Below are 57,671 nucleotides of genomic sequence, written 5' to 3'. Positions count from 1 at the left end.
TTGGGCTGTGGCTATAGTTGTGGCTATGGCTTTGGCTTGGACTGGGCCTGGAGATAAATTACAAAAATCTTTTAGCAAATTTCATACTTTTCTAATTTTAGCTAGCACTTCTAGTCTAGGCTTGCTTTTGGGATGGTTAGGACATAAAATTTTTAATACAGGTTCATAGCTTACTCAAGCTCTAGAAGCTAAATGACAAAAGATTTTGTAGCTGTTGTATCGAATAGAGAAGCGATATCTAACAACAAGCCGCTATGCGTCTACGCACCTTTAACTTCATACCAAAATATTAAATTTCCGGCTTAATACCAAGCGTTGGTTTTAAGAGCGTTGTTATGGAAGATAAGCTAAGTAAATAAACTGATATTTACATTAAAATAGTCCGCCAACGCTTCTGCTTGAGTTTTACTAATGGTGCGATCGCCATTAACAATTTGCAAGGCAATTTCCAATGAACCAATTACCTCAGCTAATGCTTCGGTTGTAGTATCGCGTGCGTCCATTAGATGTATTAACATCGAATTGGGTGTACCTTGGAGAATTGGGTAATGGATTTCTTCAAACTGCTCAATTAAAGTCACCAACAGTTGCAACAGCATTTCTTCTTCTGGTGTACGATTGGGACGATGTTCTAAGGTTAATGCGAGTGCGATCGCTTGTTCGTTTTCTGCTTCCGTAGTAATTATTTTTGGCTGATACTCGGCTAGCAATTTACCATAAGATTCTGGATTAAAAGTACGGGTCATTTTTCCATTTATCCTTATCATATTCAGCGTGATTCAGGACATATTTAATATAGATTCTTTGAGTTTCGTAAACAATATCAGCAATCAAACGGTAATTGTTTCCTTTAATATTAAACACAGTGAAGTTACCAACTGCTTCTGCTTTTGGATAAATAGTTTGAACTTCAAGCAGATTTTTCCATTCAGCTTTAGTTGCTATCCTATACTAATCATAAAGTGCTTCCCTTGCATCTGCATATGCCTCACAAAATTCTCGTAGAATTCTGCGACTAATAACGTGCATTTAAATTTACTCTGATTACGATTCTTAAATTTTCTCTCAAATTCAGGGTTTTATAAAGTTCTCTAAATCAACGGGGTTTTTTCTCATACCAATCAGCCAAAGACCTAAGCTTCTGGTTCAACGCCAAGCGATTGACTGCTCTTTTGTCTATTAAGTTAACTTAAAAAATGGATGGCGCAATTGTTGAGAGTTGCTTCTTTAAATCTTCTGACAAGGATTCCAAAAACATCAGATCATTGGTAATGTCTGAAACCTCATCATCATTCAAATTTTCTATTTCTAATTGCTTTTGATAAGCTTCAATTCTGTATTCTAGTGCTTCAACAATAAATCGAATTGCTTTAGGAGAAAAATTCATGTTCAACAACTCCCTTAATTGACTTTGTAAAATACCTCACCAACTAACCGCAATGCAGTTTTATAATCTTCTATTCTCATAGTGTAGCTTGGTTCCCACAGCCAGTGATTGCCGTAATCATTCACCAAGCGGAGTTCGTTGGGAACATCAGTTCCTCTATCCAACTTCCACCAATTTTTTCCAACTCCCTCAACTGCAAACGTCGAAATTCCGCCTGAGCCTGCAACAACCCAAATATCGCCATCTTCTTCGTAAGTTTCAATATCTTTAGAACGAATGTTATCTATTCTCGAAGAAGTCACATTTCCCATACGGTACAAATCAACCGGAGTTTTTCTCATACCAATCAGCCAAAGACCTATGCTTCTCGTTCAACGCCGAGCGATGTCTGATGACAACCTGCTATGTGTCTACGCCATATTTCTCTAAAACTCAAGCGATCGCTATTTAAATATTATCTTTTTTCTATTGGTTCACTACCTAACCAAAAATCTCCCGATTTGAATTCGGGAGAGTGTCAAAAAACCCAAATGTATTGTCTTTATTAAGTAACAACCTCTTGCTTAGGCTTCCGCACTGGACGCTTGCGTTCGGTGCGACGAACGCCCCCTGCCATTTTGTACTCATCGCTATTCTTGCCATACTTTGCAGCTACGCTGACTAACACATGTTCTGTTAGTTCCATCAGGGACTTTTCGGCTAATTCTAAAGCTCCCTGAGTTAGATCCACGGTGGAGAGGCTGGAGTTATAAACTTCCAACTTGTCCTGTGTTTTTTTGATGGCAGTGGCAAAGGTGTCAATAGTGACTCCATTACCTAAATCTAAGGTGGGACTAATCGATTTCAAAGCGGCAATCCGACGCTGTGCCCTATCAAGTACTTTAGACCCACGTTTTGGACGTGACATAAATAACTTTCCTTTTCTTAATCACGCACTAGGATAAAAACTGACTTATATCCTTGTCTTTACACCATTAAAATAAACAAAATCGGGGTGATTAACACCCGCAATATTCAGTATTTTTTAAAAGATTTAATACAAAAAATATTATATTTGTTACGTGAATTTATTTATATTTGCCCGAATTCAATAAACGACTGCCCGAATTCAATAAACGACTGCCCGAATTCAATAAACGACTGCCCGAATTCAATAAACGACCGCCCGAATTCAATAAACGACCGCCCGAATTCAATAAACGATCGCCCGAATTCAATAAATGATTGCCCGAATTTAATAAACGACTGCCCGAATTCAATAAACGATCGCCCGAATTGAATATCGCGCTTCTCGCTTGATTGCAATATGGAACTCCTATTTAATTTTTGCGAAGCTCGGTGCGCCTTTATCTCGCTTCGCTCATAAAGATTCCCTGCGATCGCCCTGATTCCTCATGCTCAATTTATGTAAAAATATTTAGAAAATTATTTATTAAAGTATAAAAATATACTATAATATATGAATATACGAAAGGCGACCGCCCTCGCGCAAGAGTCTGCGATCGCCTTCTTTTAACCTCAAAATCGGAGTCAAATATTATCACTTTAATTAACAATCTTATCAGTGTTGATGAGTCTGAGTGTTTCCACAGTGAAGCTCAGTTGGCAGCACTATTTTCGCTTGATCGTAATAGACTTCTTGCATGAATCAAAAGCCCTCACCCTAAATCCCTCTCCTAAGCTTGGGAGAGGAACTTTGAAATTCGCTGATGTTCAAGGTAAATTATTTTAGTACAAAAGTACTATTTACTGCTAAAATACCTTACAAGTCAGCTAGCCTTGCTTGAGGTAGTATGAAAAAAATCCCAGACACAGACAAAAAGCCTATTTTGCTGTTTCAGCCTACATCTGTAATTACTGCTATAGTGCCACTGCAACCCCAAGAGGAAAAAATCATCAGTGAACGGGAGCGTTTTATAAGACAAGTCGAACGCATCAATCAGATGGCGGAAGAGTTAGAAGCAGCGATATTAGAGTTGAAAGCGATCGCTAACAAACTGAATACTCAAAAACGTTACCCACTCTTGATAAAGGAGATATGCAAAAATATTTGTCAGTATTTCGCAGTTAGCATCCCTTGGGTGAAACGAAAGTCTGACGAATCATTTATTTTGACAACGCGAAAAGTTGATTTATTCCGAGCCGAAAGGGAAGCTGCACTGCTAGCACAGCAACTTCGTCAGCAAACCAAAAAAAGATTGGCATCGCAGCGACACAGAAAAAACAAGAATGGGGCTGAGGCTGACACAAAACGCTTCTTCAAAAAGGTATTAGTCAACAAATCTTAAAATGATCGACATTCAACGGTAGATCGCCTCTGAGGTTGTAACAGTTATGCTGATTGAAGTGGCAGGAACTTATTTCTCAAAATTGCTAGATACCACACTGCCATTATTTCTTTGCAACCATAGTTGGTGACAAAGAAACAAAGCCGCCCTAATATTTGCACTTCCGTAAAACCAGAGTGTAACATCAGGGACAATCAATCAGCGCCCAGAAGAGGTAAAAAGAAGGTGTTAAAGACACTTTTAGTAATTGCCGTTGGTTTTTTACCGTCCCTGTTTTCCCTGTGGATGATCCGTAGAACCCAGCGATCGCGCTTGCGGATGAGGCAAGCAGCCATGAATTTTCCAATGGTACAGGGACGGCAAAACCTTAGACCTGTGGAAGGCGATCGCTATTATTTAGAAGGTGTGGGTTATCTGATTGGCGACATCAGCTGCAAATTTAATGCCCGATCTGGCTATATGCGTTGTGCTGTCAATCCCGACGGCCCATGTAACGGTTGCCGTCACTACGAACCTAGAGAATTAACTGGTAATGAAAAAAGCACTTAAGATTCCTCAATCAATACTTAACCCACCTAAGATTGCCTGGTTAACACAGAGGCTCTGAATGGATAGTTTCCCAGCGACTTCATAGCACTAGAACCAGGGAATGATAAAATCATTACTAATTATAATAATTTGTATTTACAAGCACTTTGAATATTTCTCTTTGCATGGTGAAATAAGAATGATTTAATAGAATTCGTGCAAAAGTGTAAATCTGCATCATTTTTTTTGCAGATTATGAACTTTACTATTAACTCTTGCAGAATATCTCATAACTAGATGATTATCCAACGATGAACAACGCGATCGCTCGGACAACAGTATTATTATCAACTTGCGCTTTGCTACTAACAGGCTGTGGTGGTGGCACTAGCACAGTAACAAATTCTCCAACTAATAGTCCAAATAGTACCCCAAATAACACTGCAACCAATACCCCAGCGACAACGGGTACATTATCAGGTGCGATTCCCATCGGTATTGGTGTTGCCCAAACTAGCAATGTGGCATTACTGGGTCAAGAGCAAGTTGCTGGAGCTAAACTTGCCCAGAAGTATTTCAATAGTAAAGGTGGTGTTAATGGCACACCAATTAAATTAGTTTTTCAAGATACTAGTGGTGATGAAGCAGGAGCAATTAACGCTTTTCAAACTCTAATTAATAAAGATAAAGTTATTGGAATTGTTGGACCAACTTTGTCACAGCAAGCCTTTAGTGCCGATCCCATTGGCGAACGGGCAAAAGTACCAATAATTGGGCCATCAAATACTGCTAAAAATGTTCCCGAAATTGGTGATTACGTTGCTCGTGTTTCTGCACCAGTTTCCATCGTTGCGCCTAATTCTGTCAAAGCTGCACTTAAGCAAAATCCTCAACTGAAAAAAGTCGCAGTTTTCTATGCTCAGAATGATGCATTTAGCAAGTCAGAAACGGAAATTTTTCAGCAAACAGTTAAGGATCAAGGGCTGGAATTGGTAACAGTGCAAAAATTTCAAACCAGTGACACAGATTTTCAAAGCCAAGCTACCAATGCAATTAATCTCAAACCAGATTTGGTGATTATTTCTGGCTTGGCTGCTGATGGTGGTAATTTAGTTAGGCAATTGCGGGAACTGGGTTATAAAGGTTTAATTGTTGGTGGAAATGGTTTAAATACATCGAATTTATTGCCAGTTTGTAAAGCATTTTGTGATGGGGTATTGATTGCTCAAGCCTACAGTCCAGAACATCCAGGTGAAATTAACGCGACGTTTCGTAAAGCCTATATTGAAGAATATAAAAAAGAACCACCCCAATTTAGCGCCCAAGCTTTTACAGCAGTGCAAGTTTATGTCGAAGCACTACAATCTTTAGATAAAAAAAGCAAAATCAACAAACTACAGCTACCAGAATTACGGACGCAGTTAAACAAACAAATACTTGAAGGAGCATACAATACACCATTGGGTGAAATTGGTTTTACTCCCACAGGTGAAGTTGTGCAAAAAGATTTCTATGTTGCTCAAATCAAAATGGAAAAAGACGGGAGTCAAGGTAAATTCACATTTCTAAAATAGTTGCTAGATGAATATCAATCTCTTTTTGCAGCAATTATTAAATGGGTTATCCATTGGCAGCGTCTATGCAATTTTTGCCTTAGGATATACCTTGGTTTATTCTATTTTGGGCATCATTAATTTAGCTCATGGCGCGATTTTTACCTTGGGTGCATATTTCACTTATGCACTTATGGGTGGGAACTTTGGATTTAATGGCTTGCTGGCTAATGCAGTCTTACCGATAAAATTACCATTTGCTATAGCCTTAATTTTAGGAAGCACCTTGGCGGGATTGGTAGGGGTAGTGATGGAACGTGTTGCTTTTCAACCTTTGCGCCGTCAAGGCTCCGATCCCTTGCTAACTGTTGTTTCCAGCTTGGGGGTAGCAGTGGTAATTGTGAATTTAATCCAGTATTTAATAGGCGCGGAAAGTTATACGTACCCTGCAAATACTTACGGTAATTTGCCACCTGCAATTAACTTTGGTAGTCCAGAAAACCCAATTCCGATTCGCAGTGTTCAGGTGGTAATTTTTACTGTATCAGTAGCGATCGTGGCAATTCTTACCTATTTTATCAATCGAACTAAATATGGTAAGGCAATGCAAGCGATCGCAGAAGATCCAACTACAGCTAGTTTGTTAGGAATTAATAGCGATCGCTTTATCATTTTAACATTCTTCATCAGCAGTTTTTTAGCAGGATTAGCAGGAACTTTAGTCGCCTCTAGTGTTAGTATTGCAGGGCCATATTTCGGCATTGCTTTTGGTTTGCGGGGTTTAGCAGTAATTGTCTTAGGTGGTTTAGGTAGTATTCCCGGTGCGGTCGTAGGAGGTTTGTTAATTGGATTAGTCGAAGCGTTTGTCCCTGCTGATTATTCTGGATATAAAGACGCAGTAGCCTTTGGAATTTTGTTTATCATGCTATTAGTTAGACCTCAAGGTTTGCTAGGGCGGCGGTTTATTCAAAAAGTTTAAATAGACATAGCACTATGAAAACATACACCAGACAAAAACTAACTTTCGAGCAATTTTTAGAACAGTGTCCAGAAGAAGGTTTATATGAACTTGTGGATGGAGAAATTGTAGAAGTGCGTGCAACCAGAAATCATGATGATGTCGCTGACTTTACGGCTGACTCTTTCAAAGATGAAATTAAACGTCTAAATCTTAATTACGTAGTAAAAAATACAGCAGTCTTTAAAACTATAACTGCTAATGGCATAGAGCAAGGGCGCAAGCCTGATGTAAGTGTTATAGATAAAGATAAATGGCGTTCAAATCGTTCGGCTTATGCTGCACTTGAAGAACCCATCCAGTTAGCTGTAGAAGTGACATCAACTAATTGGGAAGATGATTACATTGATAAATTAGATGAATATCAACGCTTAGGTATTAAAGAATATTGGATTGTAGATTATTTAGCAATTGGGCTAAGAGAGTATTTGGGAAATCCAAAAGTTCCGGCTGTGTTTGTTTTTCTATTAGATAATGAGGGTAAATACCAATGCACACATTTTAGAGGTTCAGAACGGATTGTATCACGAACTTTTCCTGAACTGACGCTGACAGCAGAGGAAATCTTAACAGCTTAATGTTTTAGAAAACCAATAGTCTAATTAAGCTTAATCAAATTGTGTTAAAATGACTGATTTCTTCGCTACTTACGCTTCTTTAATTGTCTCTATGGTATTGGGGGCGTTATTAGGGTTATCACTCTACTTACCGCTAATGACAGGACAATTGTCTTTAGCTAGCCCAGGATTTTATGCTTTAGGTGGATATATTGCAGCAATTTTATCCACAAAAGTTTTAACATCTAGCAGTAGTTTATTTCCCATTCCATTGTTGTTATTAGAGATGTTGATTGCAGGTGTAATTTCTGGGTTTTTGGGTGTATTAGTAGGAATTCCAGCGTTACGGTTGCGAGGAATTTATTTAGCGATCGCAACTATCGCTTTTGTGGAAGTTTTGCGCGTCATCTCCTTGAATCTAGATATTACAGGCGGTGCTGTTGGAATTTTTGGCATTCCTCAACCTTTCCAAACACCAATTGAATATTTATGGATTGCTCTGCCTTTACTATTAATTAGTATGGTACTACTTTACCGTTTAGAACGCATCCGCGTCGGAAGGGCTTTTATCGCTATCCGCGAAGATGAATTAGCTGCGGGTGCAATGGGAATCGACCCCACTTATTACAAAGTTTTGGCGTTTACGTTAGGGGCTATACTTGCAGGGGTTGTAGGTGCAATTAGCGCTCATTTCCTCAATACCTGGAATGCTCGTCAAGGGACTTTTGATGCCAGTATTATATATTTAACTTTTGTTTTAATTGGTGGTTCGAGAACTTTTTTAGGCCCGATAGTTGGAGGTATGGTATTTACAGCCTTACCAGAAATTCTGCGAAGCCTAGCTGATACTGGTGGTTTACCTAATTGGTTAGCACAGTTTTTGCGCGATGGGAGATTAATTATTTTTGGCTTACTAATAGTAATAGGTACAATCTTTTTTCCCCAAGGGCTAATTACTCCAGATATTTTTCAAAGACGGAAAATCATGAATAAACGAACCGCAAAGGACGCATAGACACGTTCGCGGAGCGTCTCGTAGAGAAGTGGCTTCCCGCAGGGTAAGACGCGAAGTAAGAAAAGTTTCAGAGAGTTATTGCGTCAGTTTTATATTTATAATAATATGCACAAATGTCACATAGTATTCCAACGGGTAACAGCAGTATCGTATTAGAAGCAAGAGCATTAACTCGCCGCTTTGGTGGTTTAGTGGCGGTAAATAATGTATCTTTTAGTGTAAATAAACATGAGATTTTTGGACTGATTGGCCCTAATGGTGCTGGCAAAACAACACTGTTTAATTTGATTACTGCCTTTATTCCACCTTCTAGCGGTCAATTAATTTATCAAGGTGCAAAAATTTCCCAACTGCGTCCTCATCAAATTGCTGCTTTGGGTATCGCCCGTACCTTCCAAAATATTCGTTTGTTTGGGGAATTATCGGCGTTAGAAAATGTGATAATTGCCCGACATTTACACACTAAAAGTAATATGATTACAGGAGTTTTGGGATTACCACCAGCGCCTAGTGAAGAATTGAAGACTAAGCAAAAAGCTTTAGATTTATTGGATTTAGTGGGATTAAGCGATCGCGCTGACGAAAAAGCCAAAAACTTTGCCTACGGCGATCAACGTCGCTTAGAAATTGCCCGTGCTTTAGCATTAGAACCGCAAATTTTACTTCTCGACGAGCCGGCGGCGGGAATGAACCCCAACGAAAAGCAGCAATTGAGTGAATTTATCCGTAGCCTGCGCGATGGCTTTAATTTGACGATCGTTCTTATAGAACACCATGTACCATTGGTTATGGGTTTATGCGATCGCATTGCTGTATTAGATTTTGGTCAATTAATTGCTTTGGGCAAACCATCTGTAGTTAGAAATGACCCAGCTGTAATTGAAGCTTATTTGGGAAATGAATAAGCGATTGAGAATGAGTTACAAAAAAATTAATTTCGGGATTCTAATGGCATTATAGTAAGTCGGCATAGCTGATGACTGCTGCAATAACTTGTCCTTGTGATTCAATCACAATACGTTCCTGTTTTTCTTCCACAAGGGCAAGAAGTTCGGAAAACTTTTCTTGTGCTTGATCTGCTTCCACTTTTGTCATATTTATTTGAGGCAGTGCCATCAGCAGGATAATCCTGATTTTAGGATAGTACAATGGCTTTGGGCGATCGCACCTACAAAATTCAGGTAAACAAAATTTGCACAAATTCGTCTAAAGAATTCACTGCGATCGCGTTATCCATTAAAGTTTCTAATTGCTCCACATTCTTGCCCTCAAGCCTTATTTCTGCCTCATGGGGAATTTCACCAAAGCGTTGTTCCAATACCCGAATTAGCTGCCGTCGCGCACCCTGCTGAATACCTATTTGCTCAATTTCTTGATACCAAGGCGATTCTCGCAATACTGCCATATCCCACCTCATGATTTGTTGCACTAAAGGCGTGTCTAACACAAAGCTAGCAAAAAATGCCAGCAATGATTCTAACTCGTTCAACTGTGCATCTGCTCGTAGCGCCTGTAATGCGCGTTGCACAACTGATACCTCTCCCCCTCCTCGCAGGATTGGCACAAAGGGTAATAACGATGGTAGTGGTTGCCTAAATACTATTTCAGCATCGATTTCCCACAAATTAATCACGCGATAATCTTGGATAGCACGTAATCCCAAAAATTCCTCCTCGTAACTATTGACAATAGTTAAAGTGGATGGGGGCGGCAAAATGTTGATCAGTACTGGGTAAGTTGGCAATCGATAGCGTTCTTGTGCCAAGGCTGTGTATGCTCTCATCCGTAAAGGCATCCGTGCCGTGTAACGCAACTGTAGTTCATTTAATACTAGAAAATCTCCGTGAGTGGCACTGTATGCTTTTACTAACACATCTGTTTCGCGGCTAATCCAATGAAACTCAGAGCCGAGAATTTCTTTCGCCACGACTTCAGGACGTTGTGTTACCCACTGTACCCATGCATCGGGAGCTAAATTAATTAGTCCTTTGCTACCAATATCTGCTGCTTTTCCCACAGGACACTTGATATCTTTATCAGTAATTAATGGTACACCATAAAGATTACAGTATTCTGGCGTTGGTTTTTAAGTTGAAGCAATGTCTACAATGGGCTACGCCTACGCACTGTTTTAAGAAATGTATGATTAATGTATGTTAGGTTTTGAATCAACATTTCTAGATGTAAACCGCCGATGAAATCCGATAGTAGACCAGGCTATACAATTTTAGAAGTTCAAGAACTTGATGTTAATTATGGCGGCATCCAAGCTCTGAAAAAGATTAACTTAATTATTCAAAAAGGTGAGGTAGTTACTCTAATTGGTGCTAATGGTGCGGGAAAAACTACCACACTCCGCGCCATATCTAAAGTAGTTAATCCTAAGAGTGGCGTAATTATCTATAATGGACATAATATTAACCGCCGCCAAACTCACGAAGTTGTACAACTTGGTATCGCCCATTGTCCTGAAGGACGCAAAGTATTAGCGCGGCAAACAGTATTTGATAATTTACTTTTGGGTGCATATATTCGCTCTAACCAAGCGGAGATAAAAGCAGATATTCAGCGCCAATTTGAGCTATTTCCCCGGTTGTCGCAAAGACGCAATCAATTAGCAGGAACCCTCAGTGGTGGCGAACAACAAATGTTAGCGATCGCACGCGCTGTAATGAGTAAACCACAACTCTTACTTTTAGACGAGCCTAGCTTAGGTTTAGCACCTGCGATCGTCCGGGAAATCTTTTCTATTATTGAAAATCTGCGGGCTACAGGTGTGACTATTCTATTAGTTGAACAAAACGCGAATTTGGCGCTGCAAATTGCCGATCGCGGTTATGTTTTAGAAGCTGGTTCTATTACCTTAACAGGCGCAGCATCAGAATTAATTAGTGATGAGCGAGTCAAAAAGGCTTATTTAGGATGATTAATTAAATGAAAAATTGGGAGGTACAATCACATGGTAAAATCACCAACTAAACCCATAAGTTTAGAAGACTTTTTGGAACTACCAGAAACCAAACCTAGCTCCGAATACATCAAGGGTCAAATTATTCAAAAGCCAATGCCTCAAGGAAAACATAGCAAATTACAAGGTAAGTTAGTCACAGGTATAAATGAAGTAGGTGAAAGTCAAAAAATTGCCCTAGCTTTCCCAGAATTGCGCTGTACTTTTGGCGGACGTTCAATTGTCCCTGATGTAGCTGTGTTTGCTTGGGAACGGATTCCTTTAGATGAACGGGGAGATGTGGCTAATGTCTTCAATACTTATCCAGACTGGACAATTGAGATTCTTTCGCCAGATCAAAGCCAGACTAAAGTAACCGGGAATATTCTACATTGTTTAAAACATGGTAGTCGCTTCGGTTGGTTAATTGATCCAGATGAGCGTTCTGTTTTAGTTTATCCACCAAAGCAGCAGCCAGAACTTTTACAAGAAGAACAAGAAATATTACCAGTTCCAGATTTAGTTAGCGATTTTCAATTAACTGTAGGGCAACTATTTGGATGGCTGAAGTTATAGGATAATACACTAATGAGTTTTAAACTTAAAAATATCATTCCTTGGGGACGTTCGATGGAGGAATACGTTAAAATGTTTGACTTAACTCCTGAAGAACTAAGATTAACTATACTCGATTGTGCTGGTGGCCCTGCTAGTTTCAATGCAGAAATGACTGCTCAAGGATACAAGGTTATTTGTTGCGATCCGATTTATCAATTCACTGCAAATGAAATTGAGAACCGCATTCAGGATACTTATCAAATAGTTATAGATGGTGTTAAAGCCATCCAAGAATATTATGTTTGGCAGAATATCCAGTCTCCTGAACAGATGGGTGAAATTCGCATGGCAGCAATGCGTAAATTTTTGGCAGATTTACCTTTGGGAATTAATGAAAACCGTTATCTAACAGATGAATTACCTGTCTTGCCTTTTGAAAATCATCAGTTTGACTTAGCTTTATGTTCTCATTTGTTATTTACTTATTCCGATCAGCTTTCAGAAGAATTTCATCTAGCATCAGTTTTGGAGATGTGCCGAGTTGCCAAAGAGGTACGCATTTTTCCACTATTAAAAATATCCGGTGAACCATCTCCTCACCTGAAGCCAATTATGAGTGAATTACAACAACGGCATTATTCAGTGGAAATCAAGCAAGTACCTTACGAATTTCAGAAAAATAGCAACCAAATCTTGCGTATCAATTCAATGTAATATTTAATTTTTATGTCTGGTGATAATTAGGAATTTCCGACTAAAGCTGATTTAGAAGATTTTGTCTGCGCGAATTTAAAGCAGTCAACTTAACGTTAAAAGGGCGGTTATAAACCGCGTTTACATAAAACTTTACTCACCTCCGTGGGTTCCAGACAAGGGGCAAAATCCACTTGTTTCCCTAGTCCGCGTAGGCGGACTAACCTTCTCGACGAGAGGCTGCGCCAACGGGTACGCCAAGGGCAAACGTTTGTATAGCCGCGAATTCTATTCGCCCTAGCTCTAAGTTGATACGCATGAGCAATGCTGTAACCCTACCATATTTTGCATCCAAACGAGAACTGCTATAACTAATTTCTACTGATAAGTTTTCTAAATCCTTTATATTATTACAAATTATTACAAATAATGTCATATATTAATATTTGCAGCCCTCCTTGCAGATATCTATATATTTGTTTAGCGGCGAATTCTATTCACCGGAATAATTAAACCCATGAGTCAAATAGTCTGGATCGCAAGACACGCTAACCGCCTCGATTTCGTAAACCCCGATTGGTTTATCACCGCCGAACGACGCTACGATCCACCCTTGTCTGATGATGGTATGGTGCAGGCACAACAGTTAGCTAAACGATTGAAAGGAGAAAAGATTGGACATATTTTCGCTTCTCCTTTCCTGCGAACTATACAAACGGCAAACGCAGTTGCAGAAAAGCTCAACTTGCCAATTAAACTCGAAACAGGCTTGAGTGAATGGCTAAATCCAGTTTGGATGACAGAAGAACCCGAAAGACTCTCCACTCCAGCATTAGCAGAGTTATTCCCCAGAATTGACAGCAGCTATACCTCGCGCATCGCCGCCAAATATCCTGAAACTCATGAAAAAGTGCGAGAACGTTCTGGACAAACTGCTAGATGTTTAGCTACTGAGTTCTTTCCAGAGGATATTTTACTAGTAGCGCATGGTGCATCTGTGTTGGGGGGAGCAATGGGGCTAGTGGGGGAAATTGCCAAAACAGAAGTTAAAGCTTCTTTATGTTCTCTAGTAAAAGTGGTACGTCAAGACCCAGAATGGTTATTAGAACTAACGGGAGATACTTCCCATCTAACCCACATAGAAGAAGTTATTCGATTTGCTTAAACCTCTGATAGAGATTTGCGTTCATGGCTTCTGGTACGTTGGGTATATCCTACAAAAAAGTAATTAATTCGCGAATAAATTCTATGACTTTATTACTAGCAGGAGATATCGGCGGGACGAAAACTATTCTGCAATTGGTTGAAACATCAGATTCATCAGCTTTACATACTATTTGTCGAGAAAGTTACCACAGTGCTGATTTTCCCGATTTAGTACCCATAGTGCAGCAGTTTTTGCTCAAAGCTAATACACCCATACCAGAAAAAGCTTGTTTTGCGATCGCCGGTCCCATTGTCAAAAATACTGCCCAACTAACCAATTTAGTCTGGTTCCTGGATACCGAACGTCTACAAGAGGAATTGGGTATCGCGCACATTTCTTTGATTAACGACTTTGCAGCGATTGGTTATGGCATTTCCGGTTTAGAAAAACAAGACTTGCACGCATTGCAAGTTGGCAATTTTAAACCCGAAGCCCCGATTGGAATTATTGGTGCTGGTACTGGCTTAGGGCAAGGATTTTTAATTAAACAAGGAAACGATTATCAAGTCTTTCCCTCAGAAGGTGGACACGCTGACTTTGCTCCTCGTAACGAGATCGAGTTTCAACTGTTGAAATACCTGCTGGGTAAACATGATATCCAGCGCCTTTCTGTGGAACGCGTCGTTTCTGGAATGGGAATTGTGGCAATTTACCAATTTTTGCGCGATCGCAAATTTGCCACTGAATCACCAGATATTGCCCAAGTCGTCAGAACTTGGGAACAAGAAGCCGGACAGGAAGAGAAAAGTGTCGATGCTGGTGCTGTCATTGGTACAGCTGCATTGCAAGGTAGCGATCGCCTCTGCGAACAAACTTTGCAATTATTTATAGACGCTTATGGTGCAGAAGCCGGCAATCTCGCCCTGAAACTCCTACCTTACGGTGGCTTATACATCGCTGGTGGTATTGCGCCCAAAATCCTGCCTTTAATCCAAAATAGCGGTTTTTTATTAAATTTCACCCAAAAAGGTAGGATGCGCCGCCTCCTGGAAGATATCCCTGTGTATGTTATCCTCAACCCGCAAGTCGGCCTAATAGGTGCTGCTTTATGTGCTGCTAAGTTATAACAGCTGGCATCATCAGTGAGATCGGTATCTCAAAAGGCAAAAAATATGACAGTTAAAAGTCTGTTGCCACTAATAGCCGCCACCATTGTCTATGGTGGCTCTGTTTTGGTGGAAGCGCGTCAACCCAAACCTCCGGTAGCTGTTGTCAAACCAACCGTTTCTCAAACCGTGCAGCCACAATGGAAGTTATACACTGCTCCCGATGGACGCTTTACGATTTTGATGCCGGGAAATCCCAACAGAAATAGCGAATACCAAAAAACTTATATGGGGGAAATTACTTTAGAAATATTTGTTGCTCAACCACCAAAACAGCAAGTAGCATACATAGTTGCTTACAATGATTTTCCTTATAGTTACGGTCAAATGGCTGACCCCGAAGCTGTACTTAATAATGCACGAGATATGGCTTTAAAGACTACGAAAAGTAATTTAATTAGTCAACGAAACATTCGTAGTTCCAATAATCATCCCGGCAAAGAAATTGAGTACATCAATTCTGGAGGGAAAATTACTATAAATAGAATGTATGTTGCCGAAGGAAGGCTATATCAAGTAATGGCAATAACTACAAAGAAGCAGCAGAAGACATTAGCTAAAACTATTACTGGATATTTAAATTCTTTTCATGTAGTTTTAAAAAATTGAAATAACTAACAACTTCTACCATATTAGCCTTGTAATCAATTACAAGGCTAATATGGCTTTTCCTAGTGATATAAATAACATCAAAGCAAGCTCCTCACTTTGCTCTAGCTAGCAGCCTCGAACGAGGGATGTTTCTAGATACAGCATTAGATGACTTACTGCTGGAAAATGAAACTTGTATGATCGTTGTTAAAGTTCCTCTTTCGCAATATTATGAGCGAATTACAGACCCAACTAGCAACCGATACCTGGATAACAGCAACTTGGGATGAATATATCCAAATAATTGAAAATCCTGCCTACGAAAAAGCCAAGAGCTACTACCACAATGGACAGATGAGGATTGAAATGCCACCAATCGGGAATGACCATGCCAGCGATCATGCAATTATTCTCTTTGCTGTTAACTTGTTTGCGAGCATTAAAGGCATTGCTCTAAATGGCAAGGATAATTGTACATATAGAAAAATAGGCTTTAATGAAGCTCAACCTGATGTGTCTTACTATATTGGTGAGGATGCTGATGTCATTCCTTATGGAACTTCAATCATTAATCTAGATATTTATCCACCACCAGATTTAGTTATTGAAGTGGCTAATACCTCACTTGCTGACGATCAAGGTGAAAAACGACTTTTATACGAAGATTTAGGAGTGAAAGAATACTGGATTTTAAATGTCCAGAATGTCCAAGTTATGGCTTTTGCTATTGAAAACCAAGGTAGTAGGCGGATTACAGAATCTCAGGTATTACCAGGATTAGCAATTTCTTTATTAAACGATGCATTACGGCGAACTCGTCAAATAAATCAAAGTCAAGTTGGTGCTTGGTTATTAACCCAATTTCAGCAATAATTACAAACTGCTTTGGGGTAGAAAATGGGGAATGGGGAAAAAGAAAAAGATACAGAGCAACTAATGCCCGATCGCACTAAGTAGGTGAGCGTAAATAATTATCGTTAGGATAAGGCAGGGGGCAGGGGGCAGGGAGTAGGGAGCAGGGGGCAGGGAGCAGGGGGAAAAAGGGTTTGAGCCTTATTTACTTTTCTTCACACAGTTCGGTTTTATTCTGCCCACTTACTTAGGGACTTCCAAATAAAAAAATATTCCAAAACTGACGCAAAAATCCTCTTAATCTCTCCTCTCTCTGTGTTCTCTGCGTCTCTGTGGTTCGTTTTTTGGGATAATTTATTTCTTGGAAATCCCTTATAGTAATCCTATCTGATTTGTGAGAATTGCCAGCCGTAGATTCCCAGCTTCTCAAAAAAGTCGAGGATCTTGTTTCTCATGAATAGTTCAGGATTGCACTAATATGCTGTGGCTAAAGTCACCCTTTTAGGTGAAGACATACAGAAATACGAATGCCTAGTATGAAGGAAGATTAAGCAACTATGAAGCGAATTATGCGTCTGGTTGTTAATTGACTCATAAAAATTTAATCCCAAAGCTTTAACAACTCCGTACTCTCCACTTGTCCTTTAACTAAAAAATATTCTTATACAGCAAGATTTACAGGCTTCTATAATATGGCTACGCACATAGAAATTCCAGTTATTGGCAAAGTTAAGCATCCATTGCGCTGGCTGATAGGGCTGATGGCGGGGAGTGCCTTGGTTGTGGGTACTGTAACAACTTACACTTTAGTAAATCAAGGGGCAAATAAAGAAGATATTGCTCAATTAACTGTGCCAGTAGCAGCACAAAACGTCACGTTGCGGATTACAGCTAGTGGCAAAGTCGTGCCAGTTCAGAGTGTAAATATTAGTCCGAAGAATCCTGGAGTGCTGTCGCAATTATACGTGGAACAAGGCGATCGCATTCAACAAGGGCAAATTCTCGCCCGCATGGATAGTGCCAGTATTGAAGCTCAAAGGAGCCAGTACCGTGCTAACTTAGCCCAAAATCAAGCACAGCTAGCCGAAGCCCTTGCTGGTAGTCGTCCTCAAGAAATCGCTCAAGCTAGGGCGCGATTAGCACAATCTCAAGCTCAATTAGCCGCGGCTAAGGCTGGTAATCGTCCCCAAGAGATTGCTCAATCTCAATCCCAAGTAGATGCGGCTCAAGCAAGGGTGAATTACACCAATGAACAGGTAAAGCGTTATCAATACCTATACGAACAGGGAGCAGAGAATAAACAATTACTCGATCAAGCCATCAGCGATGACAAAAGTGCTAGAGCCAGTTTAGAAGAAGCTAAAAAACGATTCTCGTTAGTCCAAACTGGCACTCGGACTGAGGAAATCGACCAACGCCAAGCTGCTGTTAACGAAGCACGGGCAGCATTGGTACTGTTAGAAGATGGTACTCGTTCTGAGGAAATTGCCCAGCGTCAAGCCGCTGTTGCATCTGCTGAGGCTCAGTTAAAGGGTGTACAAGTGCAGTTGGAAGATACTATTATTCGCGCTCCTTTGTCGGGAATTGTTACCCAAAAGTATGCCGAACCAGGCGCGTTTGTCACACCCACAACTTCTGCTTCTACTAGTGCGTCGGCAACTTCCAGTTCAATTGTCGCTGTAGCACGCGGTTTAGAAATATTAGCTCAAGTTCCCGAAGCCGATCTTGGCAGAATGAAACAGGGACAGCAGGTGGAAATTGTCGCCGATGCCTATCCCGATCGAGTTTTTAAAGGTCATGTGCGTCTGATTGCTCCCGAAGCAGTGGTGGAACAAGGTGTGACATCCTTTCAGGTGCGGGTTGCTCTCGATACTGGCATAGATAAACTGCGTTCTGGCTTAAATGTGGATCTGACTTTTTTAGGCGATCGCGTTAATAATGCCTTGGTATTACCAACGGTGTCAATTGTCACCGAAAAAGGTAAAACTGGCGTACTCGTACCAGATGCAAAGAATAAACCCCAGTTCCGCGAAGTTACAGTTGGGGCACAAATTCAAGACCAAACTCAGATTTTAGGGGGAGTTAAAAAAGGCGATCGCATTTTTGTTAACCCACCCAAAGACTACAAAATCGAAAAGACCAAAGAACAAAATAATTCCTAATTCGTAATTATATACAGCAGTTTGCAACAAGCGTGAGGTACAAAACCGAGGATTCAAAAATTAAATTATTCTTCTGCCTCCTGCCTCCTGCTTCCTGCCTCCTGCCTCCTGCCTCCTGCCTCCTGCCTCCTGCCTCCTGCCTCAAAACCAGTGACTTTGTACTTTATCCAAACGAAAACTGCTGTAAGATATGAATTTCCTCGAAAGCATGAATATGGCGGGGAAAACCCTGCTGTCAAATAAACTGCGTAGTGCCCTCACGATGTTGGGTATAGTTATTGGCAACGCTTCAGTGATTGCCATGATTGGGATTGGCGAAGGCGGGCAAAAGTACGTGAATAAACAACTGGAGTCATTAGGGCCAAATGTGCTGTTTGTACTGCCAGGTAATCGAGAAACTCAGCGCATTTCCTTTGAAGTACCAAAAACTTTAGTGTTGCAAGATGCAGATGCGATCGCTTCTCAAGTCCCAACAGTAGTAGGAGTTGCACCAGAGTTAAACAGAAGACAGGTAGTTATATACCGCAACAGAAACACCGATGTCAATATCATTGGTACAACTCCCTCCTTCCTATCAGTACGGGATTTTGAAACTGCTAAAGGCAGATTTTTCTCTGAAGTAGACATTAAGCGCAGTAACCAAGTGGTAGTACTGGGTGGAGACTTGGCAGAAAAACTATTCGGTAATAGTAACCCTGTAGGACAGCAATTGCGAATTGGAAATACCAGCTTTCAAGTGATTGGGACGTTAACAGCCAAAGGTTCCAGTGTGGGAGCAGATTATGATGATGCTGCCTTAATACCAATCACCACATCAGCAAACCGACTTGTAGGCAAGAATTCTCCTTATGGTATTGCCTTAGATTACCTCGTTGCTGCTGCTCGTGATTCAGATAGTGTGGATGCAGCAGAGTTTCAAATTACTAATCTGCTGCGTCTACGACACAAAATTAATGGTGAAGATGACTTTACTCTTCGCACCCAGAAAGATGCTTTGCAAACTGTCGGTCAAATTACAGGTGCATTAACAATTATGCTAGCTGCGATCGCAGGTATATCTCTGTTTGTCGGCGGCATTGGCATCATGAATATTATGCTAGTCTCCGTCACCGAACGCACCCAAGAAATCGGATTGCGAAAAGCGATCGGCGCAACTGAGCAAGATATTTTGCTACAGTTCATTATTGAGGCAGTAATAGTTTCCGCAGCTGGCGGCTTAGTTGGGACTGCGATTGGCATCAGTGGCATCCTATTAGTGGGAGCCTTGACTCCTTTAGAAGCGAGTCTTTCGCCTGTAGCGATTACTATGGCAGTTGGTGTCTCTGGAGGTATTGGTTTATTCTTTGGCGTTGTTCCTGCACGTCGCGCTGCTAAACTCGACCCTATTGTGGCTTTGAGAAGTGCTTAGTACCGCAAGGCGGAATTAAAAATTAAATATGAATACAGGCTTTTTGAGTTGTACGGAGTTTGTTCAAAAATCAAATATGAGTCCCAATACAGTTGGGTTAAGGTTTTTGATGAAAATTCTAGATCGCTAAAGATGCGTTAACAATTCAAAATTCAAAATTCAAAATTCAAAATTAAAGACAATTTCAGACGGGGATTTAAACCCCGACTGAAACTAGGGCTACCTGTAGAGGTAGGGGTCTTAAACCCTTTTATTTACGATAAATCATCACAAAGATGCGATAAATCGCCGTCTCTACAAAACGACTGATTATTGTAGAGACGGCGATTCATCGCGTCTCTTGGCTTAACCAAACAGTATTGATATGAATCCTATAGTTGAGCGATCAATAAAGGCTTCGATACGCGATCGCTGCAATCCATTGAAGTAATTTTGCTGAAAAACGGGAAGACTATGGTTAATCCCTAATCGGAAATTTCTATAAAAATCCTGAACAGCAAAATGCTCAAAAAATCTCTACTTAACTGTTTAATTTTACCTTTTTCTCTAGTGCCCTGGCTCTGTGTCGGAACGTTTTTTGATTCCCAAGCCAATGCTTTACCAGGGCAAAGTACAGAAGAGGTAGGCACTTGGATTAAAGCACATCCGACACTCCGCCCCAGGAGCGGAGAGCGATTATTTGTGCAAAAGACTGATACGGCTGCCCAACGATTTACTTTTCAAGCGTCGGTATTGCCTCCTGGTAGGGTGGAGTTTTCCAAAGACCGTGGCACAATTCGGACTGAGCGCATTACTATGTATGATGCTATTAACGGCATGACATTTGCGCGTCTCCAAGAATCCTTGCGGGTGATTTATGGCTTGGAGATTTATCAAGACTACGATCGCGCCCAAGTCGTGTATGAATATCCCAACCAGAAGGTAGTTAACTCAGCGCGTCTGGCTAAAACTCCAATTCGGGAAGCCTTAAAGGGAGAATTACGAATAGGCGATCGCTATGTATATTGGGTGGAAGTTGCCCAACCCAAGAATGGCAAAGCTTTTACCGGTCAAATGACCGTTTTGCTCAAAACTGACCTAGACAAGTTAGAAAATGAACTGCAAATTCGTTAATGGGCATGGAGCAAGAGGAGGCAGAAGGCAGGAGGCAGAAGTTCTTTAATTTTGAATTTTGAATTGATTTCTCCCTCATCTCTTCCCCAACTCCAACTGAGCTAAGGTTTGCCATGTACCCGAAAAGATACTTTCAGCTGCTAAGGAAATTCGTAGTAAATCCTCTTTGAGTAGTGGTGGCCAATCAACTCCGGCTTTACGCCCTGCGCCAAATAGCTGTTGCGCCTTAATGCTTAACTGATAAAGGGCCAAAGCCAGTTCTCGGTCTAGGCTCTTTGCATCTTTGAGGGCTTCAAACACCACTTTCAATGCCAACAAAATCGAAGTTATCTGACCGGGTACTGGCGGTTTGCCCTGTTTCATACGCGTTAACAGCGCATCTGGGTTTTCCTCGGTTGTGATTGTCTGATCTATGAGGAGTTTCCTAGCTGTTTCGTAATTCATGTAGTCAGTTTAGCGCACATTTTGCTTCAGCAGTAATACTTAATTAAAAAGTCATAAAACGGCTTTCTAGTTATTTATAGCAATCTCTTATGATTTGTGAAATGATAGGCGTGGGGAAAACGATCGGGAATTGGCGATGCTCTAGGTTAAGCAGATAGACTGAATATAATATCTTTGAAAAATACACCTTACTAGGAATCAAAAGTAAAATGATCTCACAAAATTTACTAGAACTTGAGCGCTCTATCCTTGCCTTGTCTGTGGAAGAACAACTTTGGTTGTTAGAAAGTATTGCTCGACAAATCCGAGAAAATGAGTATACAAAAGATAAATTATCTGATGTTAACAATCCAGAAGAACAACTGCAATTACCTGCTATTGAGCCAAAAATTAAAATAGGAGTTGCTGCTATAAATGATGAGTTTGCAGTTTCTGAAATACTCTAATATATAAAAATAAAAATTATGAAATTGCCAGACTTAAAAAGTTAAATATACAAGTTATCGGTGAGCGATCGCACTCTCTAAATTAATCATTTACATCGCAAAAGCAGTTTTATTCAGTAATAAAAACAAGTTTTTGCGTAATCTAGATTGCCGAACTGTTTTTGTTTACACGGGGATGTGGCGATCGCAAAATCAGATTATTAGCCAAAATCCCCATAATTAAAATTATGGAGATGTCCCTATTTCCTTTTAATTTTGTTTCATCTAGCTTTACGATTTAACCTCGTTATGGTATATCACTGTGGTAAATACGCTCTGATGATGTTGCTGATTATCAGTCAATAGAGACAATCTTGCAAAGAGAAATTTTAAGGGTGCTTATTACATTGTTTGAAGTTATGTAGCCTTTTGATTACGGCCTATCAACCTCTGCGGTAGACTATGCGTTGATTATGATTCTTTCGCAGAGAAGAACACTCGAAAGGAGCCGTTTTTTCAATGTCTCATACCGTAAAAATCTACGATACCTGCATTGGCTGCACCCAATGCGTCCGCGCTTGCCCTACTGATGTACTTGAGATGGTTCCTTGGGATGGCTGTAAAGCTGCTCAAATTGCCTCTTCACCCCGTACAGAAGACTGCGTGGGCTGTAAGCGTTGCGAAACCGCTTGTCCCACCGACTTTTTGAGCATCCGGGTTTACCTGGGCGCTGAAACAACTCGCAGTATGGGTCTAGCTTACTAAAAAGCTGAGTGCTGAGTACTGAGTGCTGAGTACTGAGATAAAAAGAAGTAAATCAGAAACACAATTTCTTGATTCTTCACTCGGAACTCGGAACTCGGAACTCGGCACTTAAGACTTTTAAGTATCTCAATAGCAAGCACCTTTAGCATCGGAGAGTGGAAATTGCCCGCTTTACGAAATCTTAATTTTAGATTGGGGATACAATCTCTAGGTATCTAAATCCTAGAACCCGTATTTGTACCGTCAGGTCAAAAGCTTACGGCTAATCAGTTGTCAAATCCCAAAATCCATAATAATACCTAGTGGTAGAGGGAGTAATTTACTCCCTTTTTTCTTTGCTTGTCGTCTTTGTGCCAAACACTATACTGGATTAAATCATCCTGAAAAAAAGTGGTGTGAACAATGTGCGGAATTGTTGGATATATAGGCACTCAAGCGGCGACAGACATTTTACTGGCTGGGCTAGAAAAACTAGAGTACAGGGGCTATGATTCTGCTGGAATCGCCACAATTTGGGAAGGTGAGGTAAATTGTGTGCGGGCAAAGGGTAAACTTCATAACCTGCGTTCTAAACTAGAACAAATAGAAACTCCGGCTCAAATTGGTATTGGTCACACACGTTGGGCAACTCATGGTAAACCCGAAGAGTACAATGCCCATCCCCATTTGGATACAGCAAAGCGAGTAGCTGTCGTGCAAAATGGCATTATCGAAAACTACCGCGAGTTACGCGAGGAACTCAAAGCAAAAGGACACGAATTCCGCTCTGAAACCGATACTGAAGTCATTCCCCATCTGATAGCCGAATTTTTAAAGAATCTTCCTCCCTCATCTTCCTCATCTCCCTTACTAGAGGCAATTCGTCAAGCTGTTAATCACTTGCGCGGGGCGTTTGCGATCGCAGTTATTTCTGCTGACTACCCCGATGAATTGATTGTTGTCCGCCAACAAGCGCCCTTGGTAATTGGTTTTGGGCAAGGAGAGTTATTTTGTGCGTCTGACACGCCTGCGATCGTTGCCTACACCCGTGCGGTGCTACCTCTGGAAAATGGCGAAATTGCCCGCCTCACACCTTTGGGCGTTGAGATTTACAATTTTGCTGGCGACAGGTTGAAAAAACAACCCCGTCTGCTCAACTTCAATCCTGCAATGGTAGAAAAGCAGGGATTCAAACACTTCATGCTCAAAGAAATTCATGAGCAACCAGGAGTAGTAAGAGCTAGTTTAGACGCATACTTTAATCCAACCGAATCTAGCGAATCGCCAATTAATCTTGGTTTACCTGCGGATTTATACAACGATTTAGAACAAATTCAGATCCTCGCTTGTGGTACAAGTTGGCACGCAGCATTAATCGGAAAATATTTACTCGAACAAGTAGCAGGAATTTCAACTCAAGTACATTATGCTTCTGAGTATCGCTATGCACCATCACCCGTGACAGCTAACACTTTGATTATTGGTGTTACCCAATCAGGTGAAACAGCCGATACCTTAGCAGCTTTGACGATGGAAAAAGAACGTCGTCAAGGAAAAGAACCCAAATATCAAGCGCGACTACTGGGCATTACCAATCGCCCTGAAAGCAGTCTCGGTCATCTAGTGCCGCATATTATCAGTACCCTAGCGGGAATTGAAATTGGGGTAGCAGCGACGAAAACTTTTACCGCCCAACTGATGGCGTTTTATGCTTTGGCATTGGATTTAGCAGCTCGTCGTCAAACAGTTTCAAAAGATACATTAGAGAAAATTATTAATGGCTTGCGGCAGATTCCCAAAGAAATTGAGGCAACATTGGAAAGTCAGGAAAGTTTAAGCGAACAGTTAGCTCATGAATTTGCCGAAACTCAAGATTTCATTTTTATAGGCAGAGGAATTAACTTTCCCATTGCCTTAGAAGGCGCGTTGAAATTAAAAGAAATCAGCTATATTCACGCCGAAGGGTATCCAGCTGGAGAGATGAAACACGGGCCCATAGCTCTTTTAGATGCGAAAGTACCAGTAGTTGCGATCGCAATACCTGGTAGTGTATACGAAAAAGTTATTTCTAATGCCCAAGAAGCCAAAGCTAGAGATTCTCGTTTAATTGGGGTGACTCCCGTCAACGATGGCGAAGCTGCAGAAATCTTTAACGATTTGTTCCCCGTCTCAAATGTGGATGAGTTACTTTCTCCCATTCTCGCTGTAGTACCTTTGCAATTATTGGCTTATCACATCGCTGCCCGTCGCGGTTTGGATGTCGATCAGCCTCGTAACCTGGCTAAAAGTGTTACTGTAGAGTAGTATTATTTTATACTTAATTTACTGTACAACAATAATAAATTGTATAACAAATAAAAAAGTTATACAATTTCTCCTGTGGGTGTAAATGTAAACATCTACAGGAATTTTTATGGCTAAAAACAAGATTGGACGCAAGCCAAGTTTGAGCGTTACTTGAAGGAAGGCCGTGGTCAGGGTAGTGGGAAAGACTATCAACCTTGGATAATTTCTAAGACTCCCTTCGGCCAATTCTTTTTACTGCCAAAATTAAGTTTGAGTTTAACTATCACCAATAGCGATTCTATAATATTTTTCTCCCGACTCTACAGCATTCATTGCTTGCAAAACTGGTTGACGGATTTCTACTTCCAAGCGATCGCTTGCTTGTCCTACATAAGTTTGTAGAGTCATGGGTGCTTGTTGCCAAGTCAGATGCTGCAACAACTAACTCAGAGCTTTTGCTTGTAACTCCTGTGCTAATTTGCCATTTTTCAGTACCCTGTGCTAGAGCTTTCTCAGCAGCAATTAGGTCTTTAAGCAATGTCTGCATTTGGGACATCAAAGAATAAGGAATTTTTTCGTAAAGCTCTACTGGCAAAGAATCCAATGCTTCATCTAACCACTGGCTAACCCAAGAATTTCCTCCAGTTTATCTAAAACTGTACTGACAGGCATATTGCTCAACATCTGGTTTAACTGCGTAATATCCTGTTTGCAAGAAAGTTTTGATTTTTTGTGCGATCGCTTCTAGTGTTTCTTGGCTTGGTTGTTTCTTAAAAAGCTTTTTGCCTTTGGTTACAGAATAATAATAAGTTTCATGTACTGTTTCTCCACGAAACAAAGTTGTACTGCCAAAGTGAATATATAGAGGTAATTGAATATCTACATTAGCTTTACCAGATTCATTTTTGATACCTCTGGGCGCTTCAGAACTGGTTTTGTAATCTAATAAAACTAAACCTTGGGGAGTGCGGTCTATTCTATCAATTAGACCTTTAATATTTAAACCATGCCATTCTCCACTAAACTCATTCTCTACGGTCAGATGGATGCTGTTTACAAGCTTCTTGCCAAACTTGGCAGATAAAAAAGAACACAAGGGATGCCTAAGCAATCTGGCAGTTAACTCAAAGGTAAATTTTTCTTCGATAACTCTTCATTATCCTGGCGACTGGTTTTTTATAAAAATCTATTTTTGTTCAAAATCTACCAATATAATCCAGTTTAAGATCCACCGTCTTCAGTAGTTTTTATACAATGGCTACGATGGGCTACGCCTAAGCTACGGAGTATGTTTGGTGGAGATAGTTATTCCTAAATAGCTCTTGATAACTTGCCAATACTCTACAGCGATTCGTCAGAACCTCGCAGCATAACCCCAGATTTCAAAAACTCTTACAGCTTGCTTGTCTACTAGGGGGACGACACGCTACACGAGCAGATAAAACAACCATTTAGCTGCTGTTTAGCTGCTGCATATAATTATTAGTGGCTTTCAAGACATGAAGAATATATAAAGATAAGTACTGACATTATACTGTTCGGCAAATAATGTGAAGAGTATGCAAAGATATATCTTTAAGTGTGGACATCTCAGTAAATCTTCAGATATGGTTATCAAAGTGTTATTTAGATGTTCCCTATTTTTAAGCTACACACCCGCGGGCGATAGCCCATAACAACTGCATAAAAATTCTTTCCCTATCGAAAGTGAATTATTCTCTATATTTACGACAGTAGGGCTACGCTTTCATAAGAAATATGAAGTGTGGGTTTTAGGCATTCAAGCTTGATTTTTCGACACTTTGTCAGTGATGGCTGGGTTGATCTGCGGATCAAGAATGATAGAAAAAGTGTAAAACCATCTGTTTTCCTAAATACACGCTCATAAATATGTACAATGCTTAAGACTTAGATAGTCGTAAATAGCATTATTAACGGGTACACAAATAACGAATGAAAAACGAAATAGGGAATTAGGTAAAGAATTTAACTTTGAACCTCCTGCCTTTTTCAAGTCAGTTAGATAAGTCCTACTTATAAGCTTATCAATAGGTAAATCTTCGAGAAAATTGCTAGCCCTCAAGGGTGACATAAAAGTATGTCGAAAGCGTTAACTCTCGGCAATTTCTGTGTGTCTTTTAATAACATTAACAACAAGTTAATAGCTGAAAGTTACTCAAAAAATCGATTTAGGAAGATAAAAGTTATGGTGAATATCATTGGAACCAACGGTAAAGATACTCTACTGGGTAGTCAGGGTGCAGATACAATTAACGCTAAAGTGGGTGATGATATCATCGATGGCAAAGATGGTAACGACCTTTTAAGCGGTGATGCCGGAAATGATACCCTCATCGGTGGTGCAGGGAATGATACTCTCCTTGGTGGTACAGATAACGACTCCCTGCGTGGTGGTACAGATAACGACTCCCTGCGTGGTGGTACTGGTAATAACCTAGTGCAGGGTGATGAGGGAAATGATACCCTTGATGCTGCCTATTCTTCTGGAAATAACATCCTCAGTGGAGATGCTGGGGATGACTACCTTGATATTAGCTATTCTGTTGGCAACAATACGGTTTCAGGCAAAGACGGCGATGATTCTTTTTACGCAGATGAAGTCCAGGGTAGAAACACTCTAAATGGAGGCGCTGGTAATGACACCTTCTATTTGTCCGCCTCAAAAACTGCCCCTTCTTCTTTAACGACTCAAAGCGTAAATGGAGAAACTGGTGAGGATTACTTGTCTGTATATTACACCAGTGCTACTAAAGCAATCACTTCGAGTTTCGATGCTGCTACTAACACTGGTTCAATTAGGGCTGGCACAAATCTGATTAACTACAACAATATCGAACAATTAGAAATTAGAGGTACAACCTACGCTGACTTTATTGTTGGGAGCAATGGCAACGATTTACTCTTCGGAGGCAGTAGTGGTAATGATTTAAATTATGGCAATGATACGATTTTTGGCGGTGAAGGTAACGATTGCTTGAATGTTGATTATTCAACAAGCGATAACATTCTTAACGGTGGTGTTGGTAACGATCAATTCAGTGCTACCTCTTCAACAGGTGATAACCTATTCTCTGGGGGCGATGGCAATGATAATCTTTCTGCCTCTAAGACAGATGGCAATAACACCCTCAACGGTGGTGCTGGTGACGATCAATTAAATGCTAACTATTCAACAGGCGATAACATCCTCAATGGAGGAGATGGCAATGATTCTCTTAGTGCCTCTCGCGACTATGACTATTCCGCCTCTTTTACCTCCGGTAATAACACTCTCGATGGTGGTGCTGGTGACGATGAATTGAGTATTAACTATTCAACGGGCAATAACATCCTTAATGGGGGGGATGGCAATGATTCTTTCTTTGCCTCTGGCTACTACGACGACAAAAAAGCCTATGGCACGTTTGGTAATAACATTTTCAATGGAGGGAATGGTAATGATTCCTTCTCTTTCGTCCTATATGCTTCCCCACCTTCCTTAGCGACTCAAACAGTAGATGGGGGGACAGGTAACGATTTGTTGAGCGTTTCGTATACCTATCCTAGTGGGGGAATCACAACAACATTCAATGATGCTACTAACACTGGCTCGATTAGAGCGGGCACAGATCTGATTAACTACAAAAATATCGAAGGATTACATATCTCAGGTACAGTCTACAATGACTTGATTGTGGGAAGTAATGGCAACGATACCCTTTCCCTCTACGGGAGTAGTAGTGGCAATGATACGATCGATGGGGGTAAAGGTGATGATTTATTGGAAGCCTATTATTACAGTAATTCTAGCGGGGGTGAGGGAATCACTTCAACTTTCAATGCTGTTACTAACACTGGTTCCATTACATCAGGCACGAATCAGGTTAGCTACAAGAATATTGAACGATTAAATATCTCAGGTACAGCCTACAATGATTTGATTGTGGGGGGCAATGGCAATGATACACTCACCGGAGGCGATCGCGGCAAAGATACCATAGATGGAGGCAAAGGTGACGATTTGTTGTCCTTCTATAACTATTCTATCGGACAGGGAATCACTTCAACTTTCAATGCTGTTACTAACACTGGTTCGATTACAGCAGGCCCGAATCAGGTTAGCTACAAGAATATCGAACAATTAAATATCTCAGGTACAAACTACGATGATTTGATTGTGGGGAGCAATGGCAACGATACCCTCGCTGGGGGAAATGGAAATAACACGATTCTCGGCGGTGCAGGTAAGGATTACTTGAGTGCTGACTATTCAAATGGTAATAATTCGCTCTCTGGTGGTGATGATAATGATTCTCTTAACGTCTCTGGCTCCTACGACGACTACCGAGGCGATTTTTATCTTGATGCTATTTCTGGTAAGAACACCCTCAATGGTGGCGCTGGTGACGATAACTTAGTTACTAACTATTCATCAGGCAATAACCTACTCTCTGGGGGCGATGGCAATGATACTCTCACAGCCGCTGGTTCAGCTTCCTTATATTCCGCATACGGAGCTTATACTGTCTCTGGGAATAACACGCTCAATGGTGGTGCTAATGACGATCGCTTGATTGTTGACTACTCATCAGGCAATAATCTACTGGATGGAGGCGATGGTAATGATACTCTCACAGCCTCTGGTGCCTCTGGCAAAAACACCTTCAAAGGTGGCAAAGGTAATGATAACCTTTATGGAGGAGCTGGTACTGATACCTTTGTTTTCAATAGTTTCAATGAAGGCGTTGATAATATTTATAACTTCAATGCGACTAATGAACTGATTCAGGTATCGGCTGCTGGTTTTGGTGGTGCGTTATCATCAGGTTTACTCTCAGCTAGCTCTTTTACCTTTGGAACATCTGCAACAAAGATCGATCAGCGATTTATCTATAACAACACTACAGGTGCACTATATTTTGACCAAGATGGCAGTGCGGGTGGATTTACTCAGGTACAATTTGCACAACTATCTGGTGGAGTGTCACTAAGCCAAAACAACTTTCTAGTTGTTTAATTCTCAACGCCATAGTCAAATAGAAATCTTCAGAATGCGAGGTGCTATATTAGGGCATCTCGTATTCGATTCATTAAACCACGCGGTAGAATAATTACTCCAATTAGTGCAAATAGCGAGGCGATGTGCTACCGCCCAGCTTTGCTAACGCGCTCCGTTCCTCACCAAGAGCAAGCAATTGCCCATCTCTTTTAAGAGCGATCGCTCGGATTAAGCAAATTTTTGACTAAGGTTCAACGCGGTTGTTTTATTATGTGCAAAACCCAGCATACAGCGTAGTGTTAGAGGAGAATATCTGGGGAAAAGCTCTTAATCGAATAATTGTAGATAAAATTTCTCCAGAGCAAGCAACTGATGAAGCAATTAAGCAGATTAAACAAATTTTTGCTCAATGGTAATCAATAATTATCTATATTAACTAAAGGAATAGCTTATAGCGGTTCTCGGTTGAGTGAGGTACACCCGTAGGGGCACGGCAGTGCTCATACGTGTCAACTTAAGCCGAAAACTATATCAGACAGGCGTTTTGTAAATCCCTCACGCCCTCATCCCTAACCCCTTTTCCCTTGGGAGAAGGGGAATTGAATGTCTAGCTCCCCTCTCTCTTGGGAGAGGGGCTGGGGGTGAGGGCAAAATGTTTTCACCAAGCGGGTTTAGCGTTAAGTTGACACCAATGGGCAGTGCCGTGCCCTTACACTTCGCGATTAATCTTGTACCGCATCTGAATGGGAACCGCTATATCTGCATGAATAAGAAAAAAGATAAATATCTTTAGAATAAGAAATAACTTGTAAATATATGAAGTTCTGGAATCAGCACCTAACTATTAAAGTTGCCAGTTCCTTCTTATTCCTATCCTTGGTGACTGTAGGTGTAGTAGGAGGATTTGCTTTTCTCAATGCGAAGGAAGCTCTGAAGCAAGCTGCTTTTGAACGACTCAGTGCTGCTGCCACTCTCAAAGAAGAAGAAATTACCCGTTGGTTTGAAGACCAAGAACGAGACTTTCTCCTAGTAACTCAGTTTCCAGACGTACAAAATAATTTTCAAATACTTTTAAATTCCCAAGTCGGCGACGCAAATTATCGTCAAGCTTACAAAATTCTCTCAGATTATCTCGCAAACATGGCGAAAATCAAGCCAAGTCTTGGGGAAATTTCCATTCTTAACCGGAGTAATCGGATTATTTTATCTACTAACAAACAGCGTGAAGGTCAATATGAAATTTCAGCTAACATCACCTATATTGAACAGATTCAGCTAGGAGACTCTTTTGCCCCCATTTTCTATACCTCACCTATTAGTGGCAAGCCATCAGTTACTTTTGCAACCTCTATACGAGATGCAACCAAGATACGCCAAGGTGTTCTTTTAGCCGATCTAAATTTAGACCGAATAGATCGGATTGTTCGGGAACGTACAGGCTTAGGTAAGAGTGGCGAAACTTATTTAGTTGGTTCTTTAGTAACTAAAAACGCTTTTATTTCTAAAGATCAAGATAAAACACAAACACCAGACTTTTCTCAAGGAGTTAGCAGCCAAGGTATTGATGCCGCAATGAGTGGAATTAGCGGTCAAGGGCTTTATCCAAACTATGCCGGAGTGTTAGTAATTGGGGTATATCACTGGCTCAATGACCAAGACCTAGCCTTAATGGTGGAGATGAACCAGGAAGAAGCCTTTGCGCCGGCTCGGCGATTAGCAGGGACGATGATGCTAGTGGGATTCTTATCAATGGGATTTCTATTGATTGGAGTGTCTTGGCTAACGCGACAGTTAAAAATCTCTGGCGAACAGTTAGAGAATTACAGCCATAGATTAGAAGTAAAAGCCAAAGAAACCGAAACTGCCAACCGTGCCAAAAGCGAATTTCTCGCAAACATGAGTCACGAACTTCGTACTCCTCTTAACAGCATCCTTGGCTTTACTCAGCTACTGACCCGCGATTCTTCTATCAATGCTTCTCAGTTGGAACATTTAGAAATTATCAGTCGCAGTGGAGAGCATTTGCTTACCTTGATTAATGATGTGTTGTCAATGTCCAAAATTGAGGCGGGTTTAACGACACTGAATAACAATAGCTTTGATTTGTACACTCTACTTGATTCACTTGAAGAGATGTTTCAAATTAAAGCAGAATTCAAAGGTTTACAGTTGATGTTTGAACGTAGACTTGAAGTTCCTAGATATGTGCATACAGATGAAAGCAAATTGCGTCAAATCTTGATTAATCTCCTTGGTAATGCTATCAAATTTACTCAAGAAGGTGGCGTGAGTTTGCGAGTTAGAATGAAGGAAGAAAGTAAACTACAGCAACAAGAAGGGGCACAAGCAAGAAAAAACTCCTATCCCTCATTCTTCTGGCTTGATTTTGAAGTCGAAGACACTGGTCCAGGGATTGCACCTGCTGAAATTGAAAAGTTATTTAAGCCCTTTGTTCAAACAGAAGCAGGTCGAAAATCTCAGCAAGGAACAGGTTTGGGTTTAACTATTAGCCAACAATTTGTGCATCTAATGGGGGGAAGTATTATTGTTAGCAGTACTTTGGGTCAAGGAACGATTTTTTCTTTCGATCTCCAAATTAGTCTAGCAGAAGTAGCTGAAGCTCCAATTCGACAGCTAAAACGACGAGTAATTGGTTTAGAGCCTAATCAACCAAAATACCGAATCTTAGTAGTTGAAGATAAATGGGAAAATCGCGAACTCCTAGTCAAGATGCTAGTATCCTTTGGCTTCGAGGTACGTCATGCTGAAAATGGTCAAGAAGGGGTGACTCTTTGGGAAACTTGGGAACCGCAACTAATTTGGATGGATATGCGGATGCCTGTAATGGATGGATATGAAGCTACTAAACAAATTAGAGCTACTTTAAAGGGTCAAGCTACTGTGATTATTGCCCTAACTGCTAGTGCTTTTGATGAGGAGCGCTTTGTGGTTTTATCGGCTGGCTGCAACGATTTTGTACGTAAGCCGTTCCGAGAGGAAGTAATCTTGAATATGATGTCTAAATATTTAGGAGTGCGTTATGTATATGCAGAGAAACCCCTTCAAAAAGACGAATTTGCCGAAAATTCCGACCTGAAACTTTTATCATTAGAAGAGATGCTGGCTCAGATGCCCACTGAGTGGGTAGCACAGCTACACCAAGCGGCACTGTGTACTGATGAAAAGCTGATTTTTAGCTTGCTTGAGCAAATTCCTGACAAATTATGACTTTTTCATACTGTTAAAAAGTGAGTGATTCACTTAAATTAAAGGTATGGTCAAAGTAAACTTCAATCCAAAACCTCAAGAAGGTCTAATAAGTAGAAGCAGAAGGGAAAACCCCAACAGTAACAGGTTCTTCTGATTTGCATTTTACATTTAATTATGTCCTCTTACTGAGTTGATTATCTGGATTGAATTGAGTCGGCGAACAAAAGTGTATTGCCCATTGCAACCATGCTGTTATCACCTCTGATATCTGACAGATAATGATAGATAGCAACAAAAATCAAGCAAAGAAATGCTTGTCGACTGCATCAAGCCTGCAAAGTATACAGAAAAAAGAAACTTCAGGAAAGAAAATAAGATGCGAAAAAATAGTATAAACCAAGATTTTATCCCGCCTGAAGAAGCAATTCATTGCTGTATTCAGGTATCTGAGCAAGGAAATATGAATAGCATTGCTGTTAAAACTGATGATGCGAACAACAACTCTTTGACTGTAGCAGATGTTACTACTGATTTAGACATTCAGAGTCATTCACTACCAGTAAACCAGGAAGTCAAGCATCTGTTGTTTAGCACCTCAGTTAAGGAGGATCTAAATGAACAGCTAACATCCTTAGTTGCCCAAGCCCGTAGACATCCACCTGGAAGCCCTCAACGTCAGAAGTTGCTCACGCAAATCATTCGTTTAACACAAGGTAAACTCTGGAAGGAAAATACTCCCTACTATCAAGACGCACTGCAACAAACTTGGTTGTATTTCTGCCGCAATGTTTGTGATGGTCTGACAGGTCAAGCCTATGACTCCACTCAAGGTAGTGTGATTAATTGGCTAGATGCTTACCTAAAACGCAGACTACAAGACTTTTATCTCAACCAAAACCGGGAAAAAGCCACAACAGTACCCTTTAGGGTTCATCAGTTTAAGTCGGGTGAGATTGGTGAAACTATTGACCCGATAGATAATATACCAGCCACCCCCCAAGCGCCTCCCATTTTGGAAAACCTGGAGATATGGGTGAAGACAGACTCAGATATGGAACTATGTAGTACTCACATTAAAGGGCGTCCAGACGTAAATTGTCAGGTATTAATTCTCAAACGCTTACCCCCGGAAGTTAGCTGGAAAGAATTATCTAAAGGCTTTCGGCTGCCAATTGCGACATTAAGCAGTTTCTATCAACGTCAGTGTCTACCACGCTTGCGGAAATATGCTGAGATAGAGGATTTATTCTAAACTAGACTTTCAACTACAGGAAGGTGGCTGACAAAATTCCAGATCCTGGCAGTAAAGCAATATTTCAGCAGATAACTTAGAGAGGCAGCTTAGGAGAAATATCGATTTAGGTTTTACCTATTCATCGAAACATCTCTGAACAATTAGTGCTGAGTAAATAGTGCATAATTTCTAATAACTAAAAATTCCAGTCAACTATCATAGATGTAATTTTATTTGGGTTGCAGATACAATCGTTGTCCTACTCATGGGTAATGTAGTAATTGCTTTGAGGTCACTGAACAGTGCTTTTTATACTCGAAAGTTACCATCGCCAATCCTAAAACAACTATTAATGCCCAACCGAACGCGCCTAGAAAAAATAATCTTTGAAATCTAGCTGCTTTTTGCTCTTGAACTAGTCGAGCTTTAACTTCTTTAGTTCGTTCTGCTTCTAACCATGTCTCAACTTCTCGCCGATCGCATTCTTGGCTAGCTGCTAAAAACTGATAATCCAAATCGCTCAAGCTTTTGCCTTGTGACCAAGCTAGAGCTTCATGTAAAGCTGTCCCGCGTAATAGTCGGGAATTATCACGATGAACTGAGGCTACCCAAGCGTTGAATGCTTGGGAGTAGGGTCGTAATTTTGCTAGTTGTTTCTCTACCCAAGTTTGGTTAAAAACCTCTTCATAAATCCGGTTCTTTACTATTAGTTGCCCTTGCTGCTTGGTTACTAAACCCGACAACAGCAGTTCTATTTGTTCTTCTCCATCATCACAAGCTATCTGAATTCCTTGTAAAATTTGCTGGTACAATCCCAGCAAACCTCCAGCACGCTGCTCATTTATCAGTAGGCGATCGCGAATTGTTTTCAAATGCTCTGGATCGTCTTTCGCTTCCCATTTCTCAATAATATGGGTTTGCACTAGTTTTTCTAAAATTAGCAAGGGAAATTGGTAATAAAAATTTATCAAATGTTGATTAATAATCGGTAAATGGTTATCCAATTTATAACGCTCATCAACTTCTAAGCTTCTCTGTTCTTCAACATTTTTGCTTCCACAGGTTCTTTCTTGCACTACTATCTGACATAGTTTTTGAGTCAGAAATGGCTGACCATTTGTCCAAGCTAAAATTTCTTTTAAAACCGCCATCGGATTAGCTACTTTAGTTTCTAAACCTGCCGCTAATGGCTGAACTTCCGATAAATTAAAGCCGTGCAGTTCAATAGATTTACCAATATTAAATGGGGTACAGTTGCGATCGGCAATCAAATCTGAAGGGGTTGCTACTCCGAACAGCGCCCAAGTTAGGCGGTTATATTCGGGATTTTCGGCTCGTTGATTGTAGCACGAGCGAATTAGAGTAAAAAAATCGACTACAGGAAAATTTAAACCTAAAACACTATCAATTTCATCAATAAAAATAAATATTTTTTCAGTTTTTAGTTCAACTAACAAAATATCTTCGACAAACTGGCTCAATCGCTGTAATGCAGGTAAATCTTCACGCTCCGACCACCAGGCTTTTATATTAACTTTGCTAAAGAGGTTAAAGCTCCTTAATAAGTCAACCACTATGCCCTTATACCATTGAGCAGGAGTAATATTGCCGTTGCCGATGCGAGTCATGTCGATAGAAGCACAACTGTAGCCTGCTTGTTCTAATTTATGCCTTGTTTGTAACCGCAAGCTAGATTTACCCATCTGTCGGGAACTAAATACATAACAAAATTCACCTTGAATTAAAGCATTATAAAGTTCAAAGTCAGCCTGTCTTTCTACATAGCTAGGAGCATCGATTTTGAGACTACCGCCAATTTGATATTCGTATTTATTCATAGCGTTTAAGTTAATTGCTCTCGGAAATACAGCTGATATAACTCACAGCTAGGCATTGCCTGATTTCCTTTAAGTTTTACCAAACCCATACTTTCTAATTTATAGGCAGCGATCGCTTCTAATTGCACACTTGTTGGAGAGGTAACTACCCGTTTGAGTGCGATCGCCAGTTCTGGATGTTCTTGGAGATTGGCTAGATGATGGCGTAAATAGTTGCTATAGATGCCGGCAATTGTGGGAGCCTCTTTTAATAGCTGCTCTAGGGTTACTGTTTGATTTCCCAGGTTATAAAGAGCCAGACGAGCTAGATAGGGATGACCACCAATCATTGCTCGTAGCAAAGCCAGCTTTTCTAATCCTTTCTCACCTTTGGCCCAATCGAGTCCATGACGCACTGCCAATTCTTGCATCTGCTCTAAACTAAATTCTGGTAACTTAATCGGTAGCCCCACATTGAAAGGAGATTGATTAATATCTAACGGGATATAAGCTTCAGTGGCATGAACTATGAAACCCAGACGAGGTTGGTTTGTTGCATTGATGTATCACTAGCAGCAGCTTCGGGGAGTTTTTTTAGGTAGAAAGCGCCATTACTGCCGAGGTGCGTCTGCCCAATGCTTTGACCTGGAATAATCAGATAGTCATCGGTAATAGCTAATGCAGGCGGCAGCGTTGCCATGCCCAATGCAGCAGCCATAAAAACTGTCAATATCTGTCGTTGTTTCATTTTGTTTTTATTAGAACAGGAGATTTGCCATAACTTTTCTAGAAGCTTTTTGTCCAAGAATTTCCCTGGTTCAAGATTTGCTGAAATAAAAGTATCACAGAATACAAAATATCCTAGTGTAGGCGTAGCCCACCGTAGGCATCGCTCTTGGTAAAAGTCTTTTTGGATTATTGATAGCTGTATACGGCTACAACATTAATTTGTGGTATTCCAGATTTGGTTCAAACATTTTTGTTATGCCGTGGCACGCAGGTATGCGGCAATTTCCCCTTTCCACCGTACTAGGGCATGTTAAGAGATTTTGCATTGCTTCTGAATAGTAAATATGTAGCCAAGCGACGGTATCATCCAAATAAAAGGGCACTATTGGCTGCCACCTGTTTTCAAATACTCGCTTTCTATTCCTACTTGAGATCAAAGCGATCGCAGAGTAACTTGAAATTTTGACATTTCCAAGCTGAACAAAATAACAGGTAACTTATACGTGGCATCATCTTCATAATTAACAGTCTGCCAAGCATTCGGCAGCATCTCATACAAAAAAGAGACTAGACTATATTGTATTTGCAGTTTATTTGTCGTTCCCAGATTGAAGTCTAAAAACACCAGTAATGAGTATAAGTAGGAGATGATTTATGGCGAGATGGAACGCAGAGAAAAAACAAGCGTATCGAACCGAGGTAATTCAACGCATTACCGCAGCGATGCCCTCAGTAATGCAAGAATATGCCTCAATTAATTGGGCGGAGGAACTCAAAGGCTACCATACTGAGCATGAATATTACCCTGACTACATCCACGCTCCCATTCATGGGGCAACTGATTCCTACACGAACCCTCAGTCGTGCTTAGGTTGGGATGCTGCTATGGATGCGATTATTCCCCTCAGCCACAATGTTAGTTGCCAGCAGTTGCGCGAGCAAATGGCTGAACTAATTCCTCAAGACGCTCAAATTGAGACGGTGCTAGAGCTTGGTGCAGGTACGGCTGGTGGAGCGCTGGCCCTAGCACGGCGGTTTCCCCAGGCCACTTTTCACGTTACTGATGTTTCGCCTTACATGCTGGTGATTAGTCAGCACAAGTTTAACAAGGCTGGATTTAGCGAGCGAGCTTCTTTTGAGCAGGTGGATGCCCGTAACACTGGCTACCCTGACAACTCCTTCGATCTTGTCACGTCATCACTACTCTTCCACGAGACGCCTAAAGAGTGGACGCCTAAGATTCTTAAGGAGATGTACCGGATTACCAAACCTGGAGGTTGGGTACTATACGCTGACACCTATCGGGGTGAATACGCCCTGAGCGCTTCTTTTCAAGAACCGTGGTTGGATGACTTTATCCATTTCAACTTCGAGTACGAGTTTGCCAAAGCAGGTTTTACAGAACTTAATTACATCCGCTATGCTGTGGGTTTGTGGTATATGGTTGGCCGGAAGCTAGAAATGTGAGGATAAAACAAGCACTTTATACCAATTCGTAATTTGTAATGACGCTTGTTCCTCTCTACGAGACGCTGCGCGAACGCTAACGCTGCTAACGTAATTTGTAATTAAGAAAGTCTTACTTAGTCTCGGTTTCAGGGTTTGTATCTGTTTCATTATTTTCGTGAAATGGTATTATGTCAACTACTTGTAATTAACTGACTCTTTAGAAGGGGCTGCTGCGTACATACAAGTCTTTTAGAGTTACTGCCTAACGTAGGTAGATTAATTTTTGCAGGTCGATGCAACTAAGATACAGGTCGGGTTCTTGGCAACTTTTGGTGATGATTAAAGGTGATGCGCTTTAAGGCAGAAGCGTTTTAAGAGTTTGCCTGTCGTCGTAGAACTTGTGACAAAGATTTAGATCCAACTTAAAGACAAGATTGTGATGTAGAGGTTCTGTAACCCAAGAAACGCAGGAATTTTTATCGATCGCGATCGTATCTCTCAATGCAAGTAGAATAATGAAACGATCGCCCGATCGCCCTCCAAACCTGATTATTTATTTCTAATCTGGAAACAAACTGGAGACTCAAATGACCCCAGCAACGATAGCAACACCAAAAAAAGAATCACCCCTGCTGTTTGAGGGAATGACCTGGAGAGAGTTTAAAGCAGTTGAGCAATTGTTAGACCGTCCAGGATATCGGCTCTCTTTTCTGGATGGAATTCTGGAGATACGACGAATGCCTGGAGAACCCCACGAAACTGTTAAAAAGAGGATTGCTGCATTATTGGAACTTTACCTGCTCATGGCAGGGTTCGACTTTACTCCAACTGGCTCAATGACTCTAGAAAGTGAAACAGTCGCTGTCAAACGAGAGGCGGATGAATCTTATAAACTTGCTCCTGGTCGGATGCTACCCGATCTGGCGATCGAGGTGGTGTTTTCCAGTGGCGGCATCAACAAACTGGACGCATACAAGCGGTTGAAGATCAAGGAAGTGTGGTTTTGGGAAGATGGTGTCCTAGAAGTCTATCATCTGCGAGGAGAAGGCAATACACTTCACTATGAAAAGGTTTCTAGTAGTGAAGAGGTGAAAGGAATCGATCTAGATTTGTTGTTACGTTGCATCAATATGGTGAATCACGTAGAGGCGATCAAGACTTTTCAACAGGCCCTTCAGAAATAGGCGATCGCACATACTTATAGAATGCTGAGTTTCACGCTTGAAAACTGCTGTGAAAAACGATTTTGTTCAGCGTAGAGACTTTAAGCTTTCAGTCTTTTGCACTAAGAAATCAGTGAAGATACTCATAATCGTGCGTTGACGTAATTTCACATTAGCATTAATGGACATCCCTGATTGCAATGGAATTTGACGCTGATTAATCAGTAATTTCTGCCCATGTAGACGGACTTTTGCGGAAAAACGCCAGAAATTATAAACTTGGTCTGGAGGTAAGGCATCAGAGCCAATCTCAATTAGTTCGCCTTTGATATCACCATACTCTTGAAAGGGAAAGGAATCAATTCTCACATCTACTTGTTGCCCTTCTTTGACAAAACCGATGTCGCGGTTGGTGATGTAGACGTTAGCAACCAAGTTATCGCTAGGAACGAGTTTTAAAAGGGGTTCGCTGGAATTAATTACAAATCCTGCTGTTTTAGCTTTGAGTTCAAAGACGGTTCCATCTACGGGTGCTGTAATTTTCTGATATTTCAGGGTTTGTTCTGCCTGAACCCACTTACTATCAATCTCTCCAATCTGACTATTAATTTCATAGATGCGTTTCTGATTATCTACAATTACCTTGGTTAATTGGCTGTCAATTCCGGCAATGTTTTTGTCATTATCTGTAATTTTGGCGAGTAAGTCTTCTTGAGACACAGCCGCAGTATTGCGAAATTTTTGATTTGACTGTGCGATCGCTAATTGTAATCGCTGCTGTTCCCGATTCAATCGAATCACTTCAGCTTGTTTGCTGCTGACATCCTGCTGTTGTTTCAAGTATTGCACCTGGGAAATAGCCCCCTGTTGCGCTAGAGGTTCAAACTTGCGAAGAATTTGTTGATTAATTGTCAGCAACTCTTTAGCACTAGTTAATTCCGCTTGAGTCTGAAAAAATTGCTGTTGCGTTTGTCCAGTTTCTAAATTAGCTGTGGCTAACCGCGATTCTAATTCTATTTGGCGATTTTGCAAACGTAACTGTTGCTCTCGTGTGAGACTATTTCCAGCAGTCGCACCGTTTAATTGTGTGCGGTACAACTGGTTTTCGGCAATAATCGCTGCTCGGCTCTTGGTCAAGAAGGCTAGTTCTGGTTTAATTTTCAATAGAGCAGTTTGCTGTGCCACTTCCTGTAGTGATATGTTCCCTTGAAGCTGACGGCGATAGAAATCATTTTCTTGCTCTAGCGCCTGTTTCGCCAGCAATTGAGCCGCCCGACTTTGCTTTAATGAAGTTAACTCCGCCTCAGAAGTAGTTTTTTCCAGGCTAACGAGTGTTTCACCTTTTTTGACTCGCTGACCATCTTTGACTAGAATCTCGTTGACAACACCATGAACCGGAGCCTGAATTTCTTTGACTGCACCCTGTGGTTCTAACTTGCCAGTAGCATGAATTGATTCATCAATTTGAAAGACTGAAGCCCAAAATACTGTGAAGGTGCTAACTCCAACAATAGTCCAGGCGATCGCTCGCGACCAAGTAGATGTCTGTTGTAAAAGTACTGGTTGATCGAATTTATATTGAATATTCATAATAAATGGGGATTGGGGAGTGTTGACTGTTGAATGCTGAGTTAGGAGTACAGGACTTACGCAAAAAATCTCTATGACTCTTATTTCTCCGTGTTCTCTGCGTTCTCTGTGGTTCGATTTTCTGTTACTTGTGCGTAAGTCCTAGAGTACTAAGGTTAAAGTTTCGAGTTCAGAAGCCAATACGGTTCAGTTAAGGCTATACCTCTTTGTCTGTCAATTTTTTTTAACGAACCGCAGAGGCGCAGAGAACACAGAGAGAAGGGAGAAATGCTTAACTGAACTGTATTGGTTCAGAAGCTCAACTTCCGAGTTCAAAGGCTTAACGTTCGAGCAAAAAGGTGCAACTTCCGAGTTCAAAGGCTCAACGTTCGAGCAAAAAGGTGCAACTTCCGAGTTCAAAGGCTCAACGTTCGAGCAAAAAGGTGCAACTTCCGAGTTCAAAGGTCGAAGTTCCGAGTTCAGAGGTCGAAGCAATAATATTTCCCCCTGCCCCCTGCCCCCTGCCCCCTGCCTCCTGCCTACACTTTCGCTTTTTGTTGCTGATACAAACAGTAGTAATAACCTTTGAGCGCCATCAATTCTTCATGAGTTCCCTGTTCTACCACAGCACCTCTATCCATCATCAGAATGACATCGGCATTGCGAATTGTGCTGAGGCGGTGAGTAATGAAAAACACTGTTTTATCTTGGAAGGTTGTTGCCAAGTTACGGCAAACTTGGGCTTCGGCATTGTAATCTAAGGCGCTGGTAGCTTCATCAAGGATAAGTAATTGTGGGTTTTGCAGGACAGTACGAGCGATCGCTACTCGTTGGCGTTGTCCTCCAGACAGTCCCGAACCTCGTTCGCCCACACGGGTGTTATAGCCACTGGGCAAAGACATAATAAAGTCGTGGGCAAATGCAACCTTGGCAGCAGTAATAATTTCCTCATCGCTAGCATCAGGATACCCCAAGGCAATGTTTTCGCGGACTGTCCCATCAAACAAGAGGGTATCTTGTAACACCATACCAATTTGACGACGTAAGGAATAGAGTTCTACTTTGCTGATGTCGTAGCCATCAATCAAGATTTTGCCGGACTTGGGTTCGTAAAGTCGGGGTAATAATTTTAGCAGTGTACTTTTACCGGAACCACTTTGACCAACAATTCCCACAAAGCAGCCAGCAGTAAAATCTAAGTTAATATTGCACAGTTGCAATGGCCCGTGTTCCGAGAAACTGAAGCTGAGATTTTCAAAGGTGACACTACCTTGAATACTGGGCATGAGGATATTTTGACAGTTACCAATTTCTACTTCTTGGGGAGTGTCTAAAATATCAGCAAGGCGTTGCAGAGATAGAGCAGTTTCTTGGAAGTTCTGCCAAAGTTGCATTAGGCGTAACAAGGGACTAGTGACATAACCAGCTAAGATGCGGAAAGCGATGAGTTGTCCCAAGGTTAGGTGCTGATTGAGGACGAGAAAAGCTCCCACCCACAGCACTAACATACTGGAAAACTTGTTGAGAAAGTTGCTAACAGAACTGGCGGTAGTTTGGGTAGAGACTGTTTTGAAACCGGCGCTGATGTAACGAGCATAGCGTTCTTGCCATTGCCAACGCGATCGCATTTCTAAATTTTGCGCCTTGACTGTCTGCATTCCCCCCATCACTTCCACTAAATAAGATTGCGTCTCGGCATTACACTCAGCTTTTTCTTGCAATTGTCGCCGCATCACAGGTGATACCATCAAGTTGAGCAAGCCAAACAGCGGTACTGTTGCCAAAGCAACTAATGTCAACACTGGGCTGTAAATCGCCATCACTAAAATGTAGACCACCGAAAACACAGCATCCATCACCACAGTCAAGGCTGTACCAGTCAAGAAAGAGCGGATGTTTTCCAACTCGTGAATTCGCGTTGCCAATTCTCCCACAGGACGGCGTTCAAAGTAAGATAAAGGCAGACGCAACAGGTGATTAATCACCTCAGAACCAAGGGCGAGGTCAATTCGGTTAGTGGTATCTGTAAATAAGTGAGTGCGAACACTGGTGAGTATTGCTTCGATGACTGCTACTACTAGCAAAAAGATGCCAAAAACTTCTAGGGTATCAGGACTGTTACCAACCAGTACTTTGTCAATAATCACTTGTGTGGCGAGGGGATTTACCAGCCCAAACAGTTGAATAACAATGGAAGCAACTAGTACTTCAATTAACACCTTGCGATAGCGCCGCAGTGAGGGTACAAACCAACTTAAACTAAACCGCGCCTTGGGAGTATTTTTGGTGGTTTGCAGCAGCAGAACCTCTCCTTCAGCCCCCCAATTTTCCGCAAAGTCTCGTAATTTGTAGCGTAGTAGTCCCATCTCTGGAACGGCAATGAGTAACTCTTGATTGCTATTTTTGTAAATAATTGCAAAACTATCTTGCCAAGAAATCATTACTGGTAATTGCAAGCGTCCGACTGCGGTGGCGGGAACTTTTACCATCTGTGTTGTCAGCCCCATCAACTCAGCAGCAGCGGCGCAAAATTGCAGAGATATAACGCCTTTCTGTTCGTGCTGCTTGGTCAAAACCCGCTGCAATGTATCTCTGCGCCAGGAGATGTTAAAGTATTGGCTCAACATCTGGAAGCAAGCCAGGGAAGCATCCAGCGGCCCTCTACCCTTGATATAAGGATACTTCTTTTGTTTACCCTTAGCTGCTGGTGCTTCTGTGACAGTAATTTCTGAGGCGTAGGGAATCTCTACAGGTAGGAGTGTTTTTGGTATAGGAGAGGCGAGATTTTCTCTAAATATTGATTTGGGCAATCCCACCAGACGCATATTTGTATTAAATTTCAGCTTGGGATTGAGTTCATCCAACTCTAAGCGACTCCCCACAGGGAACTCAGGATCGAGATTACTGCTGACTAACCACAAAAATTCTGAATCTAACTGCTGGAGAGATACTTTGCGTGTAGGGAATGTTTGGATAACGGCTGCTTGAGTTGCTGTGCGGGCAAGCTTAACTAAATTCTTGCTACCATCTGCGTGACGGCTGAGTTCTTCGGTAAGCAGTTCATGCACTTCTAAAAGAGTAATCTCGTTTTGCAATGCTTGGACAAAAGCCTCTTCCTGCTTGAGTAAGGTTAGAAAACCAGCAATAGGTAGATTAATAGCGATAACTTCAGTAGAAGCGATCGCGGTTTCACATGCAATACCCCGCATATAACTTACCCAACCCAAAACCTCTCCTGGTGAGAGCAATTTCAGTGTCGCCGGATTTTGTACTTGGGAATTGTAACCTAATAAACGCGCTTGTCCTTGGTAAATAATGCTAATTTGATCGGGCATAGCTTCCCTGGTTACTATTACCTGCCCGATGCGATAACGACAAAATTGCACCTTGTTGAGCAAATTTTCTAAAATATTTGGCGGCAAATAATTAAAAGTAAATAGATCGGAAATATATTCTTGAATATCAACGGTTGTATTTGTTATCATCTTTTGCACCCGATTTTAATAACTTTTCTAAAACTGCTTTTAATAGTTCAAAAAGCTGATGCCAGAAACTTTTTGATCGCTTATGTATGAGTAACAGAAATTTAGAGGTTTAGTCATTAGGTATAGAAAATTGACTGATGACACCTCTTAATTTTGAATTTTGAATTTTGAATTTTGAATTGGTATGATTCCCATCCAGGTTTTTTCTTCTGGTGATAGTTGATTTAGTTGCTGTTGAAACCAAGTTTCAAAATTCTCTTGCAACAATCGTTGGCGCATAAAATCGTCCAACTGGGCACTGATAAACTTTTCCACACGGACAATTATCCAGGAATTTCCAAAAGGGACAGGTGCTTGAACTATACCCACTTGACTTGTGCAAAGTAACTGAGCAAAATTGGGAGCGATCGTACCAAGTTCTACTGGGCCGATGATGCCATTTGTATCAGCTTCAGGCCCTTGGGAATATTCACGGGCTAGATTGGAGAATGATTGTTCTCCTCCTGCAATTCGGAAAAATAGCTCGTTAGCAGTTCCTCTGCTATCAGTCCGAATTAACGAATAAATGACTTTATCAAAATGTCTTTTGTATTTGAGAAAGTAAGATTCTAATTGATGTCCCCAAGTTATTTGTTTGAACTTTTCGACTCTCAGCTTTCGGGTAGCGAAAAGTTCTAATTGTTCTTGAGTCATACCGTAACGTAAGCACCAATCTTGGATTTTTTCTTCGCTGTTTAAATTCCACTGCTGATAAAATTGCTCTAGAGCATGAGATGTTTCGGTTTGTGTGCAGGTAATTGGTGCGTTGGCGTAGCCCGTCGTAGACATCGCAGCCTCAATAATGCTCTGAGATAAAATTGCGGGATTAGGTTGTAACTTGCTAAAAAGGGGATAATTTCTGGCGATAAGAGGGCGCTGCCGTTACGCCTATCGTAGACATCGCCTAGTTGTAATGTTTTATTCATATTTGTGCAAATATTTGAGCCGTGCAGAGATAAATTAGGACTTACGCATTGACAATAAATGCCAAATATGGATAAAGGTTAAAAACCACATCTCTCGTAAGGGCACAGCAATGCTGTGCCCCTACAACATGGTCTATTTCCGATCGCAGGATAATTAAAAAAACCCTGAAACAATCTATTTTCGTTAATTCACATCACGATCTATTTGTAAAGTGCGTAAGTCCGATAAATTTAGAAATGCAAGCGGTATTCAGGTATGGATTTGTACCGCTTGCATCATTTGCATACCCTTGAAAGCACTGCCGTACAATACTTTCAAGTACCGCTCACCACTGCTGATGCCTAAACTTAAGCAGGGATGGAGGACTCGTTAAAAGCCAAGTTGTAGTTAGTATTGCCAGTGGCTTCTGTTACCTGCAAAAAGTAGTTACCAGCTACAGTAATGTTGGAAATCAGTTCTGAAGTAATACCTGCATTAGTAGAGCTTCTAATTACCTCGCCTGCATCGACGATGCGATTATTGTTAGAGTCTCGAATCAGCCGGATATCAGCATCGGTGCTTAATCCGTCCAATTGAATGTTGACACTTTGACGAAATCCCAAAGAAAAGTTGTAAACATCGGTAGTGTTAGTGTTACTGACGTTACCTGTACGAGTCACATTACCTGACAAGTCACCAAGTACAAACTCCTTAGGTAGAAGGTTGCTGGAACTGGCTGAAATCGGTAAAGTTCCAGAAGGCTGAGTTGCTGATAAGGCTAAATTGTAACTGACATCGCCTGAACTGCCTGGAGCAAAGCGAGAAACTTCGGCAAAAAAAGTACCTGAGCTAGTTTTAAAGTTAATCGCCTCATCTTGGTTGCTTCCCCGATTGGAAACGAGTCCAGCTTTTCGGTCGAAGTCGTCCAATACACCGTTAAGGTTAGCATCTTTAAACAATCGGATGTCAGCATCATCACCAGCACTGATATCTGTTAAAGATAGGTTGATGTTTTTACCACTGGTGATTTTGAACTGAAAGACATCCGTGGTATCAGATGTTGTTAAACTAGAGTTATTCTTAACAACAGGGGTGCTACCGAGTGTACCAAGATTGACAAGTGCCATTTTTTTTGTCCTTTAGATGTTGACTGTGATGTGGTTAAGTTCAAATTAAGTTGTGGTTTGCACAGATGTAAATTCCGATTTCAATCGACATTTACTAGATTTTAGAAGCTTGGATTTTGATGAAAATAAAGAACATTTATTATTTTCAATAGAGCCTTAGCCGTTTGGTTTTGTGCTCGCCGTGTTCAGAACCTGTTGTTTAACCATGAATCTAAATTAAGCTGTTTTTTTAATAAACACAGCATGAAAAAGACCTCAATAGTTAGGTGTTTGAAATTAAATTCCAAGTGATTTGTATTATTTAGTCATAAAAAGTCTTATAGCGGTTCTCGTTTACGTGAGGTACACCCGTAGGGGCACGGCACTGCCCATACGTGTCAACTTAAGCCGAAAACTATATCAGACAGGCGTTTTGCAAATCCCTCACACCCTCATCCCCTAACCCCTTCTCCCTTGGGAGAAGGGGAATTGAATGTCTAGCTCCCCTCTCTCTTGGGAGAGGGGCTGGGGGTGAGGGCAAAATGTTTTCACCAAGCGGGTTTAGCGTTAAGTTGACACCAATGGGCAGTGCCGTGCCCCTACACTCGTGATGTAATGTTGTACTGCATCTGAATGGGAACCGCTATATCTAGAATTCAGGTAATACCATTTCTTTGTAAGGCTGTGCCAAACTTTCTTTCTTTGTGTCCTTCTCTGACGAGACGCTACGCGAATGCGCCCTACCCTGCGGGAAAAAGTTGCGCTCCAACACGATACCCATTGGGTAGAAAAGTACTGGATCGAGAGGTCTGGTAATAAATATTGGTACTACCGCTATTGCTGGATGGTAGGCCGCAAGAAAAATCGCGTTTACTTGGGTAGCGTGGACAACATCAGGGCCAAGCGTAAAAAGGCAGAAGTGGAAATTGCGATCGCAGATAGTTTTGAAATTTTAGATTTTCAGCTTATCCGCAACCCCAAGCTTTGTCAATTGTTGTCTTCCCAACTCCAGATGCACCGAATAAAAAAAGAATGTTTGGACGATCAAACGGCATGATTTTTTCTTGCATAAAAATCATGCCGCTTGGGTTAAGGATTGTTTATGCAGAATTGATATGGTTTTATAAAAAAAGGAAAATTGCAGTGTATTTATTGTGAGTTTATTCATTACTTCTTAAATATTCAATCGCTGCCTCTAATTTTGAGGAGTAACTTTCCGCAAACCTTTCAAACCAAAGTCCTTCAGACGAAAGTGGATCTACTTTGGCTAACCATTCTTTCGCTTGCACTTTCAAAGCTTCTAGTTGTTTGGCTTTGAGTTGTTCTTGTCGAATTCGTTCTTGTTCTACTTCTTGCTGTCTTTTTAACTCAATAGCAGCATCCTCTTGGGCAAAATTAGCCTTAACTTCTGCCAAAAGATTATCCATCAAAGATGCCGACTTTGGCAATGATGGAATAAAAGATTTAGCTGTGGCTGATTTTGACTGCTGCTGTTGTGGTTGTACTTCTTTGTATTCAGTTTGGAGTTCAGCTAATAGCTTATCAATGGAATCCATTTTGGCAATTCCTAATAAATGGTATAGCTAGTCATTAATGGCATTGAGCAGCACTTCCGATAGACTCAAATCTTCCATATCTTCCATAGTAATTGTGTCACAGATATCAAACTTAGCACCAGCGCTTTGGAGTTCATCATCTAAGACTTTGAGAAAGCGGGTAGCTTGCTGATCTGTACCAACTTGAATAAAAGAAATGGCTAATTCTTCATCTCGATCGATGCGGCGAGAAGCTTCAATAATCACCCTCATTACTGCTTTGCGATCGTCCGGCTCACCATCAGTAACTACTAAAATTGTTTCACCATTTGGCTTGGTTTGACCGGCTGCTTTGCGTTGAAGGTAATCATCAGTTGCATGTTTTAACACACTTGCCAAGTCAGTTGTACCAGAGGGATCGTTCTCTCGAAAAATTTGTAATACCTTGCTGGATGTGACATTTTCGTATCGCTTGAATTTGCCAGAAAATACATAGATAGTAATACCATCTGGGTCAAATTGCTCACACTTACTAGCTAAAGCTAAAGTTGATTCTTGGGCTGCAACCCATCTAGTTCTACCACCCTTTTGATCTTGGGTTGCCATACTACCGCTTTTGTCAATAATCAAGGTATAATCACGATTCTCTAGCATTATTCAATTCTCCAATTAAGAATTAACAGTTACTGAACTATAAGCGATCGACAAACATATTAGTCAGTTATTGCATTCGTCAATACATCTACAAGACTCATTTCTTCTAAATCGTCTAAAGTGACGGTATCGCAAATATCAAATTTAGCGCCAACACTTTGTAACTGGTCATCCAAAGCTTTGAGGAACTTAGTTGCTTGGGCATCTAAACCTACTTGAATAATCGAAATTCCTAATTCTTCATCACGCTCCATCTGGCGAGTAGCATGAATGATGACTTCAAACACAGCCTTGCGATCGTCTGGTTCACCATCGGTAATGACTAAAATTGTCTCTCCGTTTGGCTTGGTTTTACCGGCTGCTTTGCGTTGAAAGTAGTTATTGAGAGCATCCTGAAGTACACCTGCTAAGTTTGTTGTGCCAGAAGGGTCATTTTCGAGAAATATCTGAGCGACTTTGGCTGAGGTGACATCATCATAGCGTTTAAATCTACCAGAAAACACGTAAACGGTGATGCCATCGGGGTCAAACTGTTCAGCCTTTCTGGCCAAAGCGAGAGTAGACTCTTGGGCGATTTCCCATCTACTTCTACCGCCCACTTGGTCGGGTGTAGACATACTACCGCTTTTGTCAATGATTAAGGTATAGTCGCGATCGCTCATCATAATTTTCCTTTGATTGTTACCCTGTGGTTCTAGTCTAATCTACGAATTTGACGATACCGCAAGCACTTTAAGGTTTTGTATCAATCATGCTACTCAAAAAAGCCGCACCACAGTTGATGAATGCAATCGCCTAACCAAACCTAATCTGTTTATTCCCCTAAAGAACAAAATCTTCCCAGTCCCCAATCCCCTGTTGGATCAATATTTAGTCTGGGAATAATAAATCATATTAATGCTGACACACACGGAACTAAACAGCTTTTGTTTAGCTCCATTTTAGAGATAAATTCGGGTATGAACCATCCTAGATTTTTAGATAAACCCGCGCCAAAAGAAAACACGCAGCAGCAAAACTTTTCTTTGGCATTTCTGTATCAGACAATCAACAGCATATCTGACCCAATTTTTGTCAAAGACCGTCAACATCGCTGGGTATTACTTAACGATACCTACTGTGATTTTGTCGGTCATAGCCGAGAAGAATTAATTGGTAAGTCAGACTATGATTTTTTTCCGCAAGCAGAAGCTGATGTGTTCCGGGAAAAAGATGAACTGGTTTTCACCACAAATATTACTAATGAGAATCAGGATCTGTTTACTGATGCTCAGGGTATAACCCATCTCATCTCTACAAAAAAGTCTTGCTTTGAGGATGAGACTGGTAATAAATTTCTGGTGGGTAGTATTCGTGACATCATTTTACACAATGAAGCCGAGATTGCGGTTGTGACTGGCAGAGGTACTGATATTACCAATCTGATGGAAACCTGCGAGGCACTTCAGGAAACCTTAGAAGAACTCCGGGTAGTTGAAGAAGAACTGCGTCAACAAAATGAAGAATTAGCGATCGCTCGTGAAACGGCTGAATTAGAACATCAGCGTTACCAGCATTTGTTTGATCTTGCTCCAAATGCTTACTTAGTGACTGATGTCGCCGGAATCATCAAAGAGGCTAACTATGTAGCCGCAGCTTTACTATCTGTGAAACAAAAATTTCTGATAGGTAAACCATTTATCCTCTTTATCGCTGAACCAGACCGTCAAACCTTCATGAACCAACTGGCAAATTTACAGCAGGTGCAGGATTGGAAAGTCGATCTAAAGCCACGAAGAGGTACAGCCTTTCCGGCTCGGATCGGGATGGTTGCTATGTATAATTCACAGGGTCAGCAGATCGGCTGGCGTTGGTTGCTTTGCAACATCAGCGAACAGCAAGCTGTACTGCGCGATGTCTACGACGAGCTTCTCTACGAGACGCCACGCGAACGCTTACGCCAGCAAGCAGAGAAAGACCTACACCGTATTAATGCTGTACTCCAAGCTCAACAAGAAGCTTCCATCGACGCAATTCTGATTATTGATGAAAATCGTACAGTTACCTCATCCAATCAGAAATTCTTCCAGTTATGGCAAGTTCCTGCTACACTGCTGCAAACAAGCGACGATCGCCAACTCCTGGGATGGGTACTAGAGCAAGTAGTAAATCCAGAGGAATTTCTGGCTAAGGTGGAGCATCTTTACCAGCATCCAGAGGAAAGCAGCCAAGATGAAATTTTCCTCAAGTCTGGAAAGATTTTTGAGCGCTATTCTGCACCCGTGCGTAAACACCAAGGAGTTTGTGGTGAGACATCACCTTTAGGAGACTATTACGGTAGGATTTGGTATTTTCGCGACATTACCGAATACAAGCAAGCAGAGGCAGAACTCAGAGCTTCACAGCAAAGACTAGCGTTGTTGATTGAACAAACACCTTTAGCCATTATTGAATGGAATACCAACTTTCAGGTTCAGACATGGAATCGGGCAGCAGAAAGAATCTTTGGCTATACCACAGAGGAAATGCTGGGGAATCCTTTTGAGATCGTAGTACCTGAAAACGCCAAAAAGCACGTAAATGAGATTCTCACTGCCCTGTTAACACAACAAGGAGGGAGTTTTAGTGTCAATGAGAACGTCACTAAAGATGGTAAGACGATAGTCGGTGAGTGGTATAACAACCCGTTAGTGTCTGCTGATGGCCAGGTACTTGGTGTTGCCTCAATGGTGTTAGACATCACAGAACGCAAACGAGCTGAAGAGGAACAGCAAAAATTTGTAGCGTTGATTGAAAACAACAGCGACTTTATTGGTATTGCTTCAATGGCAGGGCAAATTCTCTATGTGAACCCTGCTGGTCTGAAGATGGTGGGACTTACGAGCCTGGAAGCAGCCAAAACCAAATCCTTGGTTGATTTTTATTCACCAGAAGCTTTTGCAGAATTCATACAGCAAATAAATCCTTTGATCTTTCAACATGGTTCCTGGCAAGGCGAGTTTCGCTATAGGCATTTTCAAACGGGCATAGAAATTCCCACTGATTGCAGCCTGTTTATGGTTAAACATCCTGAAACAGGAGAGCCTTTCTGTCGGGTAGCTGTTGTTAGGGACATTACAGAACGCAAACAAGCCAAGGAAGCCCTGCTACAGTCGGAAGCGCAACTACGACAACAAGCCCAAGAACTAAAAGTTGCACTCCGCGAACTTCAACACACCCAGACTCACTTAATTCAAACTGAAAAGATGTCCAGTTTGGGTCAACTAGTTGCAGGAGTGGCACACGAAATCAACAACCCAGTCAATTTTATCTATGGCAACCTCACCCCTGCCAAGGAATACACCCAAGATTTACTTTCACTTTTGCAACTTTACCAAAGTCATTATCCTGAACCTGTGCTAGAAATTCAGGATTTTGCAGACCAAATCGAACTAGACTTTTTGAAATCAGATTTCCCACAAATAATTAATTCAATGAAAGTTGGGGCAGTCCGCATTCGCGAGATTGTGCTTTCTCTGCGAACTTTTTCGCGCTTGGATGAAGCCGAAATGAAAGCTGTTGATATCCATGAAGGAATCGACAGTACTTTGATGATTTTGCAAAACCGCCTCAAGGGTAACGACCAACGTCCGACAATTGAAATAATTAAAGAATACGGTAAGCTACCGTTGGTTGAATGTTATGCAGGGCAGCTAAATCAAGTATTTATGAATATTTTGTCAAATGCGATCGATGCACTTGAAGAGTCATTTGTCATTAGTCATTTGTCATTAGGAAACAACTCTAAACAAAGGACAAATGACAATGGACTAATGACTTCTTCAACAATTCGCATTCGCACCCAACTACAGGAGCCAAATCAGGTAATAATTAGGATTACCGACAATGGATTGGGAATACCAGAAGATGTTAAAAAACAACTATTTGACCCCTTCTTTACCACCAAACCCATCGGTCAAGGTACAGGAATGGGTCTTGCCATTAGCTACCAAATCATTACAGAAAGACATGGCGGTTCCTTAGAATGTTTTTCGCAGCTAGGACAAGGCGCTGAGTTTGTGATTAAGATTCCCCTGATCCAGGATACATCAACATAATTCGTGATTATTTCATCAGCTAAATACCTCCACTTCTTCGGGAACCTTCATTTGGTCGAGAATTCCCCAAATTTCCTGTAACATCGGCTCTAACCCGGTGCGAGTCACCGCAGAAATCACAAAAACCGGGGCATAGGAGAGATGATTAAGTTGGGTGGCTAACGCCTCCAAATCGACAGTTTCCCGATCGACTGCATCAATTTTATTCAACGCCAAAATTTGCGGACGTTCTGCTAAACCCCGTCCATAAGCTTGTAATTCTTCCTTAATTGTGTAGTAGTCTCTAACCACATCATCACTAGTAGCATCAATTAAGTGAAGTAGCACCCGCGTCCGCTCGATGTGGCGCAAGAAATCATGTCCCAGCCCTGCCCCGCGAGCTGCTCCCTCAATTAGTCCGGGAATGTCGGCGAAAACAGTACCATCGCCAGTAGGTTTCCGCACTACACCCAAATTTGGGATCAGGGTAGTAAAAGGGTAATCTGCGATTTTTGGACGTGCAGCTGATAAAGATGAAATTAAAGTGGATTTACCAGCATTTGGTAAGCCAATAATCCCTACTTCTGCCAAAAGTTTTAACTCCAGACGCAGCTGCTTTATTTCCCCTGGTAATCCTGGGAGGGCATATTCTGGGGCGCGGTTACGGTTACTCAAGAAATGCTGATTTCCCAGCCCGCCTTTACCACCTTGGGCAATCAGCAAAGTCTGCTGAGGTTCAATTAAATCCCCTAGCAGTTCGCCAGTTTCAGCATCATAAATGGTTGTACCGCAGGGAACTTCGATAATTAAATCCTTTCCTGCTGCCCCAGTGCAGTTATTTGGCCCGCCACGAGTACCCTTTTCTGCCTGAAAGCGATGGTTGTATCTGAAGTCCAACAAAGTTTGGAGGTTTTCTTCGGCAACGAAAAATACCGAACCACCTCGTCCCCCATTACCACCAGAGGGGCCGCCAGTCGGCACGTATTTCTCTCGCCGGAAAGCGACAATACCATCGCCGCCCTTACCAGCTTCAACTTCAATTTTTGCTTGGTCGATAAATTGCATATTTCTAGAGTCCTGTTAGGCTAGGCTTTAGCCAGTTCTGAGTTATGAATTGCGAGTTATAGGCGAGTTATAAATTATAAGTTGTGAACTACCCCGCCTTGGCTTTGCCTGAAGGCGGGGCTTCTGTACTCACAGGCGAATGCCTCAACTTGGACTTTCGCCCTAGTTTTGGTCTTACTTTCCCTCCTACAGCAGAGACGGCTGAACCTTCCGCCTTTAGCATTCTGATACCCTCTGCTCTAATATTTATAGCTGCGTTCCCATCCCGATCATGGTGAATGCCACAGTGAGGACAAGTCCACTCCCTCACATCTAATGGCATCTCGCTAATCTGATAGAAACAATTAGAACAGAGCTTGGAACTGGGAAACCATCTATCAATCTCAACCAACTTCCCACCTTTGCGTTCTAGCTTATAGGCTAAAAAGTTAGTGAATGTTCCCCAACCCACATCAGATATTGCTTTCGCCAAATTGTGATTACGAACCATGCCTTTGACATGAAGATTTTCTACTATCACAGCTTGGCTATCGCTGACTAACTTATAACTAAGTTTATGTAGAAAATCTTGCCTGGAATTACTAACTCGTTCGTACACTTTGGCAACAACTTTTCTATATCTATTTCTTGAATTACTTCCTTTTTGCTTACGTGCTAACTTTTGTTGTTTACGTTTGAGGTTTTTTTCATGCTTGGCAAGATGGTTAGGATTATCATATTTGGAAACCTTTTCGCCATCTGTAACAACAGCAAAATGTTTCAATCCTAAATCAATACCATAGATTTTACCTTCTGATGTAACAGGGTTTTCTCCCGCAGTCGCTACAACTTTGGGAACCAAAGCAACGCGCTGCTCCTCTACTTCAGTTAGGATGGATGCAAGATATTTACCCGATGAGGTCTTGCTAATAGTTACAGTCTTGATTTTCCCCTCAATATGTCTGTGTATTTTGGCTTTGACGCTCCCAATATTACCGGGGAGCTTCACATTACCATCTACAATTTTGACATTTTGAGGATACTGAACAGACTGTTTTCCGTGCTTAGATTTGAATTTGGGAAAACCAGCACATTTATCAAAAAAGTTTTTATATGCTGTGGTCAAATTGAGTGTAGTAGCTTGCAAAACTTGACTATAGCAATCAGCTAACCATGCAGTATCTTCTGCTTTTTTGAGTTTTGGTAACAGTGCATTGAGTGCTACTTGCCCTAGTCCCTTACCCGTTTCTTTATAAGTTTCAATAGATTTGTTTAGAGCATAATTCCACCACCAGCGAGAACACCCAAATGTTCGCGTTAATAATATTTCTTGCTCTTTTGATGGGTATAAACGAACTTGAACAGCTTTATTTAACACTCAATATCACCCCCTTGGTTTCTATATTTTACTACAATCTAACATTAGCAGTAAAGCAGTAAATCAAAATATTTGGTGACTCCTCAGTCACCCTGCTATCCATCCCCGTCCTATAGAGGGACGGGGAATTCCGCAGAATTTGTTGAAATATCATTCCTCACTCTTTACTTGTAACTCACGCTCCCTACTCCCCTGCCCCTTTTGCTCAAGATATGGGAATATATTAAATAAAGTTGTAGCTAACCGCCTACGTAGAGGTTTAAAGTGGATACCATTGCAATTCCTGCTCTAAATCGGCCAGTAGATGCCACGGTAGAAATTCCTGGTTCTAAAAGTCTTACCAATCGAGCGTTGCTTGTCGCGGCGTTAGCGCAAGGTGACTCAATTTTAGAAAATGCCTTATTTAGCGAAGACAGCGAGTATTTTGCCAAATGCGTAGAGCAGTTGGGCATTCCCATTACTTTGAATCCTCAACTGGCACAAATTCAAGTGGCGGGAAGGGGAGGGGAAATTTCAGCTAAACAGGCAGATTTATTTGTGGGTTTGGCAGGTACAGCAGCACGGTTTATTTCGGCGTTGGTGGCACTGGGGAATGGCGAATATCGCCTAGATGGCGTTCCCCGGATGCGAGAACGACCGATGGGCGACTTGTTGACGGTGCTGCAAACGGGTGGAGCAACCGTTAACTTTGAGGGAAACTCTGGGTTTATGCCCTACACCGTTTATAGTCAGGGATTCGCTGGCGGAAACTTTCAGTTGAAAGCTAATCAAACAAGTCAGCAACTTTCGGCGTTGTTGATGATTGCGCCTTATGCTCAACAAGACACAATTATTGAGGTTGAGGGTACACTGGTTTCTCAGTCTTACGTCAAAATGACCTGTCGTCTGATGGCAGACTTTGGCGTGGAGGTGATTCAAATCAGCGATAATCAATTTCAGATTAAAGCAGGTCAACGTTACCAAGCTCGACATTACACAGTAGAACCCGATGCGTCAAATGCTTCTTACTTTTTTGCTGCCGCCGCCGTCACGGGTGGACGGGTGCGGGTAAAACATTTGACGAAACAATCTTGTCAGGGTGATATTCTGTGGCTGAATGTTTTAGAACAGATGGGTTGTCAAATTAAGGATTCGGATGATTACACTGAAGTGACCGGGCCGAAGCAATTGCAAGGCATCGATATTGATATGAATGATATATCGGATTTAGTGCAAACATTAGGAGCGATCGCCCCCTTTGCCAGTTCCCCAATTACCATTCGTAACGTGGAACATATTCGATATAAGGAAACCGACCGAATTAAAGCTGTTGTCACAGAGTTGCGACGGTTAGGTGTTGAGGTTGAAGAATTTGCAGATAGACTAAAAATTGAGCCTGGGCCCATTACCCCGGCAGCAATTGAAACCTATCACGATCATCGAATGGCGATGGCTTTTGCTGTCACTGGCTTGAAGGTTCCAGGGATTGTAATTAAAGATCCTGGTTGTACAGCGAAGACTTTTCCAGATTACTTTACCCGATTCTTCCAAATGTTAGAGCAATAAGAGCTATTTTGGCTAAAGTACAATAATTAGTTAAAACCAGGACTTACGCAAAATAATGAAAAAACGAACCGCAAAGGACGCAAAGCACACAAAGGAATAAGAGTTTCAGAGAGTTATTGCGTAAGTCCTCAAAACGACAAATACAGCAGATTTCAAGTTGGCAAGGTACACAACGATTCGTCTGTTACTCAGATATAAAGTGTGTTTTACTCATAAATTCTGTATTTTGAATTCTGCTGTAACATACAGCAGAATTCATGTATTTGAACCACATCTGTCGTAAGGGCACAGCATTGTTCATACGTGTCAACTTAACGCTAAACCCGCTTGGTGAAAACATTTTGCCCTCACCCCCAGCCCCTCTCCCAAGAGAGAGGGGAGCTAGACATTCAATTCCCCTTCTCCCTTGGGAGAAGGGGTTAGGGGATGAGGGCGTGAGGGATTTACAAAACGCCTGTCTAATATAGTTTTCGGCTGAAGTTGACACCAATGAGCAATGCTGTGCCCCTACCGCGTGGTCTATTTACCTGAAAATAGCTGTAATTGCCAGATGTTAAAAGACATTACTTTTTCAGTGCCAAAGTTAAGCCATCTGCGATCGCGACTAAACTAAGACTAACTCGCTGGTCTTGATGCAGTTTTTGATTAAAGGCACGAATTCTTTTAGTTCTATTATCTTGCACTTGGGGGTCGGCAACCCTGCCTGACCACAAAACATTATCGATCGCAATCAATCCCCCCGGACGCACTAATTGCAGCGATCGCTCATAATAGCCATCATAGTTGCTCTTATCTGCATCGATGAAGGCGAAATCAAAAGTTTCTGCTTCTTTTGTTGCCAGTAGCCAATCCAAAGTCTGCAAAGCTGGGGC

The 57,671-nt window shown here is 41.4% G+C and carries 54 protein-coding genes and 1 pseudogene (2 of these 55 only partly in view); 30 read left to right on the top strand and 25 right to left on the bottom strand.

Going from position 1 to position 57,671, the window contains the following annotated elements:
• Positions 1-169, top strand: partial view of a serine/threonine protein kinase gene (locus V7K41_RS26995; RefSeq protein WP_334853171.1) — the 3' end only. Its footprint begins 1,190 nt before the window's first position; 169 of the gene's 1,359 nt are visible here — the last part of the coding sequence; its start codon lies beyond the left edge, outside the window; its stop codon occupies positions 167-169.
• 178 nt (positions 170-347) lie between these two features.
• On the opposite strand, the gene V7K41_RS26990 is transcribed toward V7K41_RS26995, so the two are convergent.
• The 6 genes and pseudogenes from V7K41_RS26990 to V7K41_RS26965 form a co-directional block, all read right to left on the bottom strand.
• A complete protein-coding gene (locus V7K41_RS26990; protein WP_334853169.1) occupies positions 348-746 on the bottom strand; it encodes a helix-turn-helix domain-containing protein in 399 nt (132 codons plus the stop codon).
• Positions 730-1,029: pseudogene (locus tag V7K41_RS26985) on the bottom strand (type II toxin-antitoxin system HigB family toxin). The gene V7K41_RS26990 and the pseudogene V7K41_RS26985 overlap by 17 nt, the downstream one beginning before the upstream one ends.
• 160 nt (positions 1,030-1,189) lie before the next feature.
• Entirely contained in the window at positions 1,190-1,387 is a 198-nt protein-coding gene (locus V7K41_RS26980; RefSeq protein ID WP_334853167.1) for a hypothetical protein, read from the bottom strand.
• Positions 1,388-1,401: 14 nt separating this feature from the next.
• Positions 1,402-1,728, bottom strand: a complete 327-nt coding sequence (locus V7K41_RS26975; protein WP_334853166.1) for a hypothetical protein — start codon at positions 1,726-1,728, stop codon at positions 1,402-1,404.
• A 203-nt stretch (positions 1,729-1,931) separates the two neighbouring features.
• On the bottom strand, positions 1,932-2,294 hold the full coding sequence (locus V7K41_RS26970) for a hypothetical protein (RefSeq protein ID WP_334853164.1): 363 nt from the start codon (positions 2,292-2,294) through the stop codon (positions 1,932-1,934).
• 164 nt (positions 2,295-2,458) lie between these two features.
• A complete protein-coding gene (locus V7K41_RS26965; RefSeq protein WP_334853163.1) occupies positions 2,459-2,692 on the bottom strand; it encodes a hypothetical protein in 234 nt (77 codons plus the stop codon).
• A gap of 488 nt (positions 2,693-3,180) precedes the next feature.
• Here V7K41_RS26965 and V7K41_RS26960 point away from each other — a divergent pair, with 488 nt between their 5' ends.
• The 7 genes from V7K41_RS26960 (at position 3,181) to V7K41_RS26930 (ending at position 9,251) form a co-directional block, all read left to right on the top strand.
• A complete protein-coding gene (locus V7K41_RS26960) occupies positions 3,181-3,675 on the top strand; it encodes a hypothetical protein (protein WP_334853161.1) in 495 nt (164 codons plus the stop codon).
• A 225-nt stretch (positions 3,676-3,900) separates the two neighbouring features.
• Positions 3,901-4,224: a DUF6464 family protein gene (locus V7K41_RS26955; RefSeq protein WP_334853158.1), complete on the top strand. Its 324-nt coding sequence runs from the start codon at positions 3,901-3,903 to the stop codon at positions 4,222-4,224.
• Between the two features lie 290 nt (positions 4,225-4,514).
• Entirely contained in the window at positions 4,515-5,777 is a 1,263-nt protein-coding gene (locus V7K41_RS26950; RefSeq protein WP_334853156.1) for an ABC transporter substrate-binding protein, read from the top strand.
• A gap of 7 nt (positions 5,778-5,784) precedes the next feature.
• Positions 5,785-6,735 (top strand): branched-chain amino acid ABC transporter permease, encoded by a 951-nt coding sequence (locus tag V7K41_RS26945; protein ID WP_334853155.1) that lies wholly within the window; start codon positions 5,785-5,787, stop codon positions 6,733-6,735.
• Between the two features lie 14 nt (positions 6,736-6,749).
• Positions 6,750-7,352: a Uma2 family endonuclease gene (locus V7K41_RS26940; protein ID WP_334853153.1), complete on the top strand. Its 603-nt coding sequence runs from the start codon at positions 6,750-6,752 to the stop codon at positions 7,350-7,352.
• 49 nt (positions 7,353-7,401) lie between these two features.
• Positions 7,402-8,346, top strand: coding sequence for a branched-chain amino acid ABC transporter permease (locus tag V7K41_RS26935; protein ID WP_334853151.1), 945 nt, complete (start codon positions 7,402-7,404; stop codon positions 8,344-8,346).
• 113 nt (positions 8,347-8,459) lie between these two features.
• The gene (locus V7K41_RS26930) at positions 8,460-9,251 is read left to right on the top strand and encodes an ABC transporter ATP-binding protein (protein ID WP_334853150.1); all 792 of its coding nucleotides are present in this window, start codon (positions 8,460-8,462) and stop codon (positions 9,249-9,251) included.
• 49 nt (positions 9,252-9,300) lie between these two features.
• Here the strand turns inward: V7K41_RS26930 and V7K41_RS26925 are convergent, their stop codons facing one another.
• Both V7K41_RS26925 and V7K41_RS26920 read right to left on the bottom strand, forming a co-directional pair.
• On the bottom strand, positions 9,301-9,462 hold the full coding sequence (locus V7K41_RS26925) for a type II toxin-antitoxin system prevent-host-death family antitoxin (protein ID WP_334853148.1): 162 nt from the start codon (positions 9,460-9,462) through the stop codon (positions 9,301-9,303).
• 61 nt (positions 9,463-9,523) lie between these two features.
• Positions 9,524-10,363 (bottom strand): DUF4351 domain-containing protein, encoded by an 840-nt coding sequence (locus V7K41_RS26920; RefSeq protein WP_334853146.1) that lies wholly within the window; start codon positions 10,361-10,363, stop codon positions 9,524-9,526.
• 177 nt (positions 10,364-10,540) lie between these two features.
• Between V7K41_RS26920 and V7K41_RS26915 the strand changes: the two genes are divergently transcribed.
• From V7K41_RS26915 to V7K41_RS26905, 3 genes are read left to right on the top strand one after another with little or no spacing between them, the layout of a single operon-like run.
• On the top strand, positions 10,541-11,272 hold the full coding sequence (locus V7K41_RS26915) for an ABC transporter ATP-binding protein (RefSeq protein ID WP_334853143.1): 732 nt from the start codon (positions 10,541-10,543) through the stop codon (positions 11,270-11,272).
• A gap of 33 nt (positions 11,273-11,305) precedes the next feature.
• Complete coding sequence (locus V7K41_RS26910) at positions 11,306-11,869, top strand: Uma2 family endonuclease (protein ID WP_334853142.1); 564 nt, start codon at positions 11,306-11,308, stop codon at positions 11,867-11,869.
• Positions 11,870-11,881: 12 nt separating this feature from the next.
• The gene (locus V7K41_RS26905) at positions 11,882-12,565 is read left to right on the top strand and encodes an SAM-dependent methyltransferase (protein WP_334853140.1); all 684 of its coding nucleotides are present in this window, start codon (positions 11,882-11,884) and stop codon (positions 12,563-12,565) included.
• Between the two features lie 199 nt (positions 12,566-12,764).
• On the opposite strand, the gene V7K41_RS26900 is transcribed toward V7K41_RS26905, so the two are convergent.
• Positions 12,765-12,980 (bottom strand): hypothetical protein, encoded by a 216-nt coding sequence (locus V7K41_RS26900; RefSeq protein WP_334853137.1) that lies wholly within the window; start codon positions 12,978-12,980, stop codon positions 12,765-12,767.
• An 81-nt stretch (positions 12,981-13,061) separates the two neighbouring features.
• Between V7K41_RS26900 and V7K41_RS26895 the strand changes: the two genes are divergently transcribed.
• From V7K41_RS26895 to V7K41_RS26865, 7 genes are all read left to right on the top strand, one after another.
• On the top strand, positions 13,062-13,709 hold the full coding sequence (locus tag V7K41_RS26895; RefSeq protein WP_334853135.1) for a histidine phosphatase family protein: 648 nt from the start codon (positions 13,062-13,064) through the stop codon (positions 13,707-13,709).
• 83 nt (positions 13,710-13,792) lie between these two features.
• Entirely contained in the window at positions 13,793-14,818 is a 1,026-nt protein-coding gene (locus tag V7K41_RS26890) for a glucokinase (protein WP_334853134.1), read from the top strand.
• Positions 14,819-14,863: 45 nt separating this feature from the next.
• Positions 14,864-15,466 carry a hypothetical protein gene (locus tag V7K41_RS26885; RefSeq protein ID WP_334853133.1) on the top strand — a complete coding sequence of 201 codons (603 nt, stop codon included), beginning with the start codon at positions 14,864-14,866 and terminating at the stop codon, positions 15,464-15,466.
• Between the two features lie 213 nt (positions 15,467-15,679).
• Entirely contained in the window at positions 15,680-16,321 is a 642-nt protein-coding gene (locus tag V7K41_RS26880; RefSeq protein ID WP_334853131.1) for a Uma2 family endonuclease, read from the top strand.
• 671 nt (positions 16,322-16,992) lie between these two features.
• Positions 16,993-18,462, top strand: coding sequence for an efflux RND transporter periplasmic adaptor subunit (locus tag V7K41_RS26875; protein ID WP_334853130.1), 1,470 nt, complete (start codon positions 16,993-16,995; stop codon positions 18,460-18,462).
• Between the two features lie 190 nt (positions 18,463-18,652).
• Positions 18,653-19,870: an ABC transporter permease gene (locus V7K41_RS26870; RefSeq protein ID WP_334853128.1), complete on the top strand. Its 1,218-nt coding sequence runs from the start codon at positions 18,653-18,655 to the stop codon at positions 19,868-19,870.
• Between the two features lie 501 nt (positions 19,871-20,371).
• Positions 20,372-20,983, top strand: coding sequence for a hypothetical protein (locus tag V7K41_RS26865; RefSeq protein WP_334853127.1), 612 nt, complete (start codon positions 20,372-20,374; stop codon positions 20,981-20,983).
• Between the two features lie 75 nt (positions 20,984-21,058).
• Here V7K41_RS26865 and V7K41_RS26860 read toward each other — a convergent pair whose 3' ends face one another.
• Entirely contained in the window at positions 21,059-21,427 is a 369-nt protein-coding gene (locus V7K41_RS26860) for a Dethiobiotin synthetase (protein ID WP_334853125.1), read from the bottom strand.
• 209 nt (positions 21,428-21,636) lie between these two features.
• Between V7K41_RS26860 and V7K41_RS26855 the strand changes: the two genes are divergently transcribed.
• The 3 genes from V7K41_RS26855 to glmS all read left to right on the top strand — a co-directional run bounded on the left by V7K41_RS26855 (position 21,637) and on the right by glmS (position 24,900).
• The gene (locus V7K41_RS26855) at positions 21,637-21,873 is read left to right on the top strand and encodes a hypothetical protein (RefSeq protein WP_334853123.1); all 237 of its coding nucleotides are present in this window, start codon (positions 21,637-21,639) and stop codon (positions 21,871-21,873) included.
• Between the two features lie 498 nt (positions 21,874-22,371).
• Positions 22,372-22,617: a photosystem I iron-sulfur center protein PsaC gene (gene psaC / locus V7K41_RS26850; protein ID WP_012411495.1), complete on the top strand. Its 246-nt coding sequence runs from the start codon at positions 22,372-22,374 to the stop codon at positions 22,615-22,617.
• A gap of 402 nt (positions 22,618-23,019) precedes the next feature.
• Positions 23,020-24,900 (top strand): glutamine--fructose-6-phosphate transaminase (isomerizing), encoded by a 1,881-nt coding sequence (gene glmS, locus V7K41_RS26845; RefSeq protein WP_334853121.1) that lies wholly within the window; start codon positions 23,020-23,022, stop codon positions 24,898-24,900.
• A gap of 258 nt (positions 24,901-25,158) precedes the next feature.
• Here glmS and V7K41_RS26840 read toward each other — a convergent pair whose 3' ends face one another.
• Complete coding sequence (locus V7K41_RS26840; protein WP_334853119.1) at positions 25,159-25,290, bottom strand: hypothetical protein; 132 nt, start codon at positions 25,288-25,290, stop codon at positions 25,159-25,161.
• 238 nt (positions 25,291-25,528) lie between these two features.
• Entirely contained in the window at positions 25,529-25,978 is a 450-nt protein-coding gene (locus V7K41_RS26835; protein ID WP_334853117.1) for a PD-(D/E)XK nuclease family protein, read from the bottom strand.
• Positions 25,979-27,088: 1,110 nt separating this feature from the next.
• Here V7K41_RS26835 and V7K41_RS26830 point away from each other — a divergent pair.
• From V7K41_RS26830 to V7K41_RS26815, 4 genes are all read left to right on the top strand, one after another.
• Complete coding sequence (locus tag V7K41_RS26830) at positions 27,089-29,899, top strand: beta strand repeat-containing protein (RefSeq protein ID WP_334853115.1); 2,811 nt, start codon at positions 27,089-27,091, stop codon at positions 29,897-29,899.
• Positions 29,900-30,153: 254 nt separating this feature from the next.
• Positions 30,154-30,297 carry a hypothetical protein gene (locus V7K41_RS26825; RefSeq protein ID WP_334853113.1) on the top strand — a complete coding sequence of 48 codons (144 nt, stop codon included), beginning with the start codon at positions 30,154-30,156 and terminating at the stop codon, positions 30,295-30,297.
• Between the two features lie 400 nt (positions 30,298-30,697).
• Positions 30,698-33,109, top strand: coding sequence for a hybrid sensor histidine kinase/response regulator (locus V7K41_RS26820; protein ID WP_334853111.1), 2,412 nt, complete (start codon positions 30,698-30,700; stop codon positions 33,107-33,109).
• 565 nt (positions 33,110-33,674) lie between these two features.
• On the top strand, positions 33,675-34,343 hold the full coding sequence (locus V7K41_RS26815) for a sigma-70 family RNA polymerase sigma factor (protein ID WP_334853221.1): 669 nt from the start codon (positions 33,675-33,677) through the stop codon (positions 34,341-34,343).
• A 245-nt stretch (positions 34,344-34,588) separates the two neighbouring features.
• Here V7K41_RS26815 and V7K41_RS26810 read toward each other — a convergent pair whose 3' ends face one another.
• The 3 genes from V7K41_RS26810 to V7K41_RS26800 are packed head-to-tail and all read right to left on the bottom strand — an operon-like array spanning position 34,589 to position 36,890.
• Positions 34,589-36,163, bottom strand: a complete 1,575-nt coding sequence (locus tag V7K41_RS26810) for an AAA-like domain-containing protein (protein WP_334853109.1) — start codon at positions 36,161-36,163, stop codon at positions 34,589-34,591.
• 5 nt (positions 36,164-36,168) lie between these two features.
• Positions 36,169-36,615 (bottom strand): AAA-like domain-containing protein, encoded by a 447-nt coding sequence (locus V7K41_RS26805; RefSeq protein ID WP_334853107.1) that lies wholly within the window; start codon positions 36,613-36,615, stop codon positions 36,169-36,171.
• A gap of 53 nt (positions 36,616-36,668) precedes the next feature.
• The gene (locus V7K41_RS26800) at positions 36,669-36,890 is read right to left on the bottom strand and encodes a hypothetical protein (protein ID WP_334853105.1); all 222 of its coding nucleotides are present in this window, start codon (positions 36,888-36,890) and stop codon (positions 36,669-36,671) included.
• Positions 36,891-37,525: 635 nt separating this feature from the next.
• Here V7K41_RS26800 and V7K41_RS26795 point away from each other — a divergent pair.
• Positions 37,526-38,338, top strand: a complete 813-nt coding sequence (locus tag V7K41_RS26795; RefSeq protein WP_334853103.1) for a class I SAM-dependent methyltransferase — start codon at positions 37,526-37,528, stop codon at positions 38,336-38,338.
• 569 nt (positions 38,339-38,907) lie between these two features.
• On the top strand, positions 38,908-39,504 hold the full coding sequence (locus tag V7K41_RS26790) for a Uma2 family endonuclease (RefSeq protein ID WP_334853101.1): 597 nt from the start codon (positions 38,908-38,910) through the stop codon (positions 39,502-39,504).
• Positions 39,505-39,570: 66 nt separating this feature from the next.
• On the opposite strand, the gene V7K41_RS26785 is transcribed toward V7K41_RS26790, so the two are convergent.
• The 4 genes from V7K41_RS26785 to V7K41_RS26770 form a co-directional block, all read right to left on the bottom strand.
• Positions 39,571-41,073: an HlyD family efflux transporter periplasmic adaptor subunit gene (locus tag V7K41_RS26785; RefSeq protein WP_334853099.1), complete on the bottom strand. Its 1,503-nt coding sequence runs from the start codon at positions 41,071-41,073 to the stop codon at positions 39,571-39,573.
• 518 nt (positions 41,074-41,591) lie between these two features.
• Complete coding sequence (locus tag V7K41_RS26780; protein WP_334853098.1) at positions 41,592-44,537, bottom strand: peptidase domain-containing ABC transporter; 2,946 nt, start codon at positions 44,535-44,537, stop codon at positions 41,592-41,594.
• A 147-nt stretch (positions 44,538-44,684) separates the two neighbouring features.
• Entirely contained in the window at positions 44,685-45,365 is a 681-nt protein-coding gene (locus V7K41_RS26775; RefSeq protein ID WP_334853096.1) for a peptidylprolyl isomerase, read from the bottom strand.
• Between the two features lie 485 nt (positions 45,366-45,850).
• Entirely contained in the window at positions 45,851-46,609 is a 759-nt protein-coding gene (locus V7K41_RS26770; protein ID WP_334853094.1) for a PPC domain-containing protein, read from the bottom strand.
• A 712-nt stretch (positions 46,610-47,321) separates the two neighbouring features.
• Between V7K41_RS26770 and V7K41_RS26765 the strand changes: the two genes are divergently transcribed.
• Positions 47,322-47,645 (top strand): hypothetical protein, encoded by a 324-nt coding sequence (locus V7K41_RS26765; RefSeq protein ID WP_334853092.1) that lies wholly within the window; start codon positions 47,322-47,324, stop codon positions 47,643-47,645.
• A 103-nt stretch (positions 47,646-47,748) separates the two neighbouring features.
• Here V7K41_RS26765 and V7K41_RS26760 read toward each other — a convergent pair whose 3' ends face one another.
• Genes V7K41_RS26760 through V7K41_RS26750 form a run of 3 tightly spaced genes read right to left on the bottom strand, consistent with a single transcriptional unit; the run spans position 47,749 to position 49,442 of the window.
• On the bottom strand, positions 47,749-48,144 hold the full coding sequence (locus tag V7K41_RS26760) for a salt stress protein, Slr1339 family (protein ID WP_334853090.1): 396 nt from the start codon (positions 48,142-48,144) through the stop codon (positions 47,749-47,751).
• A 27-nt stretch (positions 48,145-48,171) separates the two neighbouring features.
• A complete protein-coding gene (locus V7K41_RS26755; protein ID WP_334853087.1) occupies positions 48,172-48,777 on the bottom strand; it encodes a vWA domain-containing protein in 606 nt (201 codons plus the stop codon).
• Between the two features lie 59 nt (positions 48,778-48,836).
• Complete coding sequence (locus tag V7K41_RS26750; protein WP_334853086.1) at positions 48,837-49,442, bottom strand: vWA domain-containing protein; 606 nt, start codon at positions 49,440-49,442, stop codon at positions 48,837-48,839.
• 294 nt (positions 49,443-49,736) lie between these two features.
• On the opposite strand from V7K41_RS26750, the gene V7K41_RS26745 reads away from it, so the two are divergent.
• A complete protein-coding gene (locus V7K41_RS26745) occupies positions 49,737-52,853 on the top strand; it encodes a PAS domain-containing sensor histidine kinase (RefSeq protein ID WP_334853085.1) in 3,117 nt (1,038 codons plus the stop codon).
• A 15-nt stretch (positions 52,854-52,868) separates the two neighbouring features.
• Here V7K41_RS26745 and obgE read toward each other — a convergent pair whose 3' ends face one another.
• Together obgE and V7K41_RS26735 are read right to left on the bottom strand one after the other, a co-directional pair.
• Positions 52,869-53,897 (bottom strand): GTPase ObgE, encoded by a 1,029-nt coding sequence (gene obgE, locus V7K41_RS26740; RefSeq protein ID WP_334853083.1) that lies wholly within the window; start codon positions 53,895-53,897, stop codon positions 52,869-52,871.
• 88 nt (positions 53,898-53,985) lie between these two features.
• Complete coding sequence (locus tag V7K41_RS26735) at positions 53,986-55,254, bottom strand: RNA-guided endonuclease InsQ/TnpB family protein (protein WP_334853081.1); 1,269 nt, start codon at positions 55,252-55,254, stop codon at positions 53,986-53,988.
• A gap of 264 nt (positions 55,255-55,518) precedes the next feature.
• Here V7K41_RS26735 and aroA point away from each other — a divergent pair, with 264 nt between their 5' ends.
• On the top strand, positions 55,519-56,799 hold the full coding sequence (gene aroA / locus V7K41_RS26730) for a 3-phosphoshikimate 1-carboxyvinyltransferase (RefSeq protein WP_334853080.1): 1,281 nt from the start codon (positions 55,519-55,521) through the stop codon (positions 56,797-56,799).
• A 563-nt stretch (positions 56,800-57,362) separates the two neighbouring features.
• Here the strand turns inward: aroA and V7K41_RS26725 are convergent.
• Positions 57,363-57,671, bottom strand: partial view of a class I SAM-dependent methyltransferase gene (locus tag V7K41_RS26725; RefSeq protein WP_334853079.1) — the end only. It continues 354 nt past the right edge of the window; only the last 309 of its 663 coding nucleotides appear in the window; its start codon lies beyond the right edge, outside the window; the stop codon is at positions 57,363-57,365.

Source organism: Nostoc sp., from assembly GCF_036917415.1.
Taxonomy (GTDB): Bacteria; Cyanobacteriota; Cyanobacteriia; order Cyanobacteriales; family Nostocaceae; genus Nostoc.
The sequence above is the reverse complement of the archived record's forward strand: the minus strand, read 5'-3'. Positions and strand labels throughout refer to the sequence as shown.

Coding starts and splice junctions, on each gene's coding strand:
- V7K41_RS26890 (WP_334853134.1), top strand. CDS start 13,793: ATGACTTTATTACTAGCAGGAGATATCGGCGGGACGAAAACTATTCTG.
- V7K41_RS26810 (WP_334853109.1), bottom strand. CDS start 36,163: ATGAATAAATACGAATATCAAATTGGCGGTAGTCTCAAAATCGATGCT.
- V7K41_RS26790 (WP_334853101.1), top strand. CDS start 38,908: ATGACCCCAGCAACGATAGCAACACCAAAAAAAGAATCACCCCTGCTG.
- V7K41_RS26900 (WP_334853137.1), bottom strand. CDS start 12,980: ATGACATTATTTGTAATAATTTGTAATAATATAAAGGATTTAGAAAAC.
- V7K41_RS26855 (WP_334853123.1), top strand. CDS start 21,637: ATGATCTCACAAAATTTACTAGAACTTGAGCGCTCTATCCTTGCCTTG.
- V7K41_RS26870 (WP_334853128.1), top strand. CDS start 18,653: ATGAATTTCCTCGAAAGCATGAATATGGCGGGGAAAACCCTGCTGTCA.
- V7K41_RS26940 (WP_334853153.1), top strand. CDS start 6,750: ATGAAAACATACACCAGACAAAAACTAACTTTCGAGCAATTTTTAGAA.
- V7K41_RS26765 (WP_334853092.1), top strand. CDS start 47,322: ATGCGCCCTACCCTGCGGGAAAAAGTTGCGCTCCAACACGATACCCAT.
- V7K41_RS26795 (WP_334853103.1), top strand. CDS start 37,526: ATGGCGAGATGGAACGCAGAGAAAAAACAAGCGTATCGAACCGAGGTA.
- psaC (WP_012411495.1), top strand. CDS start 22,372: ATGTCTCATACCGTAAAAATCTACGATACCTGCATTGGCTGCACCCAA.
- V7K41_RS26820 (WP_334853111.1), top strand. CDS start 30,698: ATGAAGTTCTGGAATCAGCACCTAACTATTAAAGTTGCCAGTTCCTTC.
- V7K41_RS26780 (WP_334853098.1), bottom strand. CDS start 44,537: ATGATAACAAATACAACCGTTGATATTCAAGAATATATTTCCGATCTA.
- V7K41_RS26755 (WP_334853087.1), bottom strand. CDS start 48,777: ATGCTAGAGAATCGTGATTATACCTTGATTATTGACAAAAGCGGTAGT.
- V7K41_RS26770 (WP_334853094.1), bottom strand. CDS start 46,609: ATGGCACTTGTCAATCTTGGTACACTCGGTAGCACCCCTGTTGTTAAG.
- V7K41_RS26860 (WP_334853125.1), bottom strand. CDS start 21,427: ATGAATTACGAAACAGCTAGGAAACTCCTCATAGATCAGACAATCACA.
- V7K41_RS26980 (WP_334853167.1), bottom strand. CDS start 1,387: ATGAATTTTTCTCCTAAAGCAATTCGATTTATTGTTGAAGCACTAGAA.
- V7K41_RS26785 (WP_334853099.1), bottom strand. CDS start 41,073: ATGAATATTCAATATAAATTCGATCAACCAGTACTTTTACAACAGACA.
- V7K41_RS26745 (WP_334853085.1), top strand. CDS start 49,737: ATGAACCATCCTAGATTTTTAGATAAACCCGCGCCAAAAGAAAACACG.
- V7K41_RS26750 (WP_334853086.1), bottom strand. CDS start 49,442: ATGATGAGCGATCGCGACTATACCTTAATCATTGACAAAAGCGGTAGT.
- V7K41_RS26950 (WP_334853156.1), top strand. CDS start 4,515: ATGAACAACGCGATCGCTCGGACAACAGTATTATTATCAACTTGCGCT.
- V7K41_RS26840 (WP_334853119.1), bottom strand. CDS start 25,290: ATGACTCTACAAACTTATGTAGGACAAGCAAGCGATCGCTTGGAAGTA.
- V7K41_RS26830 (WP_334853115.1), top strand. CDS start 27,089: ATGGTGAATATCATTGGAACCAACGGTAAAGATACTCTACTGGGTAGT.
- V7K41_RS26910 (WP_334853142.1), top strand. CDS start 11,306: ATGGTAAAATCACCAACTAAACCCATAAGTTTAGAAGACTTTTTGGAA.
- V7K41_RS26895 (WP_334853135.1), top strand. CDS start 13,062: ATGAGTCAAATAGTCTGGATCGCAAGACACGCTAACCGCCTCGATTTC.
- V7K41_RS26925 (WP_334853148.1), bottom strand. CDS start 9,462: ATGGCACTGCCTCAAATAAATATGACAAAAGTGGAAGCAGATCAAGCA.
- V7K41_RS26775 (WP_334853096.1), bottom strand. CDS start 45,365: ATGTCTACGACGGGCTACGCCAACGCACCAATTACCTGCACACAAACC.
- obgE (WP_334853083.1), bottom strand. CDS start 53,897: ATGCAATTTATCGACCAAGCAAAAATTGAAGTTGAAGCTGGTAAGGGC.
- V7K41_RS26800 (WP_334853105.1), bottom strand. CDS start 36,890: ATGAAACAACGACAGATATTGACAGTTTTTATGGCTGCTGCATTGGGC.
- V7K41_RS26915 (WP_334853143.1), top strand. CDS start 10,541: ATGAAATCCGATAGTAGACCAGGCTATACAATTTTAGAAGTTCAAGAA.
- V7K41_RS26760 (WP_334853090.1), bottom strand. CDS start 48,144: ATGGATTCCATTGATAAGCTATTAGCTGAACTCCAAACTGAATACAAA.
- V7K41_RS26935 (WP_334853151.1), top strand. CDS start 7,402: ATGACTGATTTCTTCGCTACTTACGCTTCTTTAATTGTCTCTATGGTA.
- V7K41_RS26945 (WP_334853155.1), top strand. CDS start 5,785: ATGAATATCAATCTCTTTTTGCAGCAATTATTAAATGGGTTATCCATT.
- V7K41_RS26905 (WP_334853140.1), top strand. CDS start 11,882: ATGAGTTTTAAACTTAAAAATATCATTCCTTGGGGACGTTCGATGGAG.
- V7K41_RS26930 (WP_334853150.1), top strand. CDS start 8,460: ATGTCACATAGTATTCCAACGGGTAACAGCAGTATCGTATTAGAAGCA.
- V7K41_RS26960 (WP_334853161.1), top strand. CDS start 3,181: ATGAAAAAAATCCCAGACACAGACAAAAAGCCTATTTTGCTGTTTCAG.
- V7K41_RS26990 (WP_334853169.1), bottom strand. CDS start 746: ATGACCCGTACTTTTAATCCAGAATCTTATGGTAAATTGCTAGCCGAG.
- V7K41_RS26970 (WP_334853164.1), bottom strand. CDS start 2,294: ATGTCACGTCCAAAACGTGGGTCTAAAGTACTTGATAGGGCACAGCGT.
- V7K41_RS26865 (WP_334853127.1), top strand. CDS start 20,372: ATGCTCAAAAAATCTCTACTTAACTGTTTAATTTTACCTTTTTCTCTA.
- V7K41_RS26875 (WP_334853130.1), top strand. CDS start 16,993: ATGGCTACGCACATAGAAATTCCAGTTATTGGCAAAGTTAAGCATCCA.
- V7K41_RS26885 (WP_334853133.1), top strand. CDS start 14,864: ATGACAGTTAAAAGTCTGTTGCCACTAATAGCCGCCACCATTGTCTAT.
- V7K41_RS26880 (WP_334853131.1), top strand. CDS start 15,680: ATGAGCGAATTACAGACCCAACTAGCAACCGATACCTGGATAACAGCA.
- V7K41_RS26975 (WP_334853166.1), bottom strand. CDS start 1,728: ATGAGAAAAACTCCGGTTGATTTGTACCGTATGGGAAATGTGACTTCT.
- glmS (WP_334853121.1), top strand. CDS start 23,020: ATGTGCGGAATTGTTGGATATATAGGCACTCAAGCGGCGACAGACATT.